At 42.2% G+C, this 57,671-nt stretch carries 50 protein-coding genes, 2 pseudogenes and 1 riboswitch (1 of these 53 running past the window's edge); of the genes and pseudogenes, 21 read left to right on the top strand and 31 right to left on the bottom strand.

The genetic code is table 11. From position 1 onward, the window contains the following. Positions 1–126: the 3' portion of an ABC transporter permease gene (locus tag CWO13_RS07370; protein WP_102431176.1), read on the top strand. Its footprint begins 1,056 nt before the window's first position; the window shows 126 of its 1,182 coding nt (coding positions 1,057–1,182); its start codon lies off the left edge, out of view; the stop codon is at positions 124–126. A gap of 580 nt (positions 127–706) precedes the next feature. Beyond that, a complete protein-coding gene (locus tag CWO13_RS07365; protein WP_055318313.1) occupies positions 707–2,248 on the top strand; it encodes an alanine/glycine:cation symporter family protein in 1,542 nt (513 codons plus the stop codon). A 116-nt stretch (positions 2,249–2,364) separates the two neighbouring features. On the opposite strand, the gene CWO13_RS23415 is transcribed toward CWO13_RS07365, so the two are convergent. Continuing rightward, positions 2,365–2,541, bottom strand: a complete 177-nt coding sequence (locus CWO13_RS23415) for a hypothetical protein (RefSeq protein WP_165886700.1) — start codon at positions 2,539–2,541, stop codon at positions 2,365–2,367. 325 nt (positions 2,542–2,866) lie between these two features. Continuing rightward, on the bottom strand, positions 2,867–3,601 hold the full coding sequence (locus CWO13_RS07360) for a chromosome partitioning protein ParA (protein WP_102431175.1): 735 nt from the start codon (positions 3,599–3,601) through the stop codon (positions 2,867–2,869). 610 nt (positions 3,602–4,211) lie between these two features. After that, a riboswitch (glycine riboswitch) is annotated at positions 4,212–4,331 on the top strand. 130 nt (positions 4,332–4,461) lie between these two features. Between CWO13_RS07360 and CWO13_RS07350 the strand changes: the two genes are divergently transcribed. The 4 genes from CWO13_RS07350 to CWO13_RS07335 all read left to right on the top strand — a co-directional run bounded on the left by CWO13_RS07350 (position 4,462) and on the right by CWO13_RS07335 (position 9,648). After that, complete coding sequence (locus CWO13_RS07350; RefSeq protein WP_048659467.1) at positions 4,462–5,832, top strand: alanine/glycine:cation symporter family protein; 1,371 nt, start codon at positions 4,462–4,464, stop codon at positions 5,830–5,832. Between the two features lie 392 nt (positions 5,833–6,224). Beyond that, complete coding sequence (locus CWO13_RS07345; protein WP_102431702.1) at positions 6,225–7,031, top strand: winged helix-turn-helix domain-containing protein; 807 nt, start codon at positions 6,225–6,227, stop codon at positions 7,029–7,031. Further along, positions 7,028–7,489, top strand: a complete 462-nt coding sequence (locus CWO13_RS07340; protein ID WP_102431703.1) for a hypothetical protein — start codon at positions 7,028–7,030, stop codon at positions 7,487–7,489. The genes CWO13_RS07345 and CWO13_RS07340 overlap by 4 nt, the downstream gene beginning before the upstream one ends. Before the next feature lie 677 nt (positions 7,490–8,166). Continuing rightward, on the top strand, positions 8,167–9,648 hold the full coding sequence (locus tag CWO13_RS07335; protein WP_108082697.1) for an aerolysin family beta-barrel pore-forming toxin: 1,482 nt from the start codon (positions 8,167–8,169) through the stop codon (positions 9,646–9,648). Positions 9,649–9,764: 116 nt separating this feature from the next. Here CWO13_RS07335 and CWO13_RS07330 read toward each other — a convergent pair whose 3' ends face one another. Further along, positions 9,765–10,400, bottom strand: coding sequence for a LysE family translocator (locus CWO13_RS07330; RefSeq protein ID WP_107899194.1), 636 nt, complete (start codon positions 10,398–10,400; stop codon positions 9,765–9,767). 298 nt (positions 10,401–10,698) lie between these two features. On the opposite strand from CWO13_RS07330, the gene CWO13_RS07325 reads away from it, so the two are divergent. The 3 genes from CWO13_RS07325 (at position 10,699) to CWO13_RS07315 (ending at position 14,433) form a co-directional block, all read left to right on the top strand. Beyond that, positions 10,699–12,171: a carboxypeptidase M32 gene (locus CWO13_RS07325; protein ID WP_108082696.1), complete on the top strand. Its 1,473-nt coding sequence runs from the start codon at positions 10,699–10,701 to the stop codon at positions 12,169–12,171. Between the two features lie 464 nt (positions 12,172–12,635). Further along, positions 12,636–13,499, top strand: a complete 864-nt coding sequence (locus CWO13_RS07320) for an AraC family transcriptional regulator (protein ID WP_057623080.1) — start codon at positions 12,636–12,638, stop codon at positions 13,497–13,499. Between the two features lie 223 nt (positions 13,500–13,722). Continuing rightward, positions 13,723–14,433 carry an alpha/beta hydrolase family protein gene (locus CWO13_RS07315; protein WP_057623078.1) on the top strand — a complete coding sequence of 237 codons (711 nt, stop codon included), beginning with the start codon at positions 13,723–13,725 and terminating at the stop codon, positions 14,431–14,433. Between the two features lie 584 nt (positions 14,434–15,017). Here the strand turns inward: CWO13_RS07315 and CWO13_RS07310 are convergent. Both CWO13_RS07310 and CWO13_RS07305 read right to left on the bottom strand, forming a co-directional pair. Beyond that, positions 15,018–16,634, bottom strand: a complete 1,617-nt coding sequence (locus tag CWO13_RS07310) for an endonuclease (protein WP_108082695.1) — start codon at positions 16,632–16,634, stop codon at positions 15,018–15,020. A gap of 432 nt (positions 16,635–17,066) precedes the next feature. Further along, on the bottom strand, positions 17,067–17,423 hold the full coding sequence (locus tag CWO13_RS07305; protein ID WP_102433350.1) for a hypothetical protein: 357 nt from the start codon (positions 17,421–17,423) through the stop codon (positions 17,067–17,069). A gap of 215 nt (positions 17,424–17,638) precedes the next feature. Between CWO13_RS07305 and CWO13_RS07300 the strand changes: the two genes are divergently transcribed. From CWO13_RS07300 to CWO13_RS07285, 4 genes are all read left to right on the top strand, one after another. Then, positions 17,639–18,595, top strand: a complete 957-nt coding sequence (locus CWO13_RS07300) for a DUF2860 family protein (RefSeq protein ID WP_102433351.1) — start codon at positions 17,639–17,641, stop codon at positions 18,593–18,595. Positions 18,596–18,817: 222 nt separating this feature from the next. Next, a complete protein-coding gene (locus tag CWO13_RS07295) occupies positions 18,818–19,909 on the top strand; it encodes a calcium:proton antiporter (protein WP_102433352.1) in 1,092 nt (363 codons plus the stop codon). An 85-nt stretch (positions 19,910–19,994) separates the two neighbouring features. Beyond that, a complete protein-coding gene (locus CWO13_RS07290) occupies positions 19,995–21,401 on the top strand; it encodes a magnesium transporter (protein WP_102433353.1) in 1,407 nt (468 codons plus the stop codon). Positions 21,402–21,528: 127 nt separating this feature from the next. Further along, complete coding sequence (locus CWO13_RS07285) at positions 21,529–22,458, top strand: LysR family transcriptional regulator (RefSeq protein ID WP_108021156.1); 930 nt, start codon at positions 21,529–21,531, stop codon at positions 22,456–22,458. 32 nt (positions 22,459–22,490) lie between these two features. Here CWO13_RS07285 and CWO13_RS07280 read toward each other — a convergent pair whose 3' ends face one another. Both CWO13_RS07280 and CWO13_RS07275 read right to left on the bottom strand, forming a co-directional pair. Then, positions 22,491–24,167 (bottom strand): mechanosensitive ion channel family protein, encoded by a 1,677-nt coding sequence (locus tag CWO13_RS07280; RefSeq protein WP_241902318.1) that lies wholly within the window; start codon positions 24,165–24,167, stop codon positions 22,491–22,493. 363 nt (positions 24,168–24,530) lie between these two features. Next, a complete protein-coding gene (locus tag CWO13_RS07275) occupies positions 24,531–25,571 on the bottom strand; it encodes an alpha/beta hydrolase (RefSeq protein ID WP_107899186.1) in 1,041 nt (346 codons plus the stop codon). 296 nt (positions 25,572–25,867) lie between these two features. Here CWO13_RS07275 and CWO13_RS23805 point away from each other — a divergent pair. Next, a pseudogene (locus CWO13_RS23805) lies at positions 25,868–25,994 on the top strand (carboxypeptidase); the annotation flags it as partial. A 75-nt stretch (positions 25,995–26,069) separates the two neighbouring features. Here CWO13_RS23805 and CWO13_RS07270 read toward each other — a convergent pair. After that, positions 26,070–27,071, bottom strand: a complete 1,002-nt coding sequence (locus tag CWO13_RS07270) for a metal-dependent hydrolase (protein ID WP_107899185.1) — start codon at positions 27,069–27,071, stop codon at positions 26,070–26,072. A gap of 220 nt (positions 27,072–27,291) precedes the next feature. Then, positions 27,292–28,101 carry a sulfite exporter TauE/SafE family protein gene (locus CWO13_RS07265; protein ID WP_107899203.1) on the bottom strand — a complete coding sequence of 270 codons (810 nt, stop codon included), beginning with the start codon at positions 28,099–28,101 and terminating at the stop codon, positions 27,292–27,294. Between the two features lie 319 nt (positions 28,102–28,420). On the opposite strand from CWO13_RS07265, the gene CWO13_RS07260 reads away from it, so the two are divergent. Further along, positions 28,421–29,398 carry a DUF1852 domain-containing protein gene (locus CWO13_RS07260; RefSeq protein WP_107899184.1) on the top strand — a complete coding sequence of 326 codons (978 nt, stop codon included), beginning with the start codon at positions 28,421–28,423 and terminating at the stop codon, positions 29,396–29,398. Positions 29,399–29,467: 69 nt separating this feature from the next. Beyond that, entirely contained in the window at positions 29,468–30,496 is a 1,029-nt protein-coding gene (locus CWO13_RS07255; protein WP_107899183.1) for a methionine synthase, read from the top strand. Between the two features lie 100 nt (positions 30,497–30,596). On the opposite strand, the gene CWO13_RS23645 is transcribed toward CWO13_RS07255, so the two are convergent. The 15 genes and pseudogenes from CWO13_RS23645 to CWO13_RS07185 form a co-directional block, all read right to left on the bottom strand. Continuing rightward, on the bottom strand, positions 30,597–31,079 hold the full coding sequence (locus CWO13_RS23645; protein ID WP_258186368.1) for a tetratricopeptide repeat protein: 483 nt from the start codon (positions 31,077–31,079) through the stop codon (positions 30,597–30,599). Then, a pseudogene (locus tag CWO13_RS23640) lies at positions 31,077–31,508 on the bottom strand (GNAT family N-acetyltransferase); the annotation flags it as partial. The gene CWO13_RS23645 and the pseudogene CWO13_RS23640, both read right to left, overlap by 3 nt. A gap of 85 nt (positions 31,509–31,593) precedes the next feature. Continuing rightward, positions 31,594–32,100: a GNAT family N-acetyltransferase gene (locus CWO13_RS07245; RefSeq protein WP_108082693.1), complete on the bottom strand. Its 507-nt coding sequence runs from the start codon at positions 32,098–32,100 to the stop codon at positions 31,594–31,596. 46 nt (positions 32,101–32,146) lie between these two features. Next, positions 32,147–32,614, bottom strand: coding sequence for a cold shock domain-containing protein (locus CWO13_RS07240; RefSeq protein WP_108082692.1), 468 nt, complete (start codon positions 32,612–32,614; stop codon positions 32,147–32,149). A gap of 85 nt (positions 32,615–32,699) precedes the next feature. Next, positions 32,700–32,912 (bottom strand): hypothetical protein, encoded by a 213-nt coding sequence (locus tag CWO13_RS07235; RefSeq protein WP_108082691.1) that lies wholly within the window; start codon positions 32,910–32,912, stop codon positions 32,700–32,702. Positions 32,913–33,002: 90 nt separating this feature from the next. Continuing rightward, positions 33,003–33,443: a hypothetical protein gene (locus CWO13_RS07230; RefSeq protein WP_108082690.1), complete on the bottom strand. Its 441-nt coding sequence runs from the start codon at positions 33,441–33,443 to the stop codon at positions 33,003–33,005. A 198-nt stretch (positions 33,444–33,641) separates the two neighbouring features. Further along, positions 33,642–34,142 carry an opioid growth factor receptor-related protein gene (locus CWO13_RS07225; protein WP_108082689.1) on the bottom strand — a complete coding sequence of 167 codons (501 nt, stop codon included), beginning with the start codon at positions 34,140–34,142 and terminating at the stop codon, positions 33,642–33,644. A 331-nt stretch (positions 34,143–34,473) separates the two neighbouring features. Continuing rightward, positions 34,474–34,947 carry a response regulator gene (locus tag CWO13_RS07220; protein ID WP_017062404.1) on the bottom strand — a complete coding sequence of 158 codons (474 nt, stop codon included), beginning with the start codon at positions 34,945–34,947 and terminating at the stop codon, positions 34,474–34,476. After that, entirely contained in the window at positions 34,934–36,289 is a 1,356-nt protein-coding gene (locus CWO13_RS07215; RefSeq protein ID WP_108082688.1) for an ATP-binding protein, read from the bottom strand. Before CWO13_RS07215 ends, CWO13_RS07220 begins: the two co-directional genes overlap by 14 nt. Positions 36,290–36,295: 6 nt before the next feature. Further along, a complete protein-coding gene (locus CWO13_RS07210; RefSeq protein WP_107899178.1) occupies positions 36,296–37,714 on the bottom strand; it encodes an SLC13 family permease in 1,419 nt (472 codons plus the stop codon). 414 nt (positions 37,715–38,128) lie between these two features. Then, positions 38,129–39,019 carry a hypothetical protein gene (locus CWO13_RS07205; RefSeq protein WP_107899177.1) on the bottom strand — a complete coding sequence of 297 codons (891 nt, stop codon included), beginning with the start codon at positions 39,017–39,019 and terminating at the stop codon, positions 38,129–38,131. Between the two features lie 38 nt (positions 39,020–39,057). Beyond that, entirely contained in the window at positions 39,058–39,507 is a 450-nt protein-coding gene (locus CWO13_RS07200) for a GNAT family N-acetyltransferase (protein ID WP_102448240.1), read from the bottom strand. A gap of 111 nt (positions 39,508–39,618) precedes the next feature. Then, complete coding sequence (locus tag CWO13_RS07195; RefSeq protein ID WP_108161880.1) at positions 39,619–40,035, bottom strand: hypothetical protein; 417 nt, start codon at positions 40,033–40,035, stop codon at positions 39,619–39,621. Continuing rightward, entirely contained in the window at positions 40,028–40,915 is an 888-nt protein-coding gene (locus CWO13_RS07190) for a hypothetical protein (RefSeq protein ID WP_102448242.1), read from the bottom strand. The genes CWO13_RS07195 and CWO13_RS07190 overlap by 8 nt, the downstream gene beginning before the upstream one ends. A 191-nt stretch (positions 40,916–41,106) precedes the next feature. Further along, positions 41,107–42,120: an endonuclease NucS domain-containing protein gene (locus CWO13_RS07185; RefSeq protein WP_102448243.1), complete on the bottom strand. Its 1,014-nt coding sequence runs from the start codon at positions 42,118–42,120 to the stop codon at positions 41,107–41,109. A gap of 581 nt (positions 42,121–42,701) precedes the next feature. Between CWO13_RS07185 and CWO13_RS07180 the strand changes: the two genes are divergently transcribed. After that, complete coding sequence (locus tag CWO13_RS07180) at positions 42,702–44,525, top strand: M4 family metallopeptidase (RefSeq protein WP_108082687.1); 1,824 nt, start codon at positions 42,702–42,704, stop codon at positions 44,523–44,525. Positions 44,526–44,648: 123 nt separating this feature from the next. Here the strand turns inward: CWO13_RS07180 and CWO13_RS07175 are convergent, their stop codons facing one another. Next, positions 44,649–45,548 carry a LysR family transcriptional regulator gene (locus CWO13_RS07175; RefSeq protein ID WP_102433507.1) on the bottom strand — a complete coding sequence of 300 codons (900 nt, stop codon included), beginning with the start codon at positions 45,546–45,548 and terminating at the stop codon, positions 44,649–44,651. Positions 45,549–45,859: 311 nt separating this feature from the next. Between CWO13_RS07175 and CWO13_RS07170 the strand changes: the two genes are divergently transcribed. Beyond that, on the top strand, positions 45,860–46,402 hold the full coding sequence (locus tag CWO13_RS07170) for a DUF3332 family protein (RefSeq protein ID WP_102433506.1): 543 nt from the start codon (positions 45,860–45,862) through the stop codon (positions 46,400–46,402). 161 nt (positions 46,403–46,563) lie between these two features. Here the strand turns inward: CWO13_RS07170 and CWO13_RS07165 are convergent, their stop codons facing one another. Then, on the bottom strand, positions 46,564–48,033 hold the full coding sequence (locus CWO13_RS07165) for a transglycosylase SLT domain-containing protein (protein ID WP_102433505.1): 1,470 nt from the start codon (positions 48,031–48,033) through the stop codon (positions 46,564–46,566). 609 nt (positions 48,034–48,642) lie between these two features. Between CWO13_RS07165 and CWO13_RS07160 the strand changes: the two genes are divergently transcribed. Further along, positions 48,643–49,851 (top strand): DUF3103 domain-containing protein, encoded by a 1,209-nt coding sequence (locus tag CWO13_RS07160; RefSeq protein WP_102480888.1) that lies wholly within the window; start codon positions 48,643–48,645, stop codon positions 49,849–49,851. 93 nt (positions 49,852–49,944) lie between these two features. Here CWO13_RS07160 and CWO13_RS07155 read toward each other — a convergent pair whose 3' ends face one another. Further along, on the bottom strand, positions 49,945–50,262 hold the full coding sequence (locus tag CWO13_RS07155; RefSeq protein ID WP_170960825.1) for a Dabb family protein: 318 nt from the start codon (positions 50,260–50,262) through the stop codon (positions 49,945–49,947). Between the two features lie 207 nt (positions 50,263–50,469). Beyond that, positions 50,470–50,709 carry a hypothetical protein gene (locus CWO13_RS07150; RefSeq protein ID WP_048659496.1) on the bottom strand — a complete coding sequence of 80 codons (240 nt, stop codon included), beginning with the start codon at positions 50,707–50,709 and terminating at the stop codon, positions 50,470–50,472. Positions 50,710–50,937: 228 nt separating this feature from the next. Here CWO13_RS07150 and CWO13_RS07145 point away from each other — a divergent pair, with 228 nt between their 5' ends. Further along, positions 50,938–51,822 carry a LysR family transcriptional regulator gene (locus CWO13_RS07145; RefSeq protein ID WP_057622168.1) on the top strand — a complete coding sequence of 295 codons (885 nt, stop codon included), beginning with the start codon at positions 50,938–50,940 and terminating at the stop codon, positions 51,820–51,822. Positions 51,823–51,922: 100 nt separating this feature from the next. Here CWO13_RS07145 and tnaA read toward each other — a convergent pair whose 3' ends face one another. The 3 genes from tnaA to CWO13_RS07130 form a co-directional block, all read right to left on the bottom strand. Then, positions 51,923–53,395: a tryptophanase gene (tnaA, locus tag CWO13_RS07140; protein WP_108082686.1), complete on the bottom strand. Its 1,473-nt coding sequence runs from the start codon at positions 53,393–53,395 to the stop codon at positions 51,923–51,925. Between the two features lie 781 nt (positions 53,396–54,176). Continuing rightward, positions 54,177–55,853, bottom strand: a complete 1,677-nt coding sequence (locus CWO13_RS07135; RefSeq protein ID WP_108082685.1) for a GTPase family protein — start codon at positions 55,851–55,853, stop codon at positions 54,177–54,179. Further along, complete coding sequence (locus CWO13_RS07130; protein ID WP_048659500.1) at positions 55,840–56,937, bottom strand: YcjF family protein; 1,098 nt, start codon at positions 56,935–56,937, stop codon at positions 55,840–55,842. Before CWO13_RS07130 ends, CWO13_RS07135 begins: the two co-directional genes overlap by 14 nt. A gap of 239 nt (positions 56,938–57,176) precedes the next feature. On the opposite strand from CWO13_RS07130, the gene CWO13_RS07125 reads away from it, so the two are divergent. Beyond that, positions 57,177–57,671, top strand: a complete 495-nt coding sequence (locus CWO13_RS07125) for a peptide-methionine (S)-S-oxide reductase (protein ID WP_102480885.1) — start codon at positions 57,177–57,179, stop codon at positions 57,669–57,671.

Raw genomic sequence — 57,671 nt, 5'->3', positions numbered from 1 at the left:
CAATGGACGCTGTTATGGGGACAAGTTGTTCTATGGGGTTCGTTGCTGGCACTTAAGCTCTACCACAAATCGAGTAAAAGTGTCGTTATTAGCAGCGCTAGTACCAATAATAGCAACAGCCATTAAGCTGTTTGGCTCATCGAAAACCATTAAAAAGCTCTGCTAAAGAGCTTTTTAATGCCTCCAAGCTTGGTGCACATTAACCGTCGAACGGTTATCAGCCGCCAAAAACATATCAAGTTTTCAAGCTCGCTTCACTCACTGCTAACAGGTTGCGAACGCTTTATTTGAAAATCACATCTCAAGATCCATAGAATCGTTTTATACAAGAATAAACCGCTCACCTGACAGAATTCGCCTGCCGCTATTGCTATCACTGCATATACTTTTCCTAGCGCGAAAATCATCGACTTATTCCAAAATGATGACAAAACCCGAATAATTGTAAATTTATTGTAAAAATTTCTTTGATGGCATTATTTTTATGTATAGGGTTATCAGTAAGACTTGATAGGCCGAATATCATAGTCTGATTGATGGACGTACCGAAAGGATCTCCATATAAAACGTGATTAGTAGTTATATTTATTTCGCATTTTGACTTAGTAACAGAGCTTTTGTCGCTACCAAAGAAATATATAAGCTATTGAAATACTTAACAAACACAACAGCAACAAACATAATTTAATAAAAAGCAGGGAAAACCATGAAAAACATACGTGAATTATTTTTTGGGTTTATATTATTGTTTAGTTCCAGTGCATTTGCAGAAGAAGGATCATTTAACCAAGCTATCAGCAACTTAAGTCAAAGTGTTGATGGATTTTTCAACGAATACACAGGTTGGTTCGTTGGACTAATATTTAAAAGCGTACCGGTAGGTGAAGCAAGCTTCCCGATTATTGTAGGCTGGCTATTGCTCGCTGCGATCATCTTTACTGTTTACTTTGGCTTTGTTCAATTTAAACGTGTAGGGATGGCAATAGATATTATCAAAGGCAAGTACACCGATCCTAACTCTAAACACGAAGGAGAAGTTTCTCACTTTCAAGCGTTAACAACGGCGCTTTCTGGTACTGTTGGGCTTGGTAATATTGCTGGTGTGGGTGCTGCACTCGCGATTGGTGGTCCTGGCGCGACATTCTGGATGATCTTGTGTGGCCTTCTTGGTATGGCTTCTAAGTTCTGTGAGTGTACCTTAGGTGTGAAATACCGAACTGTCCTACCTTCAGGTGTTGTTTCGGGTGGTCCAATGTACTACCTAAGCCAAGGTCTTGGTGAAAGAGGTTTAGGCGGACTAGGTAAAGTGCTCGCTATTGGTTTCGCATTAATGTGTATTTTGGGCGCATTGGGCGGTGGTAACATGTTCCAAGCTAACCAAGCACACGCCATGTTAACTTACGCATTTGACGTACCAAGTGAATACGGTGTAATCACTGGCCTTGTACTTGCCTCTTTAGTTTTCTCTGTGATTGTTGGTGGTATGCCTTCTATCGCATCGGTAACGGAAAAAGTTGTTCCTTGGATGGCTGCTCTGTATATCGGTATGGCTCTGATTGTTATCGGTTCTAACCTTGATCAAGTTGGTCCTGCGTTCAGCGCAATCTTTACAGGTGCATTTACTGGTGAAGGTGTTGTTGGTGGATTCATTGGAGCGTTAATTCAAGGCTTGAAGCGTGCAACGTTCTCGAACGAAGCAGGTGTAGGTTCAGCAGCTATCGCTCACTCAGCGGTTAAAACAAAAGAGCCAATCACCGAAGGTCTAGTATCACTATTAGAACCGTTCGTTGATACAGTAATCATTTGTACAATGACCGCATTGGTTATCACTATCGCTGGCTTAAACGTAGGTCCATTCGATGGTTCTGGTTTAACGGGTGTAACGCTGACTGCTGCATCGTTTACTGAAACGGCAGAAGTATTCAAATACACACTCGCTCTCGCGGTAATCATGTTTGCGTTTTCTACCATGATCTCTTGGTCGTACTACGGTCTTAAAGCTTGGACTTACCTATTTGGTGAAGGCAAAACAACGGAGCTGATTTTCAAAGTGATGTTCTGTGTGTTTGTTGTTATTGGTGCCACGATTCAATTTGGTGCGGTAATCGACTTCTCTGATGCGGCTATCTTTGCGATGTCTATCTTCAACATTCTTGGTCTGTACTTCTTGATGCCAATTGTGAAGAAAGAACTGCAATCATTTGTTGCTCGCGTGAAATCTGGCGAAATCAAAACTTATGAGAAATAACTTCTCTTCAGTGCTTATCGTCAAATAACACTGTTCTAAAAATTTTTGTAATACCCTTTGCTTGAGAAAGCGAGAACAGTACTGCAATTAATCTGAAATCCCTACTGGCTTATTGTTTAGCTCGTAGGGATTTTTGTATCTGAATTTTCTTGCTCAAGCCGTTCAGGAGCTTGGCTTACTTTTTTACGATCTACCGCCTCTTCTACTTCAATCATATCTCGTTGCGCTAATGGCGAGTTACAATCATCAAAACAGTAGGCTACGGTGCAGTTCTCACACAGATATTCATTCATGGTTTAATCCCTGTCCATTGAGATGGTCTAATCACAGAACTACAACAGACCACGTGTTCATCCTAGAACACCGCTATTATGCTGTTTCTCAACCTTATAAATATGCGTGCAAAGTCACCAGATATTCAATTAATCACATATTAAAACCATTTTACGGCTCTAATCACGGATAGTTTGGTAATAGAGTGAAAACGGTTATGCACTAAGCTACGGAACAGATTAACAGCATAAATAAGCAATTTGGAACGAAAAACGCCCACACCATTTGCATGATGTGGGCGTTTGAATAGCTATAGCTAAAGACGAATGAGTTAAAGGTTTGAGTCTATAGACCCATCTCTTCGGTTAGCGTTTTGATTTGCTTGAGATCCATGGTGTGGACTTCAATCATTTGTCTGATATCGCTTAGGCGAGAGTTTGCGTTGTCTTGCTTCTCACACGCGTCAGATTTCGCATCCCATGATGTACCATCTAAGAAAACATCACACGCTTTCTTAAGTGAACCAAGGTTCTGTTCAAGCTCGCCTCTTTCTTTCTCAAGTTTTTCAAGCTCTTGAGATATTTGTAATTCTTTACGGAACAGTTCACGAGAACGTTCAAACAAGGTCGACTGCATATCCGCCTGACGGTTTAGCTTTTGATTATCTTGCTCTGTTTTGTCTAGCGTTTGCTTTTGTTCGTTTATTTGCTGTTCTAACGAGTAGTTCGCCTTCTCTAAAACCGCAGACTGTTTCGCTAACTCTTGGAGCTCTTTTTGATGCTCTTCCGCTTGTTTTGCTAGCGCGACTTCGACTTTGGCGTCGATCTCGGTATCAACTTTTGCCACCTTAGCTTCAACCGACGTCATCAATTCTGTTTTGCTATCACGCAGTTCTTGATAACGAGTTTCGAGTACCTGATAAGTGGACTCCCACTTAGAAGCAGTGACTGTAGAACCGATTAAGCCACCCAGAGCTAGACCTATAACCGCAGCAATGCCGATATAGAGCTGACTGCGTTTATCGCGCTCTTCAATAACAACCACTTCATCTTGTTCGCTTTGTCCAGATTGCTGGTTCACTAGCGGGTACTCCCAAAAATATGTTTAACGTTACGCGGTCACTGGCACTAATACCAATACTGATAGTGTAGGTTCAGTTAAACCTATCGCTCAAGTCAGAAGCACTTAAGCTTTTGCCAACACGTTCATCCCAACTGCTCACAGAGAGGCTTAACGAGTTAACTCCGAAATCATCAAGCTGGCAGTATACAAAAGGAAGCTGCTAACGATAACTATCACTACCCCTTTTTGCAGTTTTTCGTTTGTCCGGTAACGAAATAGTACAAATGCCAAAGCCAATAAAAAAACAATCGCTATTAGTCGTGTCATAACTCCTCCTTGTTTCTCTATTTTATACCATTTAAATAAGCAATTTACGTCAGAGACTCGTTGTTTGATCATTTAGTTGAACAACATTTGTGCAAACAGATATTTTGTAGCTGACATCACATTTTATATGATCTAGGATACGCCTACAGATTACCTAATTATTTAGGTAATTGTTCCGATGAAGACTGCAGGAGAGTGGTTTTTAACTAAACTTTAACATTTAGTTAGATTGACCCGCCGAAGAAGTAAATCTTTCAGGTGCTTTATGCTGGAGAAATCCAGAAAAGTGAGGACTGTCGTTGGAGGAACCTCTGGAGAGAACCGTTAGATCGGTCGCCGAAGGAGCAAGCTTAGTGCCCGTCACTTATCTATAAGTGATTCGCTAAGTGAAACTCTCAGGCAAAAGGACAGAGGAGTGGAAAGCAACAAGCCTTAATTAACAAAAGAATTCTATCTAGAAATCCGTATGTATTAAGTAGTGCTACCGATCCCTGTGATCTGCACTGCCTTCCCTCTTCTCCTTAAATTTTTTAATTTATTAAGGGGAATCTATGAACCACCTACAAGCTACACTACAAACCATCAACCAATTCGTTTGGGGACCACCACTGCTTATTCTGCTAGTGGGTACAGGTATCTACTTTACTTTTCGCTTAGGCTTACTCCAGTTTAGACACCTCCCAACCGCACTGAAAATGGTGTTCAGCAAAGACAAATCCGGTACAGGTGACGTATCGAGTTTCGCCGCTTTGTGTACTGCACTTTCAGCAACCATTGGTACAGGTAACATCGTAGGTGTAGCGACCGCAATCAAGATTGGTGGCCCTGGAGCCCTATTCTGGATGTGGCTTGCCGCTGTATTTGGCATGGCAACCAAATACGCGGAATGTCTACTTGCTGTTAAATACCGCAGAACCGATAGCAATGGCGAAATGGTTGGCGGCCCAATGTACTATCTTCAATACGGTGTTGGCTCAAGAATATTGGCGGTGATGTTCGCTGTGTTCGCTTTGGGTGTTGCCTGCTTCGGTATTGGTACCTTCCCACAAGTTAACGCTATCTTAGATGCAACTGAAATCTCATTTGGCGCTTCTCGTGAGATGTCTGCTGTCGTGCTTACGATATTGGTGGCGGTGGTAACCCTTGGTGGTATCCAATCTATCGCTAAAGTAGCAGGGAAAGTTGTTCCTACTATGGCGGTGATGTACGTCGTCGCGTGTTTAAGCGTTCTGATTTCAAATGCAGACCAACTACTGAATGCCATTACCCTTGTTGTTACTTCTGCGTTTACCAACACAGCAGCAACCGGTGGTTTCTTTGGCGCGAGCATCATGCTTGCTATCCAATCCGGTATCGCTCGAGGTGTGTTCTCGAACGAATCTGGCCTAGGTAGTGCACCAATGGCTGCAGCAGCGGCTAAAACAGACTCATGTGTGAAACAAGGACTGGTCTCTATGACAGGTACCTTCTTCGACACCATCATCATTTGTACGATGACAGGTTTGGCACTTATCTTAACAGGCGCTTGGCAGACTGACCTTTCTGGTGCTGCGATGACCACTCATGCATTTGCTGTTGGTCTGAATGCAGACACGCTTGGCCCTATGCTGGTTTCAGTTGGCCTAATCTTCTTTGCGTTTACTACGATTTTAGGCTGGAACTACTACGGCGAGCGCTGTGTTGTTTTCTTGCTGGGTACTAAAGCAGTCCTACCTTACAAGATCATCTTCATTGCGTTGGTGGCTTCTGGTGCATTCTTGAAGCTCGACATGATCTGGATATTGGCAGATATCGTCAACGGCCTGATGGCAATTCCAAACCTAATCGGCCTTATCTTGCTACGCCATGTTGTTATCGAAGAAACTAAGCTATTCTTCAAACCTTTAACGTCTTCAAAAGATTGTGAAGCTGTTAAAGCATAATCATAATTGATTGAACCAAAGCCCGCATTCAAGTACGGGCTTTTTTATATCCCTTCGATACTTAAACTGATTGAATTATTACTATAGTATATCCACAAATAAAATAAGATTTTAATTAGACCAGTGTTCTAATTAATTTATTGGTAAAGATTGAACCAAAACTCTCTAATTAAAAGCTCACTAATAAAATCAACACTTAATTAGATGTTACTTATATTTAACAGATTGTGACTAAATGGCAGAGTTTCTTTCATAAACAAATAAAGAACGCTTTTGTTATGACCACTCAAAAACACACCAGAATAAAACATGTGACTTTAATTCATATAATAGTCAGTTTATAGTTATCTAAATTGTTGAGAGAATTATAATAAAAATAAAACGTTGGCTATATGATCAGATTCGACCCGATTAAAAACCGTATTTATAACGACGAACGTTCTATTAAGATAGGATATCGTGAGACTCGCGTTTTAGAGCTATTACTCAAAAACTCACCTGAGATTGTGAACAAACAAGATATTATTAGCTTCGCATGGGGAAGCGAGTTCATTGGGGATACGTCACTTGCGAAGTGTATCAGCTTACTTCGCCAAGGGTTCGTTAAGCTTGGTATCAGAGAAACACCCATCGTCACGGTGCCAAAGGTCGGTTACCGCCTAATTGATGAATGCGTCTTTATTGACTCGCAACCACAAAGCGAAACCACTGTTCCTCTCACTCCTGTGAGTGACAAAGTTCCACTCGGTCATAGTAGTATTGCAGCCTCTATTGCGAGCAACGATACACCTGAATCCAAATCGACTTCACTTGCCTATTCTCAGGTCAGCTTATACAAAAACAGACTGTGTTACTTCATAACGGGCTGTTTGCTGTTGTCCTCGGCACTGTTGGCTTTTGCTAAGGTTCACGATAAAAGCCTTGGTGATATCGCCCCCTTTAACCGACTTAATGAACAATGGGTTGGGCAGGTACAAGTTTTTCAAGAAACAGAGATGTCCTTGAGCCCAGAACTCGAGGCTATTCTCTACAAATACCAATGCGATTGCGTAGCCTACATCAGCGATGAGCCAGGCTATTCAGAACTCTCCATGCTCAATAAGGTAACTCGCAAATCAGTGAACATTTTTTACGAACCATCGCAACTGGACAAAGCCAGTAAAGAGATTGAGCTATTCCTAGGAAGGGGGTCATTTTGATGCCATTTGTTGCTGTCTTCTCCGCACTAATCCTATTGGCAGGGGTGTGGAGTATTCCTGATTCTCACAAACTTGAAGATCACAGTTACCAACACAGTATGATCGATCTACTCGCTGAAGATAACGTGTTGCGCAGCGATGGATTCACTAAAATTAGGGATAACAAAGTTCTGCATATCGTCTCCATACAAGACGATAAAATACCCAACCCTATCGTTCTTCGCTTCCAAGGAAATGTGGGATACTCTAAGTCATTCAGTTTTGCGATTGCAGGCACGATAGACTTACTGTCTGTACAGAAGATAAATGAGGCAATGAATGATAACTTGTTATCGCCTTACCTTTTGTTGAACAATGACCCACTGACATTGAATATTGATATTTTGAGCGCCAATGAAGCATTTGCCATTATTCGGAGTTGCAATACAGGGCGTACCCAGCTTTTAGCTAAACGCTGACTTCCACTGTTAATTCGTAATAAATGCTCTTCAAAACCATATTTTATTAAAATGGATTTCGACTCAGTTCGAAATCCTCCCCTCTTCTTCTATCCCTTATTTATCTAACTTTCCATCCTTAAAACTAACACGTCTCATAATTGAAAAAGTCTCTATATTAAGCTTTATCGATTAGACATACATCGTCACTTCATAATACGATCTCACAAAATAATTGAAGTAAGATCTCATTATTAGTCCCAATTGAATACCCATAGAAACGACTTAGTATTATTTCCAAATGATATGTTTGAGAATAATTATCGATTCAATAACGCCCATCGTTCATTCTCATCCCTCATGCCGACCCGTCATTTACAACGACGCTTATTATTTGGTAATCCATGGTAAATCACGGAAACATCTTTAACGTTAAAACCACATTAACGTACATCGAATCCTAAAAAAGTTTCATTTTTCTAAATTCATTATGAAGTGCGCCGAGAAAATCTCTCTTCGTTGCATCAAAATTTCATCAAATATTAATAGAATCATTACAAAATATTGATTTATAAGAACAAATTTATTCAATCATTTTCAGTATCGTTATTTTTATCAGTATGAAAAAGTGAAATGGTCCTGTGTAAGCAAGGCAAAACAGCATTACCAATATAAAAAAGAAAATGAGGGGATTATTAGTGATCAGTAAAAATAAAAGTATCTTGGCAGCGGCAGTGTTGTCTGTACTATCGACCGGAGTAAACGCGAAAATATACCCAGATCAAATCGTGCGTGACAATTTAGGCGATGATGTCTGTCGTGCAGGTTATCGCCCTTTAGACCGCTTTGAAGCAGAAGAGCATAAAAACTCACTACTACCGCGCATGGGCACTTGGGATATTGTTGGCCTTAAAGACAACTGGGTAATTATGGGGCCGGGTTATTACGGGCTAATCAAACAAGATACGCCAAACGATAAAACCTTCTGCTACCCGAATGACTACCAATCAGAAATTCCAAACTACCCAGCTAAATCGGTGCCAGAAGGCGATGAAATTGATGTTGAGTATGGCCTAGTCACTGATCGCCAAGACTTTATACGTCCTCTAAGTTACTTGGCTCATTTCCTCGGGTACGCTTGGGTTGGCGGCAATAACAGCCCTTATGTCGGCGAAGATATGGTCATAGATCGTTCCGGCGATCGTTGGGTAATTCAAGGAAACAACAACGGCTCTTGTAGTGGGTATCACTGTGGTAATAAAACACAAATCATCGTTGATAATTTTACCTACACTGTTAACGATGACAACTTCTCGCACGGTGAGGTGACAGAGTCAGATCGCGAACTCATAAAAACAGTTCACGCAACCGCTAGAAACTATAGTGATATTGCACAGCAAGTTGTCGTTGACTTAAAAGTAGATGAGTCTACAAACTGGTCAAAAACAAACAGCTACGGTTTTTCTGAAAGCGTTTCTACTGAGAATACGTTCAAATGGCCTTTAGTTGGTGATACCAAGCTCACCATCAACTTTGAAGCTAATCAAAGCTTCGCAAAAACGAATGGCGGCTCTTCAAGTGAGACGGTAACGCTTCAAGCGCGTCCGATGGTTCCTGCTCACTCTGAGATCCCTATTAAAGTCGAGCTGTACCGTTCAACTATCTCGTACCCATACCAATTTAACGCCGATATTGCTTACGACGTTGAATTCTATGGTTTCCTTCGCTGGAGTGGCAACGCATGGCATACGCACCCGGACAACCGCCCTACTATCGGACATACGTTCACTATGGGTCGTACGAGCGATCACTCTGCTGACATTCGTTACCAGTGGGACCACCGCTACATTCCTGGCGAATCAAAATGGTGGGACTGGGGCTGGGCAATTAAAGAAGCAGGCTTATCTAACATGCAATACGCAACAGGCGGAAGCTTACGTCCCTTCCACTCTTACGTATCGGGTGATTTTTACGCAGAATCTCAATACGCTGGTACAATCGAAATTGGCCAAGCTAAACCGCTGAATGCAGGTGGTCTGCGTTCTGAAAGCAGTATTGACGGCGAAAACCAAATAACTGAACAGCTTGGTAATATTGATGTAACGACCAACTTTGATGCTCAAGAACTGAGCGACCTAGGCTTTGAAGGGGCTGAGTTCAACGTTCGTCTAGCTGACTAATATAGTGTAGATACACGATAACAGAACGCTTACCCCGTAATACGATAAAGCCCACGCTAATTTGGTCACAATAACCTAGCGTGGGCTTTAATACGTTCATCACGAACCAGAAATACCTAAACCGGCTTTTCCATGAGAAGCTTAATGCCCAGCCCCACCAGCACTATGCCAGTCACACCTTCCATCCACTTCATAAAGCTCGCATTCTTTAGCAAATTTTTAGCCGAGTTAAGTGCACCAGCCAAGCCACATTGCCACAGCATAGCAATCATGAAGTGTACCGAAGCCATCAACATAGATTGTAATAACGGCGAACCTTCAGGGTTTACGAACTGAGGCAAAAAAGCCAAATAGAAAACCGCTGTTTTCGGGTTAAGCACATTAGATAAGAAACCTTCACGCAAAGAACGTTTTGCGCTGTAGGCTTGATGAGTTTGCTCGCCAACCTTCAGCCCGCCACCATTTTTCATTAAGGCGCGTAAACTGCTTAAACCAAGCCAAATCAGGTAAACCGCACCCACCATTTTAACGGCTTGAAAGAGTTCAGCTGATTGAGCAAGAATCGCAGAGATACCCACTGCAGAGAAAAAGGCGTGCACATAAAGACCACTACAGATACCAAAGCTGGTCATCACACCATCAGATAAGCCAGAGCGACTGGTATTGCGAATTACCAAAGCCGTATCCAAGCCTGGTGTTAACGTTAAAATCGTGATGGCAATCAGAAATGCCTCAAAGTTCAAAATATCCATATTATTGTCATTCTTGTTCAGCGATCTATCATCAATACCGTGTATCTGAAAAATTCGCAAGCAACAATTGCCACCAGCTATACAAGTCACTGATTTTGTGCACAATGGTACAGTTTAATTTGTTAAGAAATAGTAAATTCAAGGCATCGTACCGCCTCACGCTTTTCTCGCTATATCTTCGACTACGGAGGTCTGCGCCATTAAAAAGCAGAGCCATAATCAAAGTACATGAGAGATGAAACTTAACGCTGACGCGGCCCTAAGGATCATTTAAAGAAACCAAATTAAGAGTAGTCAAATGAGCGCATTCAAAAAACTAGTCGAACACTCTCAAAAATGTTCACGCTTTCAACACCTAGCCTCTATCTGTGGCTGGGACCAAGCTTCAATGATGCCTGCTGGTGGTAACCAAGCGCGTAGCGAAGCGATGGCCGAGCTTTCGGTTCATATTCACGGCCTAATGACTCAACCACAACTTGGCGATTGGATCGCAGACGCTGAAAACGAAGCGCTGAACAACGATCAACAATCATCACTTCGTGAAATTAAACGCCAGTGGCAACAAGCAAACCTACTTCCAGAAAAACTGGTTGAAGCGAAATCTCTAGCGGGTTCAAAATGTGAACATGCGTGGCGTAGCCAACGCGGTAACAACGACTGGGTTGGTTTTGAAAAGAACTGGCGTGAAGTGGTTGAGTTATCACGTGAAGAAGCACAAATCCGCGCAGATGCCGCTAACTTAACGCCTTATGATGCGATGCTTGATATCTATGAACCGGGCACCAGCTCTGCTTCACTGGATATCTTATTTGCAGACGTTAAAACATGGCTTCCAACCCTGATTGACGAAGTGATCGAAAAGCAATCGAGCGAGCAATTTAACGCGCCATCTGGTATCTACTCGACTGAGAAACAGAAAGCACTGGGTTTAGAAGTCATGAAGCTGCTTCAGTTCGATTTTGAACACGGCCGATTGGATGAAAGTGTTCACCCATTCTGTGGCGGCGTGCCTTCAGACGTGCGTATCACAACGCGCTACGACGAAGCGGAATTCGTTCAAAGCTTAATGGGCATTGTGCATGAAACAGGGCACGCACGTTACGAACAAGGCTTACCAAAACACCTAGCAGGCCAACCGGCGGGCGAAGCACGCTCTATGGGTATCCACGAATCTCAATCTTTGTTCTTCGAGATGCAAGTTGGCCGCAGCGACCCGTTCATCGGGCACTTAGCAAACTTGGCTGGTCAGCAATTCTCAGGCTCAGAGTTTGAGAAAGAGAACTTCCAGAAGATCTACACACGCGTAAAGAAAGACTTCATCCGTGTTGATGCCGATGAGCTGACCTACCCAGCGCACGTTATCTTACGTTACGAGATTGAGCGTGACCTGATTAACGGCAAAATCAAACACACTGATGTTCCTGAACTTTGGAACACTAAGATGCAGTCTTACCTTGGTTTAAGCACTCAAGGCAACTTCACTAACGGCTGTATGCAAGACATCCACTGGACAGACGGCGCATTCGGCTACTTCCCATCTTACACATTAGGTGCGATGTACGCGGCTCAGTTCATGGCTTCAATGAAGAAAACGGTTGATGTGAACTCAGTAATTGAAAGCGGTGATCTATCACCGATCTTCACTTGGTTAGAGTCAAACATTTGGAGCAAAGGGAGCCTGCTGAGTACCGATGATTTGGTGAAAGGCGCGACGGGTGAAACCTTGAATGCTCAATTCTTCAAAGACCATTTAAGAAGCCGTTACCTTTAATGGAATAGGCTGTATAGAACAGCGAATGAATTAAAGGCTGAGCAGATTACTGACTCAGCCTTTTTAATCACATTTTCAAAACATACTTAGGTTGATTTGAAGGCTTTATCCCTTCATCGAACTTAAAAATCACGGAATATCCTGGTACCTGCTAGCACGGAATTGGACAAAACCTTGTTAGAGTAGCCACTTAAATTAGAAAACTACGGATAAGTTTTAGTACTGCAAAATGCTGTATTACACTTTTTACTGAGGTGCTAACCGTCAACGAAAACAAACAGAAGTAAGCACTGAGTGCTACGCAGTTAAGATGACGTTATTGCTTGTTGATATGGCAATTAAGCATAAGTATTAGCCCTCCATAAACTGTCTACTACCCGTCATCTAGCAATTTCAATCAGGCATAATAAAATCTTCTTGGGTATTATCATTTCTAAGATTTTTAAGTTGGAGTATAAAAAGCAGTGAGCGTGATTAAACATCATGAACGACAAATAAAAAAAGTGTGCGATTTTATAGATGGTAACCTAGATGGCGAGTTCTCACTTGAGCAGCTAAGTTCTGTAGCTGCCAGTTCAAAGTACCACTTTCATCGTATCTTTAAAGCGTTTATGGGGATTAGCGCTATGCAATATGTGTTGTTGGCACGAATGAAACGCGCTTCTTTCAGGTTAGCATTCGAGTCAGAGTACAGTGTTACTGATATTGCCTTTGAAGCTCACTTCACAAGCCTAGAAGCCTTTAGCCGTGCTTTTTCTAGGATATTTGGACAATCACCTTCCCAATTTAGAAATCAGCCTGAGTGGCGTACTTGGCACTCAAAGTATGAATATCATCCACCGATAACAGGAGAAAGTGTAAAGGACGTTCAAGTCGTAGACTTCGAAAAAAGAGAAGTTGCATTAATTGAACATAAAGGTAGCCCAAGACTGGTATACGAGACAGTAGCCAAGTTCATAAATTGGCGAAAATCAACAGGTTTATCTCCAATAAATACCAGCGAAACATTTGGTATTCCTCACTCTGACCCAAACGATACGCCTGATGATGAGTTTCAGTTTGATATCTGTGGCTTGCACGGAGGAGAGGTTCTAGCAAACGCCTATGGAATAAAATCTGGAACAATACCAAGTGGCAGATGCGCCATGGCTGTCCATGAAGGAAGCCATGATAGTATTAGTAACACCGTGTATCACTTGTACCATAAATGGCTGCCAGATAGTGGCGAAGAATTAAGAGACTCCCCTTGTTTCTTCCGTTACTTAAACTTTGCTCATGAAGTTAATGAGTGTGGGTTGTTAACAGAGATCTACCTACCAATTAAATAGTAAATGCAATTATGGTAAATCAACCACCTACGCACAACGAGCGTTACGTAAAATCTACACTCAATTAAGGAAGAGTCATATTACCATCTAAATAGACTAAACCGTCTTTTAAGCCCTTAAATTCATGTTGACTGTCCCAAAATAGCTCAAAACGAAAGAACGGCTCATCGCCGAATATAAAGAGCTAAGTGTATCCACAATAGCAAAGCCTAGGAGAAATTTTATGCAAACCAAGATAATACAAGATGGCGGTGAACCATTTAAAGTTTTGGTACACGAGTCTGGTGAACAAAACAGTCCAGTTATACTGTTTTCTGTCGGCGCAGGTGGAATGCCTGAACGATATTCAACTCTTTTGGATACACTAAAAAAATCAGGGTGTACAATAATTGCTCCATATTTTGAGATGCTTACAAATCATTTTCCTAATAAAATTGAATTATCTCTTAGAGCAAGACGACTGTCCCTCTCTCTAAAAGCATGTACACAACCTAATTCAAAAGTGATAGGAATAGGGCACTCGATTGGTGCTGCTACACTTATCGCTTTAGCTGGCGCAGAGATGCAAACGAGATCAAGAGAAATAGTTGATATTTTACCGGACAACAGACTCGTGTCTTTGGTAATTTTGGCTGCGCCAACTAAGTTTTTTTATGCTCCAGGTTCGCTTGACACAGTTAATATTCCCATTTTTGCGTGGGTTGGCTCAGAAGATGAGATTACACCGAGCGCCCAAACGGAATGGTTGGCTCAAACCATTCCTAATCCGCAAATGGTGGAAATGAGAGTTATTGAAGGTGGCGATCATTTCTCATTTATGGATCAAGTACCACCACATATCGCCGAGCCTCAGATCGATAAGAATAAATTTTTGCAGGAATATTCTGAAGAAATTAGTAAGTTTGCTTTAAGTCAAAAATATGTTTTGGATTAATCACCGTGAAAATACGGCTAACAACGTTTAAGACGGATTCGTAATTTCGACATAATATTTAAACCAAATTCTAAATTCAGTGTTCATTATTCCTATTATGACAAATGTGCGATTTTGCTATCCCAAACAACCCTCAGACCGCCTAAAACGCTTTAAGCGGATATTTGGAACGCTTTCAGTGCGATTTTCAGGGCAAAAATCAGCAAATTCATTTGAGCTAAGAACAACACTATGACGGCCACTTTTCGGACTTTGTGAGTTTTGGGTGTCAGATTAGTTATATGTGGTCAAAACCCACCCGACCGAGAACGTAGGCTTTTTGGCGAAACTAAAAATGGGGCATAAATGAGCTACAGCTTCCCCTAAATTAACAATTCAGAGATAACTAAAGGTATGGAAAGTCGCTTAACATAGCGTCCAGTTTGATGGTGTAGATCACTGACAAGTATACGGGTCTTCAGACAATATGCTTTTTCAAATATTTAAAATCATGCTCTCTAATGCCTCTCAATAAAAAAGCCCAAACAAAGGATTGGGCTCAATTCAATAATCATGAAGCCATTGTCATGGTGGTTATATTCCGATTAATTCCCCCAGATTTGACTTACAAACTCTGGATGGTCAATAAACGGATTACGATTCCCTTGAAAATCATATACCGCCTTATTTCGGTCAATTTCTTTTTGGCTTACTGGATCTTCAGAATGCCAACGCTTTAGCATAGTAAGTAGCCAAGGTTCAAAAACGGTTGTATTGGTTCCATCCAGAACGGCATCAGAGCTTGTAGAGTTCCCTTCCCAATTAGCGATTTCATTTTCATAGCGTGTTGCCATGTAGAAATATGCTCTTGCGAAATCACCTTTAAACTCATCAATTGGCTCAAACACCGTACCTACATAACCAAGAGAGTTCGCTGCACTGCCTAACTTAGAACCATTACTTGATGTGTATGTCGCGCTACTCACCTCACCAAATGGCCAATTACTACGTTTCGAGTTAACGTAGCCGTCAGTGGCAAATAGATGGTGACCGTCAGAGTTCATTGGCTCGACTTTTCCACCAAACCAGCTTTTCGGGAATGAGTGCTCACGGTTGTAGCAATCACCTTCTTTTCTGTATTGACCACATTGATCGGCCACCTTAGTAAATTGGATTGAATCTGAGCCTGAAGGTTTCTCCGAATACATATCGAGAATCGACCCATCAGTGTCATAGTATGCGTCTAGGTCAGCCTCAGACACCAACGTCCAAATAGCGGTGTAACCCTGACTACTATGATTATCAATAATTTGATATAAGGCCGTTTTTAACGCAAAGCCCACTTTGCCTTCAGCGTCTTTGTAATACTCACCTAACACTGGTGGTTCAGTTGGTGGTGTAGTTGAACCACCAATCGTAAATTCTGTACTCTGACTTGCTTGGAAATCACCACCAGATGCCACAACGGTTCCGTTTACCGACAAACTGTATGAACCATTTCCCCCACTGCAGCACATTCCATCTCCATAAGAGTCTGAGACTTCTAGGATGTAGCTACCATCCGCTAAACACATTTCCACTTCATTGATGGTGTTATTTTTATAGTCTGAACCAGAATAAAGAGTTTGAGAAACTGAGTTTTTGAGAGACCAACTGGTTTCAGAACCATAGTTATCCGTCACTAGCGTGAGTGCGGCACTTGTATCATTGCAGCTTTGTGTTGGTGGAGTCTCCGTCGGCTGAAAGTTATCTAAATACACCACTTCCGAACCATCAAAACCTGCATCATCATAAAATCGTATGCCCACAACGATATCTTTAGTGCTAGTAGCGCTGTACGAGTGAGTCAATGCTTGCCACTGATTCGTTAAACCATTATTCGAGTAGCCTAAATAGCCATCAACAAAAAGGCGAGCTTTCACGTTACCTTCCGTGTGGTAAACATCGACAGAGAAATCATAAGTTTTCCCTTGTTCAACACGTATCGTTTGCAGAAAATCGGTATTACTTTGAGTGCCTGTATTCACTGTTACTTGCGCAGAGAAACTGCCGTTATTTACAGGAACGCTAGAGGGTGAAACTGCAATGCCGGAGTCAATCACACTCCATCCAGATGGTACGTTTCCTTCCCAGTTTTCGAAACTTCCATTTTGCATTTGCGCGTGTGCACTCGCTGAACAAAGTAATGCAACGCCACTTAGTGTTATTATTCTATTTATCATATAACCTTCTGTTTAATTGGATAAAAACCAACTAAGCTTAGAAAGTAATCAAAAAATGAATGGAGATATAAATCACATTTATAAATGTAAGCATTATGGGTTTTATTAATATATGTGATGTGAGGCAATGCAACATCGATCTGGCAAATACTTTTACACGCTAGATTATGGAAAAAAGGTTCATCTCGGATTTCAGGGAAAAGGCGCAACGGGTGAAACTTTGAATGCTCAATGCTCAATGCTCAATGCTCAATGCTCAATAATTCAAAGATCATTTGAGAAGTCGTTATCTAAAGGCTAACTATAATAGCCAGCAGCGCATTAACGATGAGTTGCTGGCTCGCTACTTAATGATTAGTACAATATATTTATCATGACCAGTCAGCAATCTAGCCTCTTCAACACAGTTCAAACATAACGCCCGACACTAACTTACTTGGCTTGGTATATTCCCCTAGTTATGCGCCCTTCCAAAGACTTAATAATAGATGGAACCATATCTTGTATCGGCGATTCTAATACAATTTCTACGTCTTCTAGCCAATAAATATCCAGTAGTAAACAAATGTCATCAATAAGTTGCACCGCTTCAATTTGATTAACAACATCTGTATTCAAAGGCCATGACTCCGACATATCCAACACAATCAATCGCTTATTGCAGCGTGGCAAATAGAAATCCGTTAATGAGTCTAAATAGCTCACCGCAGTGATCATTAACGTACACTCCCCTTCGCCCAAATCGCAGATTCGATAACGCCGGTTATTTAGAATCAAATGTTGATCCATATTCCTTCTCTCATAACTGTTTACGTACTGTCCATTATCCATATCTGGACTAAATCAAGGAGGAATTAAAGAAATTCAATTTTGCATATCGTTTCAATTCATATATGAATTTCTCTAAACCGTCGCCTCCTCGCATACACAAACTTACTATCCACTCCATCAAATAATTCAACCAACGAATCACACATTTAATTAATCATGCGGAGAGCTATGTTATGAAAAAGATAAGCCTACCTTTTATTTCGCTACTATCGACACTACCCCTTGCAGCACAAGCTTTCGACTCAAGTCGAGTTAGTGGTGAGTTCTCAGTGAATACGGGGTTTGCCACCTCTAACTCAAATCTAAATCCCAACGGCGACAGAATGTTAAAGGGCCTAAATAATAATGTGTCTCACACAAACGAGATCTTTGCAGCGCCTCTTGGAAACTTAAACTTGGCGCTAGATACTCAAGACACCCACCGAGTTTATGCAGGTACGTCTCGTGACGATCTTGCCGTCGGTACTCTCGCCTTTGAGGTTGGATACCAACGTGACTTACCAGATGGAACGCAAATAGACATAGCTTACCTTCCGACAATTGTTTCCGGCGAAGTTTGGGACAACCCCTACCTAGAAGGTACACAAAGAATAACAACCGACGTTGAAGGCGATGCCTATCGTCTAAAGCTATCGAATATTGCCAATACCGGAGTTTCTTTCGATTTAGGCTATGCGACCTCAGAACTTGATAATGAAGGAGTCGCTTATCAAGAGTTAGCGAGAGATCATGATACCTATTTTTTAAAAGGGCAATACCTGTCGATGCTAAACCATCGCTCAGGACTAATTACTGCATTCAGTTATACCGATCATAACGCTGAAGGTTCTGCGGCTTCATATAATCAATACAAAGTTGAAGCCACCTATTTTGCCAATTTAAATGATCATCATTTTGCTGTCACGAGTAGCCATGGTTATCGCGATTTTGAATCAGTTAACCCGCTATTTAATCAAGAGCGCGCTGACTATTTCCACCGAGTATTCGTGGCTTATGAATACAACGATATCCCTAACTGGGAGAACTGGAGCGTGACATCATTTGGTGGCGCAACCCTAAACACATCGAATATCGATTTCTACCAAAGCACCGAATTTTTGATGTCTGTTGGTTTGAATTACCGTTTCTAATTTGTTCCCCTCCGATGAATCAGAGAAAGAATGCCACCACCTACCTGTGACTCTTTCTCGCTTTCGTTTCACAGATGAACACCTCTCATCGGTGCTTTGAATACTGCTTAGCTTTGCTGCTACGCACATAAAAGACTGGATTGGAATCAGTTACTTAAATTTATCCTCGCTTTCTCGTTAAAGGATTATGACGAGCAATTAGGACCACTAAAAAGGGTCATCATGCTCAAACTACTTAAACAAGAACATGTACTTCTCACAGGTGCTATCGCTATACTATTTTTCAAACTAGTTGGCGATAACCTACTCATGAGCGGTTTATCATCCATGTCCTATATACTGCTCACCGCCTTACTTTTCTATGTCGTCATGACTGCTATTTTTGCTGTTGTCCGTCACTCTGACGCACTCGCTATAAAGCTTGGTGACCCATATGGGACACTCATATTGACGCTTTCTGTGGTATTGCTTGAAGTCATTATGGTCTCATCAATCATGCTTACTGGTGATTCAAACCCTGTGCTCGCACGCGATACCATGTTTGCTGTGATCATGGCTGTACTCAATGGGTTTGTCGGTATCACTTTACTGATTGGCGGCCTAAAGTATCACACTCAAACTTATAACCTTCATGGAATCAAAGCTTACTTAGTCGCCATTATTCCACTCGCGATGCTGTGCTTAGTGCTACCCAACTTTGCGAGCGTAGACGCTTTAGGAAATATGTCATCAAGCTTAATGTGGATTTTAGTCTTCGCTTCTGTTGCTTTATATGCGGTCTTTTTGTTCATTCAAACTCGTAGCCATACTGACTACTTTATTAACTCGGATCACGAAGATCACCACGACCATCATGGGCCATTGCAAAGTAATTTATTCCACAGCTTGATGCTAATTGGTTACTTGATTGTGGTAATTCTACTGGCAAAAAGCCTCGCACTGCCGATTAATGATGGTATTTCTACCATGGGTGCCCCCGTCGCATTAGGCGGTTTAATTGTCGCGTTGATCATTCTGGCTCCCGAAGCGGTTGGCGCAGTCAAAGCAGCTCTTACCAATCAACTTCAGCGCGCGATGAACCTCTTCTTTGGTTCTGTCTTGGCAACAATTGCATTGACTGTGCCTGCGGTACTGATGATATCAAGTGTCATGAATGAACCGATTCATCTCGGTCTAGCACCTGCCGAAATGGTCTTGTTAATTACGACCTTACTGATGACGAGTGTCAGTTTCAGTAGTGGCCGAACCAACCCGCTCAACGGCGCCACACACTTAGTCTTATTCTTGGCCTATATCATCTTAATGTTCGATTAAGCCTATGACTTGAAGACTCTGGTCATCTAACCAGAGTCTTTTGAACGATCCTAATCATCACTACCAAGAATAATGCTGAGGCCCCATGACTTTATCAACGACACGTTTACATTCAAAAGCGTCACACTCAACAGAGTCCGAACACCTTTACGAGTCAATACTCACTAGCCTTGAAACGGAGGAAGACAAGCTCTTACGCGAAACCTTGCTCCACGCATATACACCAGCGATCTCCAATGCATTAAGGAGACTAGATGATGATCAAAGAGTTCACGCTTGGTCGCTACTCTCTCAAATAGATCCTGAACTAGCGGCTAACTTAATTGATCACTTAAGTAGCTCTCAATTACGTTACTTAGCAGAAAAACTGCCAATCCAGAACCTCCAAGAAGTTTTCCCTTTACTCCAATCTCCGGACCGCCGTATGTTACTCACTCAGCTTCCATTGGAGCGGTCAACACAGCTAAATACGTCCTTACCCAACGCTTGGCAAAAAGAAGAAAAAGCAGCGCTTAATTATGAATCAGACACGGTAGGAGGTATTTGCAACAATGAAATGTTGAAGGTTGATTCAGACACAACGGTTGCCGAGCTCAGCCATCTTATTTCCGATGATGACTCTAGCTATAACTATCAAGAGTGGCGTTACGTATACCTGCAGGATCGAGATGGTAATTATCTGGGAGCAATCAGGCTCAAAGACTTATTTGGGTTACCTTTCGGTGGGAAACTAAAAGAGCACCTCAACTCCTCACTACTGGCGGTACCGGCTGAGTGGGATTTGAATTCACTAAAAAGTGCACTAGATACGACAACACACCCAGTCCTTCCTGTAATCGATAACTCAGGGTTCCAAATTGGTGTTGTGGGATTTAGACAATTGAATGAGGCGCTGTTTCGTCAATCAAAACAGCAGCTTCTTGAACAAGCTGGTGTATTTGGCGGGGATGAGTTTCGCACCATGCCGACCGCGAAACGTAATCTACGCCGGCTAGCATTTTTGCTACCTTCTGTTCTATTAAGCTACGCAGCGGTATCAATCATTGCTCAATTCGAGCCCGTAATTGAACAATTTGCGCTGTTAGCAGCAATACTACCTTTAGTTGCGAACTTATCCGGTGCAGCTGGAAATCAAGCAGTTGCCGTTTCGATTCGAGAGCTCTCTGTCGGGAACTTGTCACCAAAAGATGTGTTGTTCGTGATCGTAAAAGAGCTACCTATCGGCATTATAAATGGCGCGGTGATTGGCTCAGTTCTCGCTCTACTCTCATTTTTGACTTACGGCGAAGAACATCTCGCATTACCTATATTAGTTAGTGTCGCGTACCTTTTTTCTTCAACGCTAGCAGTGATCACAGGAGGAACGCTACCGCTGATTCTTAAACGTCTGAATCTCGACCCTGCGATGCTATCTAGCCCTCTCCTAACTACATTTACGGATGCCGCCGCTTTTTTTAGTGTGCTGTACCTCGCTCAATCCTTTTTACTCTAATGTGCTATTGCCTCTAAACGAGGCAATATCTAGTTGAATATTATTACATTTCACTTAATCTACATATAAGCCTAACCTAGCAATGGCTAAGTTTTACCACCACTTCTAAATTAACCAAGGACGGTTTATGAGAGAACTACGCGATTTAGATCTAAACCTACTGAAGCTTTTACAAGCGGTTGTTGAAACGCGCAATACCCACCTTGCCGCAGATAAGCTCGGTATCTCTCAAACCAGTGTCAGCCGCGGTATGGCAAAGCTTAGAGATACGTTTGGCGATCAGCTTTTCATTAGAAAAGCACACGGTGTAGAACCTTCAGAGTTAGCAGAAAAATTAGCTGAGGCCGCTGAGGAAATGTTTATTCCATTGGCTAAAGTCATTGAGTCTTATAAGAATTTTGAACCAGAAAGTTTTACTGGCGACATCACTATAGCAATGAATATTTTTTTGCTTGACCAATATGGAGAGGGAATATTTTCAGCTCTGAGAAAAGTTTTACCAAATGCGAACTTCAAAATGATCTATTGGCAAGAACAAACACTTGCCGAAATGCTCAATAGCCAAATTGATTACATGCTGCATTTTTCAGTATTTCCGCTTCCGCAAGAAATATATCAACACAAACTAAAAGAAATAAAGCTCAGTCTCATCGCGCGTAAGAACCACCCAGTGCTCAGCCAATCTAGTGAATGGGAAGATATACACCACTTACCCATCACGCGAATCCTGGTGGATGGTGTGAATTCAAAAAGAGCGCCAATCGAAGATTTGTATTTAGCTAAAGGCTATAAAGCGAGGATTGTATTATCTACACACAGTGTAAGAGTACTGCTAAACAAGTTAAAGAATTCTGACGCCTTCTCATTCGGCAGTAGTTTTATGACAGAAAATGAAACGGAGTTAAGTTGTTATCCGCTGCCATTACTTCCGAAAGAAATGCGCCAACTACAGATCAATGGCGGCTACTTGCAATCCAAGCGAGGCTTCCCATTGAATCAACTCATTCACCAAACACTACAGCACTATTTTGATAAAGTCATTCAACCGGAAGTATAGTAACTCGCACAAAGTACGAGCTACTGGTTTGATTAACCGCTAGAGCTTCGGTGTACTGCCGAAGTTTTAGCTGGATACATGATAGTGTCTCGAATTTCGTATTTGTATTCGTAAGCAAAATCAGGGAATGGGAAGGCTTGATCTTCATGCCACCCTGCAACCACTTGAGCGGCTTTTTCCTTCTGCTCCAAAGCACCTTCATTGCGTTTATCCACCAGTTGGTACTGAGTGGAATGTGCAATAGTTGCACCTACTTGTTCGACATAGGCTAATGCAGCAAACAGAATATCCTCTTGCACAGCCATAAACTCTTCATGGTCACAACACTTGATATAAGCCATCATATTAATGTTGATTGAATACTCGCCAATCCCCATCAATCTGACTCGCACAGGATCTTCATCGATCATAGGGTGTTGCAACAGTAACCTACGTATATGGACAATGAGCACACGTAACTGTTCCAACGTTGCCTCTGGACGCAACCTTAATAGATGGTCCATTCTACGTTTGTCCCGTCGCTCAAGATTATCAATTTCCATATTAGCAAACTCTGAATTTGGTATAGTGATTAACGAACGTTCAAGTGTACGAATACGTGTGGAACGTAAACCGATACTTTCAATCGTTCCTAAGTTGTTATTGCCATAACGACAGAACTCTCCAATTTTAACGCCACCATCTGCGTACAGAGTGAGGCCATTTATCACGTTTTCTAGTACTGGCCTAATTGCTAACGCGACAGCCAAACCACCAACCCCTAAGCCAGTCAAAATAGGGGTTATTGAAAAACCCATAAATTCGATAACATAAATACCCAGAATAACAATGGTTAAGCCACCAAAAATACGTGCTAACACAGTAATCAATGATGAGTCTACATGCTTACCTTGATATTTATTGAATACATAAATATCAGCAAAGTAGTTAAATATGGCCATGATCAACCAAGAAACATAGAAAAACTGTGTCAATAAAAACAGCGTCGAAAAGAACTGATAAGTTGTACCTGTTATCCAGACCCCTTCATCTATCACCCTCCTAGCTAATAGCAAAAGTATCACTGTACAAACTAATGAAATAAGACGTCCTATACGCCACTTTCGCCCATAATTTTCCCAACGGGAGTTCCATCGAACACCTAATAAAAAACTTAACTTAACAAGAGCTGAACACAAGGTGAGCACCCCGGTTAACACTAACCATTGCCATAAAGGTAATGGACCATACAGTTTCTTGAAAGGAGGAGGTAATGATTGAATCAAGTCTTTGGAAAACAAAGGACCAGGAGTAAGCACAAATTCTTGATAATAATCAGTGCGGTTTTCGACTTGATAATCAACAGCAGCTACGGTTCTGTACCAACGAGGTAAACTCTGAACCGTTCCGGAACTAAATAGAAACTGCTCAACATTATCTCCCGACATTTGTTTGGATAATACGATGTCAGTATTGGCAAGACGCCAATGGATCAGGTCATCTTTACTCACTTGCAGCGCGTCTGGAGTTCTAGTGTGTATTTCGCTGTCTAAACGATCGATGATTTCTCTCAGTAAGAGAATCCTTTCCATTACAACCACTGTTCGACTACGGTTAGGCAATAAAGAGAGATCCATGGTACGCATCACTTGTAAATATGCGTGTTGAGCTGCCGGTAGGTGTAACTGTTCACTTCTCCAGTGATCTATTAGCACATCAGATGCGGTCATAAAGCTCGCCAATGTCTGGCTTGGGCTAGAAGTATCAGCAAGTTCGAGAGAGTCATTAGCCAATACATGAGAATTAACCCATGCCAAACACATAATAAGTACTAAACGGGGCACATTACTAAACACAGTTTTCACTACCTCTCGATAGGTTCCCATTTACCTGTGACCGTTGCTTACCTTTCTTTTCATCATATATTGGAGAGAGCCAAAGAGATGAAGAATCCCCATGCTCCCAGAGTGACTGATGCTGAGAGTAATGATGGTTAGCGCGCAATAATGTCAATACACATGTAAACAATGAAGAAAATAGATGAGTCATAACTGTCTCCTAAATAAAGAAGCCACGTCCCTGTGCATTAAAAACTAATTTATATGAGTGTTGAAGAATTGCCCGAGTTCTTTTAAGGCATCATCGGATTCTGGCATATCACTCAAAATGCCATTCATATAATCACCATGTGACTGGCCGTCATAAATATGAAGCTCTGATTCAATATCAGCGCTACGCAACAAACGGTGCATGCGTACAGTATCGCTTAGCAATAAATCCCGTGTCCCGGAGACAAAAATCGTTGGCGGAAACTCTTCAATTTGAGCATAAATTGGCGATAACAGCGGTGAGTCTAGAGGCTCGCCTCCTGCATATAAGTCAAACGTACCTTGAATCAAACCCTCTCTCTGGCCAAGCGCATCAAGTCCTTTTAAAGTATGCCAGGAGTCTGAGGTCTCCTTTAGGTCGACCGCTGGCGTTCCAACAAACAGTGCACCAGGCATAGGTAAATCGAGCTCCTGTAGCTTAAGTGTCGTGGCAAGCGTTAAATTCCCGCCTGCTGATGAGCCAAACAACGCGGTAGATTCCGCTTTTTGAGTTTTAATCAGCTCTTCCCATACTGCTGCAACATCGTTAATAGCAGCAGGAAATGGATGCAGTGGCGGCTGGCGATAATCAACCGAAATCACTTGCGCCCCTAACCCGTTAGCCACCCATATAGCTTCTCGCAACGCAGACTCTCCTCCACCAAATACAAATGCTCCCCCATGAATATGTACTAGCCATTTATCTTTGTATTCGGGGGCAATGTTCTTCGGTGTAACAAAGAAAGTATCCACCCCCGCAAACTGCTTAGCTTCATATGTCACCTCTAAACGTTCGAGGGCTTCCTGCGCTATCTCCATACCTGGAGTATCAAATACTGCTTGCAGGGCGAGCCACTCTTTCGCTGTAGATGGAACCGGAAGTGGCGGAGTGACTTCCCGGTGTTCAATTATCTGAGCCAGTTCGGCGGAAATACCTGTAGGGGTTGGAATAATACGTTCTGTCAGTGTCATTTTAGCGAAGGCAGCCGAGCTTGATAAACCTAACAATAATGCAGGAACAACTGTGCGTAGTGGTTTTAATTTCATAATAACTCCAGAGGTGAATTTCAAAGCCGCGATTGGCTAACTGGGGTCATTATTGCTGTCGAAAAACATAGATACGATGAATTAGAGAAATTCAAATTTGCCAATTAAGAACCACCCATAATGCATTTCTCTAATTCATATCTTATGTCGTCACTCAATGAGATAACACCAGTGACAACAAGAGGAGGATGTATGAAATACTTACCCATAGGCATAATAGCCTTAACTTATTTATTATTTTTCATAACTTTAGTTTCTAGGCTCGCTCTCTAATCATTCGGCGATTCACTTAGTTTGAGTCGAACATTTGGATCAGAGGCAGCCTACTAACTACTGATGATTTGGTTAAAGGCTCGACAGGTGAAACACTCAATGCTCAATGCTCAATACTTCAAAGATCATTTGAGAAGTCGTTACCTATAATTCTCGGTTAGACAGCACAAGAAAAGGCTGAGCAGATCACTGACTCAACCTTTTTGCTTTCAAGACCTCTAACCATTAATCGCCTTTCAACATATTAAAAAAGATCTGTCTGGATTCTGGCGTGTTGTCCCTGTGGGTTTCGTACTTTATGTGTGTGTCTGCATCGACAGATTGAGACAATTTGATGCTCCAAAGCGCTTTGAGTTGGTTTGGAACAATAGAATATCGAACATCGATAACACGCAGCTCATCCGTTGGATCCTGTGCAATATAACCATTCGAGAACCAACGGAAACGTTCAATGTCTTTGGCTTGTTGGGAGTTAGGATCAAGCCAGGGGAAACCCTGACTCACATTCAGTTTAGCAATAGAGTCTCCAGGATAGGTTTTAACAGAAGTGCCGACTCGAACAGCATCTACGTAGTATCTAGATTCGGTTTCGTACACCACTTTCCACACTAAGATATTCGCAAAACTCGGTTTAGCCTCTAAGCGAATAGGCGTATGTTGGCGTTCTTGTGCTAATTGCCATCCTATCGCTTCTGCCCTATCCCTCTGAATCATGCCTAACGTCGGATAAGTCAAAGCCCATAGAAACGCAATGCGAGCCAACCAAGGAGTTCGCTTCCATGTTGCAAACGCAAGCAATATTAAGATGGGCAGTGAATAGACAGGATCGATGATCGAAATGGTATTCCAAGCGTAACGTTCGTTGGTGAGCGGCCAGAACAGTTGAGTGCCATACGTAGTACAAGAATCGAGTAAAGCATGTGTGCCATAACCTAACGCGCAATACAGCCAACTCTGTTTAAACGAGAGACCACGCCTTTTTGCAATCAAAGGGTACAAAACCAGAGCGCAAATCAAGCTGCCAATGGGAATAAATAGAAGTGAATGGGTAAACTGTCGATGGAACTCCAATGCGAGTAAAGGATCACTCTCCGATTGAATAAACGCATCTAAATCTGGCGCCATTCCAGAGAGCAAACCTAGAATCCCAGCGACCACCAAATGTTGTTTTTTACTCGCCGATTGTGACAAAGAAGCGCCTAGTACACCCTGCGTTAACGGATCCATAAATCACTCACTTTTAGCATTCCCTTGAATTGAACAAGTACATTTAGCTATAGCAGTGAATCCGGTTAAACAACAAGATTTTGTCAACAGACTCATAGACATAATCGTATAAATGTAGACAGGCAAACAAAAAGAGCAGCCTGATGACTGCTCCTTGTTCGGTTATGTACGCATCATCAAGTGTTCTTATTTACGAACGGATGAAGGTCACTAACCATCATTAACGAGCCACCATGCTTGCCGCGATAACAACCAACAGTACTGAGAAGATCTTCTTGATGGTTGGAACGGGTAAATGGTTTGTCGCTTTTGCGCCTAAAGGAGCCGTGAACCAAGACGTACACACGATACCCAATAACGCAGGCAGATAAACAAAGCCTGCAAAGCCATCAGTTAGAGCAAAGTGGCTACTGCCCGAGGTTATGTAACCGATAGAGCCGAATAGCGCGATAACAATGCCACACGCAGACGCACAGCCAATCGCCTTTTTCATATCGACCGAAAAGAACGTGAGCAAAGGAACGAGTAACGCGCCGCCACCAATCCCGATCATTGCCGACAAACCGCCAGTAATGGTTGTCAGAACCGTTAATACACCTTTATTCGGTAGCTTTCGCTCTTTAGGCGCGTCATTTTTGCTGCTTAAGAACATCTTAATCGCGATAAGAACCACGCTCACAGCAAACACAATACGAACGACTTTTTCTGGTAAAAGAGCCGCCATAAAGCCACTAACCAATGCACCCAGAGCAACACCCAACATGATCCAAGGCGCCAAATCCCAAGGCACATTTCCATTCTTGTGGTGAGCGAGTGCAGAAGAAGTGGAAGTGAACAGTATCGATGCCAACGAGGTAGCGATCGCAGCGACAACAACTTGGTCAGACGGTAGAACTTCTAAATACAGTAAAATGCTGCTTAACACAGGAACAATGATCAGCCCTCCGCCAATACCTAACAACCCGGCTAGAAACCCAACACCACTGCCTAGTAACGCACAGTAGAAAATCAACAACAGCAATTCACTCATTTCATCCATCTCTTAATTAAATTAATTATCTTAAATAACACACTATTAATGTGGTTATATTTCCATCAAGCTAATTAATATAACTGACACCGACTTGAATATTCAAACATATAGATCATGAATATTCCTCATGATGAATGTGAAGTAATACCATTGTTAATGGTCAACCTATCCACGTATAAAAACCTTAAGCAAATAAATTTATACGACACTTTTAGTGAAGACAGCCTCGATTCTTAATCCGGTCACACGCAAAAATAAAGCATTTAAATATTAAAGACCGAGAGAATCAGACAACGAATTGGGATACCAGATCAACATGAATAATGAATTTAACTTTACGATTAAGAGCATTAGCCTCGACGAAAACTACCAGCCTGCAGACAGCACGCGTATCACAACCAACTTTGCTAACTTGGCTCGCGGCGACAGTCGTCAAGCGAACTTACGTAATGCACTACAGATGATTGACAACAGTTTCAATGCTTTAGCACACTGGGACAACCCGAAGGGCGACCGCTACTCTGTAGAGCTTGAAATCATTTCTGTTGATATGGACATTGAAAGCAACGGCGAAGCATTCCCTTCAATTGAAGTACTGAAAACCAACATTCTGGACCACAAAACGAATGAGCGCATTGAAGGTATTATCGGAAATAACTTCTCGTCTTATGTTCGTGATTATGACTTCAGTGTATTACTATTAGATCATAATAAAGACCAAGATAAATTCAGTATTCCAGCCGATTTTGGTGATTTACACGGCAAGCTGTTTAAATATTTCGTTAACTCTCAAGCGTACAAAGAGAACTTTAAGAAACCACCTGTTATTTGTTTGAGTGTTTCAGATAATAAAACTTATTACCGTACTGAAAACCAACACCCTGTATTAGGCTTTGAATACCAACCTAACGAGTCTTCTTTAACTGAACAATATTTCAAGAAGATGGGCTTACAGGTTCGTTATTTCATGCCGCCGAACAGTGTTGCCCCTCTGGCTTTCTATTTCTTTGGTGATCTACTGAACGATTACTCTAATCTAGAGCTTATCAGCACCATCAGTACCATGGGTACTTTCCAGAAGATCTACCGCCCTGAGATCTACAACGCGAACGCGGTTGCGGGAAACTGCTACCAACCAAACTTGAAAAACTTGGATCACTCACTGACCCAAATCGTGTATGACCGAGAAGAACGAAGCAAACTAGCTGTTGAACAAGGTAAGTTCGCAGAAGAAAACTTCATTAAGCCATATCAGTCGGTACTAGACAACTGGTCTGCCAACTACGCGCTGTAATCGTTCTATTTTACGCGCATTAGGAAACATACGATCCACTTTGGGAATCTAAGGACAGGCAGAATTATCATGAAAACACTATTACCGACTTCAACAGCAGGCAGCTTGCCTAAGCCGTCTTGGCTAGCACAACCAGAAACACTTTGGTCTCCATGGAAACTGGAAGGCGACGAGTTAACCGATGGCAAACAGGATGCGCTGCGTGTGTCTCTGCATGAGCAACAGCAAGCCGGCATCGATATCGTGAGTGATGGCGAACAAACCCGCCAACACTTTGTGACCACCTTCATTGAACACCTTAATGGTGTCGATTTCGAGAAGCGTGAAACCGTTAAAATCCGCGACCGCTACGATGCAAGTGTACCGACGGTTGTTGGCCCAGTTTCTCGTCAGAAATCGGTGTTTGTTGAAGATGCTAAATTCTTACGCCAGCAAACAGACCAACCGATCAAATGGGCTTTGCCGGGGCCTATGACCATGATTGATACACTTTACGATGCGCATTACCAAAGCCGTGAAAAACTGGCGTGGGAATTTGCAAAGATCCTCAACGAAGAAGCCAAAGAACTTGAAGCCGCAGGCGTTGATATTATTCAGTTCGATGAGCCTGCATTTAACGTGTTCTTTGATGAAGTGAATGATTGGGGTATCGCTTGTTTAGAAAGGGCCATTGAAGGGCTTAAATGCGAAACCGCAGTACACATTTGCTATGGCTACGGCATCAAAGCAAACACAGATTGGAAGAAGACATTAGGCACTGAGTGGCGCCAATATGAAGAAGTCTTCCCTATGCTGCAGCAATCAAATATCGATATCATCTCGTTAGAGTGCCACAACTCTCATGTGCCACTTGAACTGCTTGAACTTGTTCGCGGTAAGAAAGTAATGGTTGGTGCGATCGATGTGGCAACCGATTCGATTGAAACACCAGAAGAAGTGGCTAGCACTCTGAGAGAAACACTTAAGTATGTTGATGCAGACAAGCTCTACCCTTGCACCAACTGCGGTATGGCTCCCCTACCTCGCGACATTGCCTCAGCTAAGCTGAATGCACTCAGCGCTGGCGCAGAGATCGTTCGTAAAGAGCTTTCAGCGTAACGGCTGATCTGAATAGAAAAGCTAAATCTTGAAGCCTAAGTATCGAATGATGCTTAGGCTTTTCTCGTATTAAGTGAAGCGTGCTAATCACAGCTCTCGCTTACCAAGTTTTATCCAAGTCTTGAGCATACAAAGAGATCGCTCGTTGGTACTCTTTGATCGGCTCGCTATTGGTCGTAGAAACCAACAATTCAAGCAACAGAGACGTTGCCTCTTTATGGCGACCCAAATTATACAAACACATCGCGTAGAAAGGCTGAACTTCAAGGGAATCAGGGTACTCTGCCATCGTCTGTTCGAAATAGCTTAAAGCCTCTGCATAAAGGCCTAGGCTTCGATAAGTACTCGCCAACCCGAAAAGCGCATCAAAACGCTCTACTGAAGACAGTACGCCAGACAGAGACAATACATAGTGCTCAATCGCCTGTTGTTCTTTGCCTTGATTGTCGTAAGACCAAGCTATCTGCAAGTGCGCTTTCGCAGCATACTTTTCATCACTGAGTAGCGTTACCAGCAAGTCACGTGACTCTTGATACTTGGCCTCTTTTCGCAATTCGATGGCTTGTTTGATAATGGTGTCCATAGTTCTTCCTAAAATCAGTTCCATTTCAACAAGCCCTTTCACTTCAGAAACCTTTGTAAAACCTTTTGACTGGTAAAGCTTAATAGCGGGATTCTCACTGAACACACGCAGCACTAACTGCTCCGATGCCTGACTGTTCGCATGTTCAATCACTAAATCTAAGCACCTAGAACCAAATCCCCTACCTTGGTGTTCGGTTAATATCTGCAAGTCCCTAAGAAGCGTTGTATCACTAGTGTAACTGAAGCGAATAACACCAATACGGCTATCCCCCACATAAGCCTCATAGTTATCCAGCTCATCCCAGCTGCGTAAAAACTGATCATGACCCCAAGCGATGCCACGCGCATTGTAGTAAGGCGCCATATTCGTTTTGGTTATCAGCTCTGCGCATTTTGGGTCAGAACCTTTGACCAATTTTACGTCCATATAGTGTCCTTTTTTTCTAAATCAAACATTGAGCAATACGTAATTTAAGTACCAAGAGTATTGCATCATGTTTGAACCATCCTAATCAATCTGGTTCCTTGTTTAACGCCTTCTCTAACCACATTGAACTGATGTATTGACCGTTTTTCTTCGCATATTCATTGAACACTCCTACTTCTCGAAATCCAAAACTTTTATGAAGTGCTATTGAAGCCTCATTAGGTAAAGCAACACCTGAGAGTACGCGGTGAACACCATAATCACTAATCGATGCAAACAACTGAGAATAAAGCTCGGAACCTAAGCCTTTACCTTGAGCTTCTGCCGCAAGATAGATAGTGACCTCTGCGGTATCTTCAAATGCCGACATAACCCTGTATTGCTGAGAACACGCGAAGCCTAATAACGCATCACCTTCTGTCGCAACATACAGTTGATATTTGCTTTGGCTCGAAAATTGAGAAAACCACTGCTGGCGATTTTCCAACGATAACTTATCTTCTTCAAAGCGCGCATTGGTATGTTCAATATAAAAGTTGAAGATATCGGTGATGCCTGCAATATCAGGTAATGTCCCTACTCTGATTTCCATGTAATGTCCTTTTAGTTGTCTATTTTGAATGACTAATAAACAGGCATCAATAGTGACTGCAGAGCTGACTCTCGCAAGGAATACCATCACGATCACCATCTATTTTCACATTTGGACAGTTTGCCAAATAAAACTTTGCTTCATCGCAAGATAGCATCTCACTACAATGCGTTTTACCTTGGCAACTAAATCCCATATTCTCATATGCAGGATTTAACTTAGGCTCCAATACCAAAAGATACAAACCTGCGCCAATAAGCCCGACGAAAAGTGCAGACAAAATAAGTGATAAAGGATTGGATTTAAGTGGATCTATACCAACTAACTGAGCACTCGAAGCGCTGAGTTTAGAAGTACTATGTGATAGTTGAAATTCAACGCTATCTCCCACTTTGGGAGAGCGATAACCCTTTCGAAATTTGGATATATGAACAAAAATATCGCCCTTTAATTCATCGGAGTTGATGAATCCAAACCCCCTATCATCAACCCATCGAACAATTTTTCCATTCATAACTATTCCTTTCTAAACCGTCTCTTGCTCTTAGTTCAAATCACTAACAATATTCCGTTACGCGTAATAGGGTTCAAGTTTCCCATTAAGGATTCTTAACTTTACCCATTTTAGTCAGGGCACCTTTGCCCTTCTCATAAACAAGAGATAAGCCAAAGTAGACTGAAACCCACAAGACAACATCGAGAGCGGCTAACTTGATATCAAGTGGATCTGAAAAGATGTTATAGGTGTGCCCAAACTTTGCTTCAATTGATTTAACTAAAATCACTGTAGCGATAAAAATCACAATCCTCATGGGTTTCCCTATCTATATGTTTAAACTAAATCGTACACATGCGTGTGGATATCGTTTAAGTTATTCCAAGTATATAATGCGCTAACAACCTTACTTGTCATCGACCTTTTCTATAAACCAAGTTCCTTGGCACGGGCCATTGGTTAAGTGCCATCGGCCATAAAATCTATTGCCATTGCCATGTGCGGAAAAACGATAATCCCATTGGCGATGTTTAGCATATAAACGTAAGTCGCCGCTTTCCGTAACCCAACCCTCTAACGTTGTTCCGTTGTAGGTAAGCCTTAGAGTTGCCTTACCCTCACGAATGGTTCCGGTAATAGTTGTGCGTTCACACATATTATTGCCAGTGGTGTTAATACGGCGGCCTAGCCACTCACCGTCGAAATCGGTAGAAGGAACAAATTGGGGACTATCAGGAAGTTTAGGAAACGACTCGGAATTACTGGACCCGAACCACTGAAGCTCACGACCAACAAAGAAGAAGACAACAAAGCTGATTGATATCGCTATCACAAATCCCTTTTTCATTAGCCTCTTCCTAATCCGCTGACCTTAAGAAAAGAACCCTAACATAATGAAAAATAATAACTTACTAGCAATTTAATTAATTTTGATATATTCCACAAATTGCATTCAAATGTTGAATATAGAGAAAGCGGCACCGTACAAAAATGCCGCGCATTGAGAATCAATGATGTGCAGTGCCGAAAACTCTGCACAGAAAAACTAACCTTCCAAGGCATTGCGCCAATACTGAACGGTTTTCTCCGACACCGAGCCTGTCTCGCTCGCCGCTGATACTAGAAAGTCACATAACCGAGTTGCGACCTCTTCATTACCTAACAAATATAAACTGCGAATAGCTCGCGTTAGTCGAAGCTGGTTATGGTCATGATTCTTCAACCATACGTGATTCGCAGGGCTAAGTGGCAACAGTGACGATATCTTACTTCCATCTCGCAGCATTCCCCAAAACTCGAGCATCAGGTCAAGCACTTGTAGATGAGCTGTGCGAAGCGCTTCTGAGTTAGCAAAAAGCGCCCTATCTTCTTGAGTAACCAACGGCGCATGTAGATTAAACTTAGTCCCTTCATCGATTGGGAAAAACACTTGGATGTACTTATGGTCATGCTCCAACCAAAAATGATTGTAAGCCAACAACTGTTCTATATTACGACCCAATTTATCTGGCACTTCACCAGATAGAAAGCGAGCAATCTCACTCATTTTAAATTCCTACTGACTATAAACCCCCACTTGTGGGCGAATACATTATTACGCAGTAAACCTTGAAAAACCTAGTCCTTTACCTTGTAAGCACCGATCTGACTTCGAACTCCAAATACCGCACGTTAGGAATCACTTGTTAATATTTCCAACTCACAGCTCTAACAGACGACACTGATACCCTGCGACGCATTTTAGCTCTGTAATATGTTCAGGGAATCGTTCCTGAAAAAACACAATGCATCCGCTAGGGTTATCTGGTGCATATAATTTCAAGCGACTAACATAGTGACTAACGCAAGAAACTAACGTAAATGGCTAACGCAAGAGCCTAACGTAAGCGTCTCAACACAACCTGCTGGTCGAGCTCATTCTGATAGTCCGTGTAATCAAGCCCTTGATCAAATATGTACTCAGTGACAAGAGTACGAATGCACTCAACTAATGTGCTTGCTTGCCAAGGCTTTTCAAAGTAACGGTCGATACCTGCTGCATTAATCGCATTGATGGTATCAGTATGAGTGGCCTGCCCCGTAAGAAGAATTTTCTTTGTATTCGGAAAGCGGCTGTCATGGAACACTTCAGTGAGTAACTCCACACCCGTTTTCCCTGGCATCACATGATCAGACACGATGACGGTAATGTGTTCGCCTTCTGCGTCAAGTTCATCAATGAGATCAAGCACTTCTTGCGCTGATTCACAATCTTCAATATTCAGCCAACTCGCCAGCGGCTCTAAATCTTGTACCACTGCGCTCAGTACTTCTCTCTGGTCATCGACACAGATTAAATTAAGCTTCTCCATGTTCACCCTCTATTGGTAACTTGATTCTAAATACCGTTTTAGAAGCATCACTTTTCACAATAATACTTCCGCCATAACCCGCCACAATCCGCTTAACGATTGATAAACCCAAGCCCAATCCAAACGATAAACCACCTTTTTTAGTGGTGAAGTTGGGCTGAAATACCTTTCTACGAGTCACCTCGTCTATCTCAGGGCCGTTATTCGCGATCGTAACTAATATTCTTTTCTTACTTAATCTGGTTTGAATTTCTATTGCAGCATCGTCTGACTTCGACATTGCATCACAAGCATTCTTTACAATGTTGACCCAAATCTGAACGAGCTCTGTTTTCGATCCTTTAAAAGACGGTAAATCCGCAGGGCTCAATCGCACAGACACTCTACGTAACTCACTTTGTAACAACGATAAGGCATGGTTAATGGAGTCGTTAATATCAACCGCTTCTTCGGTGTCAATATCAACTCTGCCAAGTTGTTTAACCGATTTTACGATGCCGACAGTGTGTCTAGATGCCAAACGTAAATCATGTAAATCACAGCCCATCTGCCAAAAACGAATCGCTTCTTCTGGTTTTTTCAGCCAATGCTTTGAAATAACGTCTGTTGCAGATAAAGCATCAATTGGAATCGCCTTTGCAAGAGAGCGAGCGATGTTTTTGTCTAAACCATATTTTCTTTCAAATTGTCGCCCACGTGTTCGTGCTTCTAACGATGACGTTTTCTGACCATGCATTAACCCAAAATCGAAAAATTGACTGGCTTCTGGATGCACTTCTTCAAGCAGATCCATGATCACCGTTTCAAGTCGACCGGATTTACTATTTACTACACCAATTGCGTTGTTAAGCTCATGGGCAATCCCTGCAGCTAATTGACCCAAGGTCGTCATTTGCTCAGCAGTATGTAACTTCTCTAGCGCTTTTTGTTTCGCGATCGCTTCCTGTGTTGCGCGGCGTTGACGACGCGACAACTCATTGACAATCACAGGTGTGAACTGTGCGGTAAGAGGACCAAATTTACGTTCATCTTCTGCAGGCGTGTCTTTATCGATCCACGCTAACTCTACATCGGTTTTAGCAACAACCGTTGAAGATGCAGTCCAATTACCTGAAAAGAAGCTATGAACGCCTATAAAAGCCCCGCTACCCGCGCTAAACACTCGCACTTGCGGTGTATTCGCATCGGAATAAAACCCTTCCAGTTCCCCACTCAACACATAATATAAACGAGTGTTTAACGCTGATTGTTCAATAATGGTGTTACCGGCACAGCACGTCACCCGACGTTCTGTGTGGTTAAAATAGCGATCGATAAGTGCTTCTAACTTTTGTTGATACACGTATCGTTACCCTATGTGACCAATTGAATGTAGCAGCCACACCATAACAAAGCTCAATAGCACACCAACCACACCCAAAATAATACCGATTCTGGCCATTTGATTACTTTGCACATGGCCAGTGGCATGAGCCAACGCATTCGGTGGCGTACTGATTGGCAGCGACATACCTAATGAAGCGGCAAAAGTTACAACCAGAATTAACGTTAACTCACCACCGAGTGGCGTGAGTGAAGCCATAGACGAACCTAATGCAGCCATAATTGGCATTAACAAGTTAGCCGTTGCGGTATGAGACATGAAGTTTGCCATTACCAAACACAAGAACGCCGCTCCGAACAACACCACATAGGGTGAGTAAGTATCAAACGGAATGCTGTGTACCACGAGCCTTGCTAAGCCAGTTTTATCGAGAGCTAAACCAAGCGCAATACCACCTGATACAAGCCACAGTACGTCCCAAGAAATCTTTTTCAGGTCTTCTTTATTGATGATCCCTGTGAGTGAGAACACAGCGACAGGAATAAGAGCGACAGTATAAGAGTTCATGCCATGGCTTGAGCCCATTAACCAAAGAATGATGGTCAGCGCAAAAGTGACGTATACCGCAATGGCTTTAGGCGTTTTAAGGAATTTACCTTTGATGCTTAGCTCAATTTTCTTTTGGTCAGCTTTGTACATAAAGCCGATTAAAAACCACGCTAACGCCATCATAATAACGACAAACGGCACACCAAATGCCATCCATTCACCGAACGTAATGAGATTATCGCCAACTAAATATTTAAGTGCGATAGCATTCGGCGGGGTACCGATCGGGGTACCAATGCCACCGATGTTAGCGGCAACAGGAATACAAAGCGCAAACGCTACACGACCGGGGTCTTTCGGACCAAACACAGCCAGTACCGGCGTTAAAATAGATAGCATCATTGCCGTTGTTGCCGTGTTAGACATAAACATCGAAAAGATACCAGTGATCAACATTAAGCCGAGCATCACAAACTTTGGGTCTTGTCCAAATGGCTTCAACAACACACGAGCTAAGTTTACGTCTAATCGATATTTAGTGGCGGCCATTGCTAAGAAGAAACCACCTAAAAACAGCATGATGATTGGGCTAGCGAATGTCGCCATGATATCGCTGTATTTTAACAGCTCACCAAAATGTTCTTCCCCATGATCAAACCTTAAAAAGATCAGCCCTTTATCCGACAACATCAATAATTGCAGAACGATAATAACAACAGACGTCGCGTAAATCGGGATAGGCTCGAACACCCAGCACAATGCCGCTAATAAAAAGATCGCGATAACGCGTTGTTGAATAATCGTAAGGCCTTCAAATGGAAACGCTGATAGCGGCATTAAGAGGATAATGAAAGGAATTAAAATAGGGATAATGTATTTAATATAGGGGCGCATAGCACAAAAACTCTTCCTGAGATAACAACTACTTAGAAATTAGATTTAAAGTTCTAATTTAGATCCGACAACGAATTATCGACCTCTTATCACTATCTCACTATCGGCTAGATCAATGATTACGTAATCGCGATATCCCCTTTTTCGTTTCTGTGCGCTACCTCTACGTTTGTGTGTCATTTACTGTTGCAATTAAATTCCGAGAAACAAAAGGCAAACGTTCGCCTTTGCGTGGGAGAGCCGTAATATGTGAGCTATATTTCACACCTGACTGGTTTTCAGAAGTAAAGAGCACAGCTGCATTATCGAGTAGCTCTTTTTTTCAATTTGAGATCTGATTAGCGTGTAAGTTGTACTTCTGCGCTAACTAGCCTGATAACGTTGCATAAGTTAAATGCAACATCCTAATTAAACTCACTTTTCTAACAGACGACACTGATACTCGGCAATGTGCTTTAGCTCCGAAATATGTTCAGGGAATTGTTCGTGAAGAAAACACAATGCATCCGCTAGCGTTATCTGGTGTAGATTCGACGTATACCCAAAAACCAATCGGTGAACATTGTCATAGAGCTCATCTGAATTATCTGAGCTTTGACACTGCGCTAAGATAGCTTGATCAATCTCATCGTCAGGATCTTCCAACGGGCTATTGGCCTGTTGATAGAGATTAAAAAGCATTGCGTCATATTGCTCTTTCGACAGCTCTTCCTTACAACGCATTATCCACGTCAGCGTAATTAAGTTATGCCCAAAGAAACCAAACTGTTTTAAGCATGCTTGTAATACGCTATTGAGCTCTACGGCTTCGTTTGTGTCAGTGCTTCGGTCGCCGTCAGAACGAGTCGATGTGACAAATTCAGTGAAGCGGTTAAGGAACGCTGGCACTTGAGACGGCTCTAACTCACGGTAAACGCGATTCAACGCCAATAAGATAGTCACATTGTGGGAAAGGTATTCGCTTGTTTTAGAAGCCTGCGAAACGTAATACGAGAAGATATCTTGAAAGCCCTTATTCTCATGCCACTGTATTAATGCAGCATACGACGCTGGGTATACCCCATTATCCAATATCCTTTGAATACGAAAATCTGAGAACTTGGGTGCCTGCACCGTTGCAGAGTACTCACCTAAAACTTCAATCTCAGTTTTATCTATCAACTCACTCGTTTTAAGCCACACATTGTCTGTTGTGCCGAAATAATCATTAAGGTGATTCGCTGCCAAATAGGCTTTTAAAGAGTGAGGTTGATGGATGCTGGCACTGCTATAAAGTGCTTTTTCCAATAGTTGGTCGCTTGTCATGTTTCCTCCGTGAAACTAAGACAGAATAGGTTTGGTTGTTATATGACCAGCGTTTTTGAGAAGCAAATTGAACGATCTACACCGACATATTTACCATACGCACTGGATTCTGAGTAAGAGTGACGACAGTAAAAGGACACCGCTTTTGAGTTAACTCTACGTGTCGATAGAACAGCTTTTCGATAGCCTTTTTCAATCGCAAAACATTCGAGTTTTTTCAATAAATAAGAGCCCGCACCGGCTTTGTTAGAGTACATCCGCTTAAGTTCACAAACTTCACTTTCATGATATCTAAATACCCCACATGCCACAGCACTATCATTTAGATACACCACGATACATCCATCTTTTGGTGGGTCAAAAGCGTCGGATACAAAAGAGCTTTCGCCTGTGTCATTAGTAATCTGACGAAGTGACGAATTCAGCTCAGCGATTAATGACTGAAAATCTCTGTGATTTGGTTCTACTTTCTTATATTCGAATTCCATACCTGCCACATAATGCTAATTCAATCCGCACAATTACTTATGAACAAGCCCAACTTAATCACTTAAACTAACACATAGTAAAAATGCCACGCACGCCGAATCGCGCTTAAATCAATCGTTACCCTCTTCTATCATCGCGTGTGCAGCCGAACCTACCAAAAAGAAGACCAACGATGCCAGAGAGAAAAGTATAATCTGTGTCTTTACTAAGAAGCTTGAAACACCACCGTCGATAAGGATGAGAGCCAACACAACTAGGCTTGGGACTAGACCCAATACGAGAATAAATGAAAGCAAGACAACAACCCGCTGCCACTTAGCTTTGGAATGAATAACTGATCCAGAAACTAACTTAACAATGACCTGTCCAAATAAAATTGAAGCAGCAAAACTCCAATCAGCAGCTTGAAAGAAAGTAGAAAAGTCAGCCTTGTATATTTTTATGATTCCAATGACAAGGAAAGGTAAGAAGATAAAAAGATACTCAGATAATAAGATCAGCAACGCATTTTGATTAGATTTATTCATTGTCATACTTTAATTCTTGCTGTAGGTGTAATACATCTACTTTTTTATGTACAAATACCACTTCATATTTAGTATCAATCAGCCTATCAGATTTATCAAAATATGCTGTTGTTACGAGATTGCAAAGTAATCCATCACCTGGAGCCACAGTTTCTATTCGAGAGTGGAATTTATCTAACCACTCCTCGTGTGTAATACGCGCAGAAATCGAAGATTTCTTGCGTAAGAAGTCCCACATTGATTTACCAATAAAGTCTGCTTTTTTAATTACTAGGGTTTCCGTTGTCGTATTCTTTTCAACTCTCTCGATCAGAATTGCTTCTACGTCATCTTTTGTTAAATGGAACTTCTTATTGATTATTTTTGGTTCACCACGAGAATTAAAGTAAACTTGATCGACATCGTTCAACTCCGTAGTTGACTGCGATAATTCTGTATAACCTTTTAACAACCTGTAGCGATCCAGTGAAAAAACATTAGGAAACTCCTCAACTTCGAACTCCACAGCTGCTGTTGCTATTTCGTCTTCTAAGTCAGCTAGAACCTCTAATGATTCAATTGTGTCTCTTTCAGCGATAAAAGATATAACTAAATCAGTACAATAATTAAGGAATTTAGTTAAACGACCTTTTTGCTCTTCTGTCACATCCCCTTCAATTTCAGGGCATAACCAAGACTTTATGGAGCCCTCGTTAATATCTGAAAGGAGGAAGCTTGATTTGGTCTCAGCAGAAACAGAGTTAAGTAAACATGAATGAAACTCTTCAACTGACGAAATCAAGTGACTCATTGAATTAAAGACACGTTGAGGATTACGAGAGTTCTTCTCAAAATCAATTTTAATACAGAGATCGCTCTCTCTGCGCTTTAGCTTAGACATTTATAGACTCATAAAGGACGTACTGTTGCGTATTTTATCCCTTTAAAATGATAAGGGATTAGTTGACTACCTATACAGTATTTGATAGAGGGTTAACGCCGTATTAGCTCTGAGCGGCGCTTTCCTATGTTTTGAGCGAAGCGACAATGGCAAGCGTTGCGAATCACTCTTAAATGTTTGTTACGTGCGTGTCAGCCTAGGCGTGTTTTTAATTCTTGAACTAAATCTAAAGCTTCCTGCTTAGCGAGGTAAGGGACTTTGATCGTCCTCGCCCAAAAAAAGCTTTTACCCAAGAACTCACTGACATCTGAAAATGACATTGACGCCAATTTATCTCCACGACATGGAATGGGAGTTAAGAAATCAACCTCTCGGTACCAAGTGTCGCCGTCAGGTTTGTAAACCTTACTCTTAACTTTACCAGCTGCCACAACCCCATGACCTTTATGGCTAAAGAACACGATATCGCCTTCATTGACATGCCCAACAAATCTTTTCGCCTCTCCGTATGCCTCTAGACGACCATTTTCGAGCATGTGCCAAATACCATTTGAGTCATATGTTCGATTTGTATCAAATAATACACCTTTAACATCTCTTGGATTTTTATGCTTGTCATAAGGAGGAGCAAAAAACTCAAAGTATTTATTACCGTCTAATTCATAAATCCGGTAGGGTAAAAAATCGATTGAAAGTCCGTTGTTTTTCCAATAATCAATAGATGAGATTAATGATTCATCTGCTGCACTGCCTATAACGATTAAATGTTGTTTCCGATTAATTTCCTTTGGCTCTAGTTTATGTTCAAGTTCAAAGGCGTCTTTATGAGAATCAACTAGAGATTTACTAGTATCACCAGTGTACTGCTTAAACTTCATTTCAAGCTTGCTATAAGTCCACTGTCCAGCATCTTCCGCATACCTAAGAACTTGCTGAACTGCTCCTGAATCTGCAGAACTTCGCTTCAACTCAAAAATCACGAGCTCACCTTGCTCATTCAAAGCATAAAGATCTGCTTCAGCTTGAAATTGTCGCTCTTGAAAAATAGGCATCAATTTAGAATCTTCAAATAGCAACTCTAAGATATTATTCGCAATGAGGTTCTCTAAATCTTTCTCTAGCTTCCCAAATGATGATAAATCCTGAAATTCAACTGGCTCTAGACCTGAAATTTCGTCATTTTCTTGTTCTAATTTGTATAACATCAATCCTCCTGAGCATGTAACAGCTTTCCGTCTAGTTTCCTGTGCGGTCTATCTTAAGCGACTTACTTTATTCATAACAATTACTTATCGTTCTTAGTTTGTGATTGAACAAGAAAATGTAGATGTTTTCCTGCCTAACGAGACTAAGTGTTAAAAAAGGTGAGCTCTGTACTTAGCGGTATTGTTAAAACAAGTTTGCTATTGATAATGAAGACAATATTAAAACCAAGAAAAACTCGGTTATTGATTTATTTGTAATTAAGATAAAGACAGAAAAATAGCGAAGTTAACTTAAAGAAAAGTATTCTCTAGATTCAAACAAAGCGGATTTTAATAACTCCCGACCCTTCATACGCTTACGATAAATAATAAAATTTAATTTTATAAAAACAATTTGATCAATAAGTATTTTTGTAAACTTTGAATTACATACTCTAAAATTTAATCTCCCTAAAAAACTTGTCATAAGACGAAATGCTCTTCCAATCTTGATTCGCAACACATGGCATTAGCGTGTTGCATATAGACTTCCTATAAAGCCGTTGGGAAGAAGGAGTTTATATTAAAATCAGGAACGAAAAATGAACCAACAACGTCAACTAAGCTGGAAAATAGCAGCCATTCTAGGTACGTCTTTCGGCTTTACTGCACACGCTGCAGAAATGGTCAGAATCGATAATGATACACTGCTACAACAAAGCCTCGTCGCGCAGTCGAAGAGTGTTGCTCCACTTGAATTAGGGTTTTCTGAAGTTAAACGGGTGGTATTGCCCAATGGGAAAACGAAAGTCCGCTATCAACAAACTCACCTAGGCTTACCCGTCTTTGATACCTCCGTTGTCGCCACCCTTTCCAAGAACCAACCCACTCAGGTGTTCGGTTCAATGGCACAAGGGATCAGTGGAGACCTATCCAGCATCGCACCAAAGCTGAATCAGGAACAAGCGATTGAAGCTGCGATCTCCTCTCACCGCACGTTTACTGTCGGCAAAAAGTCGATTGAAAACAAAAACGCGAAACTGATGGTGAGATTGGATGAGAACCAAGTCGCCCAAGTGGTGTATCTGGTCGATTTCTTTATCGCTTCCTCTTATCCAGAGCGCCCTTTTTACTTTATTGATGCCATGACTGGCGAAGTAATCCAAAAATGGAATGGTTTAAACCACGCTAAATCGTCTGGTACTGGCCCCGGTGGTAACCTCAAAACCACTCGATATGAATATGGCAGTGACTTCCCTAGCTTTCCCATCGACAAAACAGGCACGACGTGTAAGTTAGAAAACGATTCAGTTAAGACGGTCAACTTGAACCACGGAACATCTGGCAGTGCAGCCTACAGCTACAACTGTGCCGACGGAACCAACTACACCGATCATAAGTACATTAACGGTGCTTACTCGCCTCTTAACGATGCGCACTACTTCGGTAATGTCGTGTTTGATATGTACAAAGAGTGGATGAACACTTCGCCGTTAACCTTTCAGTTGACCATGCGTGTTCACTACAGCTCGAATTACGAGAATGCGTTTTGGAACGGCTCATCAATGACTTTTGGTGACGGTAAAAACACCTTTTACCCATTGGTCGATATCAACGTGAGTGCCCACGAGGTTAGCCACGGATTCACCGAGCAAAACTCCGGCCTTGTCTACCGCAACATGTCGGGTGGTATGAATGAAGCCTTCTCCGATATTGCGGGCGAAGCGGCTGAATACTACTTGCGTGGTAATGTGGATTGGATTGTTGGTAGCGATATATTCAAATCGGAAGGTGGCTTGCGTTACTTTGATCAACCATCAAAAGATGGCCGCTCGATTGATCATGCCTCTGAATACTACGACGGTTTGAACGTCCACTTATCTAGCGGTGTTTATAACCGCGCCTTTTACCTTCTAGCGAACAAATCGGGTTGGGATGTGCGTAAGGGCTTCGAAATATTCACAGTCGCAAACCAACTATATTGGACGGCAAACAGTACCTTTGATGCCGGTGCCTGTGGCGTAGCAAAAGCTGCAGCAGACATGGGCTATGTGGTTGCCGATGTTGAAGATGCTTTTAACACCGTAGGCGTGAATGCAAGCTGTGGTGTCACACCTCCAACGGGCAATGTATTAACGAAAGGTACACCGATTGCGAACCTAAGCGGAAACCAATCATCAGAGAGCTTCTACACCTTCACTGTAGATTCAGCATCAAACGTGACGGTTTCAATGTCTGGTGGTTCAGGTGATGCCGACCTTTACGTGAAATCGGGAAGCAAGCCAACGACATCGAGTTACGACTGTCGCCCTTATCGCGCTGGAAACAATGAGCAGTGCAGTGTGAGCGCTCAACCGGGCGTAACCTACCACGTGTTACTGCGCGGATACTCTAACTACTCTGGCCTAACATTGCGTTTAGATTGAGTTAGAGCGTACCGCTGAAGGCAACAACCCATAATGAAGCCTACTCACATGAGTAGGCTTCATTGTTTATCAAGCGATGGATTGTTCTATAGACTGAGGCGACCTACTAAGGCGCCAAATTGATCACGCAGACAGCTTTAAGATCTCACTGGTAAACAGTTCTCTTAGCCATCGGTTTACGATGTCGTCGTTACGGTTGCTGTGCCAATACACACTCAATGATGGCTTGGTGTACTCGAACGGCAGATCTAACATCTTTATTTTTTCTTCATCGAAGTACGCTTTCGCCACGCTTTTGGGGAAGGTAGCAACCCAATTACTATTATAAATCGTGTCCGAAAAGTCAGCGATGGAATTGAGTTTTCTTGCCACTTTCCTCTCTGAAAATATTGGACTGTGGAACTCGGAGAGCTGGTTCACTCGGTAGTTATCATGCGTAAGCGTTACATGCTTTTCTGAAAGATATTGATCTAAGGTGACTTGTTCGTCGATGTTCGAGTGGTTTTGGCTACACACGATACACAACTCATCGCTCCATACCTCTTGGCTTAATAAGGTTGGATGTGCGCTGGTTAAGTCGACAACAAGGTCGATCTTTTTCTCTCGAATGTCGGTCGCCATGTCTTCTTTGATGTTCACGATTTCAATCACGCAGTCTGGTGCTTCTTTCTGAATCCTATCCAGAACTTGCGGCAGCGTCACACTGCTTGAAATACTCATCGCGGCAATTCTAAACGTATAACTGCACTCTTTAGGTTCAAAGTCGTGTGTTTCAGGCAACGAGTGAGAGACCAGTTTGTACGCTTGCTTGAAGATTGGGTATAAATCGTTAGCAACAGGCGTCGGTTCAAGCGTGTACGATTTTCTAACGAAGAGCAGATCTCGATATTCGTCTCTAAGCTGCTTCAAGTGAGCACTGAGACTAGGTTGAGAGATGTTGAGCCTTTCTGCTGCGTACGTCAGGTTTCCTTCTTCATATATCGCGATAAAGTAATAGATGAGGTTGAGGTTAAATCGTTTCATTCGAGCTCTTCAGGCAGTCACGTATTTAAATAAACGATAAAAATAATATCGTTTAAATGACTGTGAATTATCGCTTTCCATTCCCATACTTTAGTTAGGGTTATGACAGAACATTGTTAAAACGCCAAACTAAAATAAAACGAACTAGTACATTAGTACTTAAAGAGCAAATACCAAAATACAGGTAACAGACTGGTTTTTATAAAGATATAGGTTTTCCTGATATCTAGTATAGGTGTGACGTTATATTAGAAGACGCTTGAGTTTGACATAATTCCTGGTTCCTAAATATACACATATAGAAATAGAGAATGATGAACCGATTTGTAAAACCGATAATAATCTCAGCAAGCCTAGTGACTTTATTTGGCTGCGTAGGTAGCAACGCAGTAACAGGTAAACTAATGGAGTTTAACGTGAAAGCCGTTGATAACCGTTACGCTCGTGGTGGCCTAAACATGTTACTTGCCCCTGCTTACGGTATTACCGTTGCTGCCGATTACATCGTGTTTAACTCACTGGAATTTTGGACGGGTAAGAACCCAATCAACAAGAAGCCACACATCTTCGATTCGAAGGTTGATACTTACATTGATGTTAATGACCAACTGGATGACAGCTTAACAGAAGCACCTATTGACCCATTGGCAAAGCATGTGATTGACCACAGTGAAATGAAAGTACTTAACCAAGACGAAATTGCAATTGAGCTAACCTACAACGACGGTACTCGCGCGACTCTAACGGGTCAACGTTTCGGTGATACAGTTCATTACTCTATTGATAACCAAGTGATTGCAAAAACAAACTTGGAAGAGATGCAGATGTACATGGCATCAGCTGAGCAGTCTTAAGCAACGTAGAATTCACTGCTCCCCCCAATCAATTCAGTTAGTCAGTACCTATAAAAAGAGAGGTTAGCTTAGTCGCTAACCTCTCTTTTTGTTTATCGTTCTCGCTTTCTCGCTTTCTTGCTTATGGCTTATGGCTTATGGCTTATGGAGAATAGCCACGACTAATAAGCAAAGTAAGGAGAAAAACGTTTCACATTCAACTGACGAGTCATGTTGCTTAGTTGCTCTTCTCGAATGTCTTGAAATTCATCCAATCGCTGGTAAATAGTGAAGTATCGATTAATATTGGCGACGTATTTTACAGGCTCTTGGCTAATGTTTTGTCTTGCGACCACTTCAACATGATTAAACCATTTGTTTGGATTGTAGCCTTGTTTAGCGGCAAGCACGCGCATTCGTCTGATCTTAGCTGGTCCAGCATTATAAGCGGCTAAGCTAAAATGAATCTTGTCGATATCCAAGATTTCAGGCAAATCAAAATATCGGTCATAGATAAAACGAAGATACTTGCTGCCTGCATGAATATTATTTTCTAAGTCGTAAACATTATCAATGTCGACATACCAATCTTTGGCGGTTTTTGGCATCACTTGCATAATACCGACCGCACCACGATGCGATATTTTTGAGTTATCCAAGCCTGATTCTTGAAAAGCCATAGCTAACAAAATAAACCAATCGATCTCGAACTTTTCTCCATAAACCATGAACAGCTTTTCTAGCTTATCCCGCTTTTCGTTTTGCATCGGATTAGAGGCTCTATTCATCCATGACGTACTTTCGAGATAACGATTGTCGATGACATTACCCAATAAGGTGCCCTGCTTTGAATCTTGCAAATATTGGTCGATTTTGGCTTTCAGTTGCGGGTTATTTTTACGTATAGCCCAAGCAATATCCGCATTGTGCCTAAAGGCGAGATCCTTATGAATTCGGATATCTTGTTCTAGGTTTCCCCATAGTTCAAGCTTGTGGCTATCCACAATGGTTGCGGTAATTTGGCCGCGTTTAATCAAGTCTAGCAATTCAAGATCTTGGAGGTTGTCACTTAACAAATGGATATAGATGGGTGCTAAACCGTTCTTCTCTAGCTGTTTATTAACAGTGCGAACACTGCTGATATAACTGGAATTCTGCTTTAACCAGACCTCTTTACCCTGTAACTGGGTGATGTCGTTAATCAAAGGTGTAGAACGGCTTGTCACTAACCATTCATCAATGTCGCTACGAATCGGAATACTGAAATCGACCAATTGCTCTCGCTCTTTTGTGACGGTTAAGTTCGCCACCGCAATATCGCCTCGGCCTTGATTTAAGGCACTCAGCAGTTCACTTCGTTCAACCGGAATAACCTTAACGCGTAGTAAAGGGTCACGCAGTTTTAGCTCTTGATCAAAGTAATAAATCTGCTCAGCAAGAATCCCTTTCGGCTTACCATTTTCAATATGATAGAAGCCCATATCACCAGAGACTAAAACACGCACAACGCCTTTTTCACGCAACGCTGAGAAGTCCCCCACATAGGATTCGAGCGCGTTGTCAGGTACTTCTAAACCGAAAGCGGACTTCGAAATAATAGAGAGAAAAATCAGTGTTTTTGATAAGCATGAAGCGCCATTAAAATTCGTCATATTCAGTATTCCTGATGCGTTTAAGCCAAACCCTCAATGGTGCTAAGTGTTACATGGGAGCTATCGTGTTAGAACCGATTCAACGTAAAGGAATTTCTTAACGTTGTTCGATTGCAATCTACGTTGTTGGACAGAGTACGTTGGTGTGTAAAGTGCGTTTGATGTTCAGAGCAATCTGGTAAGCGTTATGGATCGTTTAGGCGCTGCTTTGATTGGTTACTTTTTATCAAGGGAGGCGAATTATACCGAAAAACACCAAGTCCGAAATAACGCAGTGGCTATAGTAGATATAGGGTGTACCTATAGATCTCCCCCCTCTAAAACCTCCATCAGAAGTCATTCTTCACGATCCCTAATCCCCCACCAATAGACCACACATCACTAGGCTAGTTAATAATTTCGTCATTAAATTATTGATTGGTTTATAAATTTACATATATCAAGTCGTCACACACTTAATATTTTATAAATTATTTAAATTGAGATCCTGTGCTGCACAACGAAATAAAATTAAGCTGTCTAACTTTTAAACACATTCACGTTACTGATAGGTTAATCCTTATAGGGCAAATGCTCTATTAATGATAAAAACTAAAATAAGGATTATTTATGAGACCATCTTTTTCTATCAGTATGGTACTTGCAACGACAGTGGTTGGCTTTCAGTCCTATGCAAACAATATCGACACGACAGACGCACTCTCTGTTTCAGAGAACTCCTCAGCACAAAAGCAATCTTTGGCGTTGCAAATCAGTACCCGCTACTCTGATCTTGAGCTTTCTTTAAAAGACCAGATAACAGAAAAACAGCTGTCTACACCGATAGACAAGCTTAGCTCAGACAAGCCCTACTCCGCGTTTTCAAGCAAAATGCAGAAAGCCGATCTTGGTTATCGCACGATGAAAGGGATCAACGACTTCAGTGACTCTGTGTTAGAAATTCGCATGGCTGATGAAGCGATGATTGAAGCTTGGAAAAACGGTGAGAGCCCGCTGTTTGCTTTCGAACCATCAGGCGATGATTCAAACTGGCAATACATCGAAGCTTATGATGTGTATGGGCAAGTTCACGAACTAGACGTTTACCAAACACCAGACGTTCCTGTGTTTGTTATTGATAGTAACGGCGCAGAAGAACTCAAAGCAGGCCTAATGGCGATGCAGACTGAGATGAACAAACTGGGTACTGAAACTCAAATCAATGCCAACAGTGATAAAATCAGCGCCCACAAGTCTCAAAAACAGCCTTTAATGAATAAAGTTCGTCGCTCTATTTCAGAATCTGAACCTGAAGAACTGAACACCACCCAATTGTCTAAGATTCGTTTGGCCATTGATAGAGAACCGTGGATCTCTGGCAAAGCTGAAATCTACGCTATTGTCACTGGGGTTAATGCAAGCCGTATAGAACCACAGATCGACCTGGTTGAGATGCCTTATCTGGATTACGACAAACAGACATACTACCCAAATCAAACGGTAATCTTCTGGCCTCGCTACCGTTGGGGCGCAGCAGATATGATTTTGATGGAGCACGATGACGGCACCGATTATAAAGCGCTAGCCAAACTGCTAGTTGAAGCCGCAGAAGAGATATTGAAGATGATTCCAGATCCTGAAGTTCAGGGGTATGCGATCATTCCTCAAATCACAGGTAAGATCATTGATGTGATTCCTGAAGGCGTATTAGTGAATGATGATGACTTCGTAGACGTGTATTACACCTTAATGCAAAACACTCCTTATGTTGATCGCCCGGGTGCTGGCGGTAATGCGGTTGCTTCGTTCACCCCTGTTACGATTTCACCGACAGAGTAAATCGATCCTTGTTTAGTTAGGGCTTAATCACACAAGCCCTAACTCTTCATTATCAAAGGTGGCTAAAACATAAGAGACGTACTGAGAAGCTGGTTACAGGGAGTAATCAAACACAATGATATCGTCTAGAAGCGGACGAAACACATCTTTCAGCGCATCATGCTCTGGGTGTGGAAGGTAGTTCTGACGGCCTTCTTCATCAGCGAACGTCATTAGCACCGAATGGGTATAACCTTGGTTCTTGTTTTCTGGGCTGTCGTTTAGCCCCCACTCGACTGACGTTACGCCTTCAACCTTACTTGGCATCGCTTCAAACAGTCGTTTCAGTTTCTCTATTTCAGATTCTTCTGCATCTTCTTTAAACTTAATCAGCAAAATATGACGAATCATTCCCGTTTCTTTTCGATTCATTGCTAGTCCTTTTCGAGTCTTTGTTTACTGGTGTGTCATTCGAGCACACACCCAGTCGCAAGTTAACGTTAATAGAAAAACAAAATGCCACAGGTTACAGATACTGCCAAGGCTAGATGGCTGAATTTTATAAAAGACTCTAAAACGAAAAACGCTGTACCCGAAGGCACAGCATTTCTCATGACAATGGTAAGCACACTTTAAACGTTAATCACGACGACCTGTAAGTTGGATCGGTTGGTTTTGATCAACATTCTTTTGGAATTGGATTCCACCATTAGAAGCTTCATTTCGTCCTTCCAGTACTGGCTCAGATTCAACACGCTCAGCCTTTACTTGATTACCTTCACTTCTCGTCATATCGAGAGTACTCGCATAAGTACCGTCAGCCGCGAAAGCTGTGTTCATTGATAGAGCCATCAATCCCAGTGCGATTAACTTGTTCATACATCACCTCGTTGTATTTTTAATTCTTTGTTCGTTTGGTATCTGTGTTTTTGTTGGAGTAACTTTAACAATCGAACATGGACCATTCGAGGAAAAGCAAGATTTACCAAATGGAAAATCAAGGGATTAGCGAAGTTCTGACGCTGTGCTGTCTTAAAAGTTTGGCATTACCACTATGATATTGAGGTCACATAATTTCTGCCTATTAAGGACCGATTTGGAGAGCCTGTGGACCTCAATCTAGATATTCAAAATATCCTTGTTATAAAGCGAATGTATGAACTGCGTAATGTTAGCTTAGTGGCGGAGTCATTAGGTAAAACGCCGGGAGCGATCAGTAAAAACCTAGCCAAGCTCAAAGCCCAACTCGGTGATCCTTTGTTCATTCAATCTAAGCAAGGGTTTGAACCCACAACATTTGTTGAAAGTAATATCGGTAATTTTGAACAAATACTCAGTAGCATCGAGTCCATAAAACACCAAGAGTTTTCCCCAGAGTCCTACCAAGGCGACATAAAGATCTACGCGAATACGCTATTTTGGGAGCGCTTTGGCTCGAAACTCTACTTTGCTTTGAGTAAACAAGCGCCGCACGCAAACTATTCATTTGTTCGATGGGGAAGCAATGTTAAGAACCGATTGATTGACGGCGAAGAATCAATCGCGGTTCACTACTTTGATGAAACTATGCCGCAGTCGATTTCTCAAATGGAGTTCGGAAAAGAAAAAGTGGTGTTCTTTGTAAGGGATGCTCACCCAGCGCAAGAGTTCGCGTCACTGGCAAATTTTCCAACGGTTCTATTTAAAACCCCAGGGTGGAATGACAACAAGTACCCGATCCTTGAGCGCCTGAGAAACATCGGGTTTGATGTAACTCCGAAAGTAGAAGTCGACCACCCTGCGATGATTCACGATGTAGTCCTCAAGTCTGACTATTACGGCATCACACTCAGTGGCAGCGTACCAGAGGGCTGTCGCAGTATTGACCTGCCTGAGAAACTGCTCATTGATGTGAGCTATGTGATGAGCTGCCGCCGTTCGCAACAAGATGCACCGTTAAATCAGTGGTTATTACGCATACTGAAAGCGACCCTGAAAAACAAACAAGCGTAGTTTAAGCCCTAATGGACTAGCGATTTTAAGGTCCAAAAGAAAAGGCTCCCGAGGGAGCCTTTGATTATATTTCTAGTGACTATTCGCTTATGTTTTTATTCTAAAATGCTTCTTCGAGCGTTTGTTCATTCTTTTTTCCTGCTTGTTTCTCGCTTATTTCTACCTCTTTCAAGCGCGCAGTAAAGTGTCTTAACACTGGCGGTTCATAGGTAAAGTCGAGCCCTTTCACTTGTCCTGCGTTCTCTTTCACTTTTTCGAACGCTTCAATAATGAAATCCATATGAGTTTGCGTATAAGTGGCACGCGGAATGGTCAAGCGTAACAACTCAGCAGGACATGGATGCTGTTCGCCTGTTGCTGGGTCACGGCCTTGCAGCAATGAACCAATCTCAACCGCTCTGATACCCGCTACTTTGTATAGCTCGCACGCTAAGGCATGAGCTGGAAACTGACCCGCTGGAATATGTGGAAGCAATTTACCCGCATCGACAAACGCAGCGTGACCGCCAGCTTGTTGGCACACGATACCTATCGCTTCTAAGCCATCGACTAAGTACTGAACCTGACCAATACGATATTCCAACCAGTCTTGACGCATACCGTCATAAAGGCCAACCGCAAGGCGTTCCATTGCGCCACCCTCTAAGCCACCATAGGTTGGGAAACCTTCTTGTACGACACACAGTGTTCGACATTCTGTGTATACATCCATAAAAGAGTCGTCTTTAAAGCACAACAAACCGCCCATTTGTACCATCGCGTCTTTCTTGGCAGACATGGCTAAACCATCCGCGTATTTGTAAGACTCACGAGTGATTTGTTCGATAGTCCAATCTTGATAACCGGCTTCTCGTTGCTGAATGAAGTAAGCATTTTCAGCGTAGCGTGCCGAGTCCATGATCACTGGAATATCGTACTTCTGAGCGATTTCATAAACGGCTTTTAGGTTGGCGATAGACACTGGCTGTCCACCAGCAGAGTTACAAGTAATGGTGCTCACAATGTAAGGAACATTTGCCACTCCCGCTTCTAAGATCGCTTCTTCCAGTTTCACCACATCGAAGTTGCCTTTGAAATCTGCGTTCACTGAGGTATCAAACGCTTCTTTGGTATAAACGTTTTTCGCCACACAGCAATTCACTTGGGTGTGACCTTGTGTTGTATCGAAGAAGTAGTTCGATAAAGCGACCATTTTGCTGCGGTCGAGTCCCTTTTCCATTTCGCGCTTCTTAATCAAAACAGGAATGTAAATCTGCTCTGCGCCACGCCCTTGGTGAGTAGGAATAGTCAGCTCATAACCAAAGATATCTTTCACCGCATTCGACAGTGCGTAGTAACTGCGACTGCCACTATAAGCTTCATCACCCATTAGCATCGCGGCTTGCATACGCTGAGTAATAGATCCTGTTCCACTGTCTGTCAGTAGGTCAATAAACACATCATCGCTGTCGAGCAAGAATGGGTTCATACCCGCTTCGACAATGGCTTGCTCACGATAAGCGCGAGTCGTTCTTTTTACTGGCTCTACAACGCGAATACGAAACGGTTCTGGTAGATGTTTGAAGTTTTCCATAATAATACCTTTCAGTACATTCCGATCAGGTCGAAATATAATTTCTTTAGATGTCACGAATCCTCACCATTAAATTAATCGGTCCGTATGAAGACACACGAAGAATTAACAGTGAAAATAAACAAGTTAAATAATGACTTATTAATCAAACCTAAACAGACGCTAAGATAATTAACAAAAACGACAAAACAACGAACACCCTGTACGGAATAATAAGTGCGACATTCATGTGTTCAAAGGTTATCAAAGCTGCTGATAGGTAAACAAAGCACGCTGCTTTGCTGGCGCGTGACGCCTAGAGGGTACTACTCTGAAGAAAGGTGGAACGAGAGCTGATGATCTAAAGTATACCAAGCTAACAGGGTTAGCCATGTTGTTGATTGCCATTTCAGATACATGTTCACAATATATCCCTACGTTGAAATCAAGATGATCCGAAATTTAAATATAGTGCAATTGTTTTATAAATAAAGCTTAGAAAAGTATAAATGTGATCAATATTTATAATGGTAATTAAAGATGATGGCGTGTTATATAAACTGTGATTAGCATCAGTTTATATACTATTAAACTAGTTCAAAGAGAGAGCTAATAATTGTGGCTACTTTTTAAATTCAATGATCTCTAGCAAAGGACAAAGGTAGCTATTTCTATAAAGGTCATCTTCTAAAAATCCGAGCTCTAAAACTCTCCGCTCTAACTAAAAAAGATAAGCTTTAAAAATTAAGATTCTGATGAGGCTCAAACCTCACCAGAACCGTATTGCAAACGCAGTCGTAGATTACTTTTTTTTCACGACTTGCTTGATGGCCATTTCAGCCAATTTGGGGGTCGCTGCTTTCAATGCACTAGGGGCAACCTTCTTACCCGCATTGACCGCTTTATTCAGTTGGCCTTTAACCGATGTGCCTCTTTTCATGGCTTCCAAACGTTGGCGATTTCTCTGAACGTTGTTTGCATCAGCGATACGTTCGAGCAACGTTTGCCTTAAAATATCTAAACCAAATTCCGCCTTTTCTGGCGCAATCGCCAGCGGCAAAGCAATGTCCGGCTGTAACAGTGTTTGATTATATTCGAGCGCTTGAGCAATGATCTTTGCTTTGGCCGATATTGGGTTCTCTAAGTCATACGGCGGTTTCCACTCGTCTACAGGCTTTAATCGGTCTACCTGATTGACAACCGAGACAACTATCGGCTTCTTACGTGAGATATTCTTAGGATCATCATAGAAAGCGTCAAACCTATCTTTCAACTGCTTATCCAACTCACGTGCAGACTGATTGGCTTTTAGTACCCATAGCACCACATCGGCTTGGGTCATCTCTTTCAACATTAAGGCTTCAGTTTTAGGGTTGCCATCAAGCCCTTGAAGATCAACAACGCGAACATCATTGTCGTCGACAAACGCGTTGTATACCGTTGAAGTGTCGGTTGATGGCAGTACATCGACTTCAGCAACCAACTCTTGCTTGAGTGCATTGATAAGTGAAGATTTACCAGAACTGGTTTGCCCCACCAACACGATTCGCACAGGCTCTAACTCAGGAGCAAAGCGTTTCTCATCGGTTTCAGACACATCCGACGCCCTTAGAGCTTCGTCTTCAATGCTGAACCGTCCGCTGTAGAGATCAATCGCAACCGCAGCGACTTCATCTAACAAGGCTTGTTTAGCGGCGTATTGCATGTCATCAACCACACCTCTTGTCATCGATGCCGTCGCCTGTTCTCGACCCAAATCGGAAATCACTTTTAGCGGATTCAAATATAGGTTTTTAAGATGGTTGCCCCAAATAGCCGCTTTGAAGATCTTCTGACCTAGCTCGCCGTATTTATCATAAGCTTCATAGCCCGCTTTGATGTAGGAAACCTTAAGATACTCAATGCCGGGTATATGCTCTCGCACTACCAACTTGTAACGTCGACTTACTTCTTCGAACAGTTTTAGCCCTTCAGGAATCGAAAAATCGAGCGATTTCTTATCAAACTTTTTCGCAACGAATTCAAGTATCTCTAAACCGGTTTGGTCTAGGTTGCCCCACTCTATGTCGACCATTAATTGTTGGCGTACATGATGTTTTGAATCATTCCAGATCGACAGTTCTTTTTGAGACCAATCAGTCGAAGCCTTAACCAATGCATCGTTGATATCAGCTTTTTTATGTTGTGATTCAGCTTCAGCAATATCCTCGCCAAGGTCATCGCTCTCTTTATTTGAGAAGGGCTCCGTACTTGAAGATCGGCGTGAAGAACGACTAGAAATAAACAGAGGAATGGTGAACACCAAGGTACTCACGGCAATGGCAATCGACATTTCCAAAAGGTAGCCGTATTTGATCGCCAAGAAGACACCGAAGCCCATCATGATAATGCTTGGGAAGACGGCCGAAATCAGAGCAATACCCCAGCGGCCACTCGATAGCACCGCCAGTAATCGAAATAAGTTTCTAATTTTCTTCATAGCCCGACGCCGCCTTACCTTTTTTCAGGGATTCTTTGTAGATCTTCTGCATCTCTTGTTCAGACACTTCTTCGCCTTTGTTCTTATGATAGAAGTAAAAGCAGGCCGCGCGACCTAAACCATAAGAGGTGCCGAAACTCATTGCCGCAGCAGCAACCGCGCCGACAGTTTGACCATAAACGGGAATCAGCTTTATCAACTGTCGAGTACCCAGTTTCATTCCATATTGCACAGCAAAGCTGCTTCCCAGAGTACCTATCAACTCACTAAAGACTCTCTTGTTCCATTCAACACCATATTGGTTTGCCAAGCTATGAAGCATTTTGGCTTGAATCGCAGGTACCGATACCAAGCCAACACCCGGAATCAAATCACTCGCAGCTGCACTTCCTGCGTACCAGAGCACTTCGTTTTCTACTTGGTCAAAGTTGGCTTCTTCTTGCGTAGCGTGTTCTTTGTCTTGCACCATCATGCCTATAACAGGAAGTATGCTGGTCAAGCGATCTAACAAGAATTCGAGGTTATAGACATCACCATTATCGGTTTCAAAATCGACCGCTACCGATTCAAACCCTTTACCCCAAACCTTTTCTACTTGGTTGGTGTTGAACTGAATTTGCCTTGCTCGATCTGTTTCACTGGAAGACAACACAGCGGTATGAACAAGCAGCAAGTGTTTAATCTTCTTCTGTTTCTTAATCTGTTTTAGAGCAGCAAGCACGGCGGATTGTTCAGGCTCGTCGGCTTTCATCACCACAACGAGCGCATTACCTGCCTGACCAATCTCTTCCAGATCTTCTTTCGCATCATAATTCGCTTCACTTAGACCTCTGGTATCGAGAAAGCGCATCACGGGTTTGTCTTGCGGAAACTCATATGACATCGCCGTCATGGTACACGGAGCAAATCCATTGCCGACTTCAACAGAAGAGTCACCAGTAACCGCTTGAATAAACGATGACTTGCCCGCGCCCGTTTTGCCCAACAGCCACAATGTAGGAAGATGCTTACGCTGATATTCATGGGCCTGAGTCAAGTCTGGGTTCTTGCTCGGATTAATGAAGTCTTTTATTTGATCAAACATGTTTAGAGTAACGCTCACTTGATGTTGAGATTCGGGTTGATGACAAAGCAATACTGACTTATATAACCACAAATCATATTAAACTTATGTTTGTTCAGTCGCACAGGTTTACAATGCCTAAACGCTTGTTTTTATTTGCGCACTCATTTTTATAGACGCTTTTTTATACGTACGGGTATTATCGTATTGATTCACGTACCTAACGAACATCAACAAACACAGAGAGCTCAAAGAGAAGTATGGAACAAATTTATTTAGCTGGCGGTTGCTTGTGGGGCGTACAAGAATTTATTAAGTACGTTCCTGGCGTTATCAGCACAGAAGCAGGTCGTGCCAATGGAAGTTCTCAGATAAAGGATAACCGAAGCAAACCAAGCGAATACGATGGCTACGCAGAATGTGTACAAATTGAGTTTGACCCAAGCCTCACTTCAGTAACCACGCTAATGGGCCACCTCTTTGAGATCATTGACCCGTACAGTGTGAATAAACAAGGTATCGATGTCGGAGAGAAATACCGAACTGGCGTATACAGCACTAATGCCGAACACTTAACAGAAGCTAAGTGTTATATCGCCGCGCGAGATGATGCCGACCGTATTGCTGTTGAGGTGTTGCCATTGACCAATTATGTTGCCAGCGACAACATCCATCAGCATCACTTAAGTCACTTCCCTGAAGATCATCACTTATGTCATATCCCTTGGGATCTGCTGCATAAATACAAACCTTAG

The organism is Vibrio sp. ZF 223 (genome assembly GCF_003050585.1).
Classification (GTDB): Bacteria; Pseudomonadota; Gammaproteobacteria; order Enterobacterales; family Vibrionaceae; genus Vibrio; species Vibrio crassostreae.
This window is presented reverse-complemented; position numbering and strand designations above follow the sequence as displayed.

Coding starts and splice junctions, on each gene's coding strand:
- CWO13_RS07225 (WP_108082689.1), bottom strand. CDS start 34,142: ATGAGTGAGATTGCTCGCTTTCTATCTGGTGAAGTGCCAGATAAATTG.
- CWO13_RS07295 (WP_102433352.1), top strand. CDS start 18,818: ATGCTCAAACTACTTAAACAAGAACATGTACTTCTCACAGGTGCTATC.
- CWO13_RS07255 (WP_107899183.1), top strand. CDS start 29,468: ATGAAAACACTATTACCGACTTCAACAGCAGGCAGCTTGCCTAAGCCG.
- CWO13_RS07135 (WP_108082685.1), bottom strand. CDS start 55,853: ATGAAGAAAATTAGAAACTTATTTCGATTACTGGCGGTGCTATCGAGT.
- CWO13_RS07185 (WP_102448243.1), bottom strand. CDS start 42,120: ATGTTATACAAATTAGAACAAGAAAATGACGAAATTTCAGGTCTAGAG.
- CWO13_RS07350 (WP_048659467.1), top strand. CDS start 4,462: ATGAACCACCTACAAGCTACACTACAAACCATCAACCAATTCGTTTGG.
- CWO13_RS07170 (WP_102433506.1), top strand. CDS start 45,860: ATGATGAACCGATTTGTAAAACCGATAATAATCTCAGCAAGCCTAGTG.
- CWO13_RS07280 (WP_241902318.1), bottom strand. CDS start 24,167: ATGACCGCATCTGATGTGCTAATAGATCACTGGAGAAGTGAACAGTTA.
- CWO13_RS07275 (WP_107899186.1), bottom strand. CDS start 25,571: ATGAAATTAAAACCACTACGCACAGTTGTTCCTGCATTATTGTTAGGT.
- CWO13_RS07230 (WP_108082690.1), bottom strand. CDS start 33,443: ATGAAAAAGGGATTTGTGATAGCGATATCAATCAGCTTTGTTGTCTTC.
- CWO13_RS07270 (WP_107899185.1), bottom strand. CDS start 27,071: ATGGATCCGTTAACGCAGGGTGTACTAGGCGCTTCTTTGTCACAATCG.
- CWO13_RS07265 (WP_107899203.1), bottom strand. CDS start 28,101: ATGAGTGAATTGCTGTTGTTGATTTTCTACTGTGCGTTACTAGGCAGT.
- CWO13_RS07180 (WP_108082687.1), top strand. CDS start 42,702: ATGAACCAACAACGTCAACTAAGCTGGAAAATAGCAGCCATTCTAGGT.
- CWO13_RS07365 (WP_055318313.1), top strand. CDS start 707: ATGAAAAACATACGTGAATTATTTTTTGGGTTTATATTATTGTTTAGT.
- CWO13_RS07330 (WP_107899194.1), bottom strand. CDS start 10,400: ATGGATATTTTGAACTTTGAGGCATTTCTGATTGCCATCACGATTTTA.
- CWO13_RS07300 (WP_102433351.1), top strand. CDS start 17,639: ATGAAAAAGATAAGCCTACCTTTTATTTCGCTACTATCGACACTACCC.
- CWO13_RS07200 (WP_102448240.1), bottom strand. CDS start 39,507: ATGGAATTCGAATATAAGAAAGTAGAACCAAATCACAGAGATTTTCAG.
- CWO13_RS07165 (WP_102433505.1), bottom strand. CDS start 48,033: ATGACGAATTTTAATGGCGCTTCATGCTTATCAAAAACACTGATTTTT.
- CWO13_RS07210 (WP_107899178.1), bottom strand. CDS start 37,714: ATGCGCCCCTATATTAAATACATTATCCCTATTTTAATTCCTTTCATT.
- CWO13_RS07125 (WP_102480885.1), top strand. CDS start 57,177: ATGGAACAAATTTATTTAGCTGGCGGTTGCTTGTGGGGCGTACAAGAA.
- CWO13_RS07130 (WP_048659500.1), bottom strand. CDS start 56,937: ATGTTTGATCAAATAAAAGACTTCATTAATCCGAGCAAGAACCCAGAC.
- CWO13_RS07190 (WP_102448242.1), bottom strand. CDS start 40,915: ATGTCTAAGCTAAAGCGCAGAGAGAGCGATCTCTGTATTAAAATTGAT.
- CWO13_RS07160 (WP_102480888.1), top strand. CDS start 48,643: ATGAGACCATCTTTTTCTATCAGTATGGTACTTGCAACGACAGTGGTT.
- CWO13_RS07345 (WP_102431702.1), top strand. CDS start 6,225: ATGATCAGATTCGACCCGATTAAAAACCGTATTTATAACGACGAACGT.
- CWO13_RS07150 (WP_048659496.1), bottom strand. CDS start 50,709: ATGAACAAGTTAATCGCACTGGGATTGATGGCTCTATCAATGAACACA.
- CWO13_RS07195 (WP_108161880.1), bottom strand. CDS start 40,035: ATGAATAAATCTAATCAAAATGCGTTGCTGATCTTATTATCTGAGTAT.
- CWO13_RS07155 (WP_170960825.1), bottom strand. CDS start 50,262: ATGAATCGAAAAGAAACGGGAATGATTCGTCATATTTTGCTGATTAAG.
- CWO13_RS07235 (WP_108082691.1), bottom strand. CDS start 32,912: ATGAGGATTGTGATTTTTATCGCTACAGTGATTTTAGTTAAATCAATT.
- tnaA (WP_108082686.1), bottom strand. CDS start 53,395: ATGGAAAACTTCAAACATCTACCAGAACCGTTTCGTATTCGCGTTGTA.
- CWO13_RS07310 (WP_108082695.1), bottom strand. CDS start 16,634: ATGATAAATAGAATAATAACACTAAGTGGCGTTGCATTACTTTGTTCA.
- CWO13_RS07220 (WP_017062404.1), bottom strand. CDS start 34,947: ATGGAGAAGCTTAATTTAATCTGTGTCGATGACCAGAGAGAAGTACTG.
- CWO13_RS07285 (WP_108021156.1), top strand. CDS start 21,529: ATGAGAGAACTACGCGATTTAGATCTAAACCTACTGAAGCTTTTACAA.
- CWO13_RS07245 (WP_108082693.1), bottom strand. CDS start 32,100: ATGGAAATCAGAGTAGGGACATTACCTGATATTGCAGGCATCACCGAT.
- CWO13_RS07315 (WP_057623078.1), top strand. CDS start 13,723: ATGCAAACCAAGATAATACAAGATGGCGGTGAACCATTTAAAGTTTTG.
- CWO13_RS07325 (WP_108082696.1), top strand. CDS start 10,699: ATGAGCGCATTCAAAAAACTAGTCGAACACTCTCAAAAATGTTCACGC.
- CWO13_RS23415 (WP_165886700.1), bottom strand. CDS start 2,541: ATGAATGAATATCTGTGTGAGAACTGCACCGTAGCCTACTGTTTTGAT.
- CWO13_RS07305 (WP_102433350.1), bottom strand. CDS start 17,423: ATGGATCAACATTTGATTCTAAATAACCGGCGTTATCGAATCTGCGAT.
- CWO13_RS07260 (WP_107899184.1), top strand. CDS start 28,421: ATGAATAATGAATTTAACTTTACGATTAAGAGCATTAGCCTCGACGAA.
- CWO13_RS07240 (WP_108082692.1), bottom strand. CDS start 32,614: ATGAATGGAAAAATTGTTCGATGGGTTGATGATAGGGGGTTTGGATTC.
- CWO13_RS23645 (WP_258186368.1), bottom strand. CDS start 31,079: ATGGACACCATTATCAAACAAGCCATCGAATTGCGAAAAGAGGCCAAG.
- CWO13_RS07290 (WP_102433353.1), top strand. CDS start 19,995: ATGACTTTATCAACGACACGTTTACATTCAAAAGCGTCACACTCAACA.
- CWO13_RS07205 (WP_107899177.1), bottom strand. CDS start 39,019: ATGACAAGCGACCAACTATTGGAAAAAGCACTTTATAGCAGTGCCAGC.
- CWO13_RS07175 (WP_102433507.1), bottom strand. CDS start 45,548: ATGAAACGATTTAACCTCAACCTCATCTATTACTTTATCGCGATATAT.